51 protein-coding genes and 1 pseudogene (2 of these 52 only partly in view) are annotated in these 57,278 nt (G+C 61.1%); 29 read left to right on the top strand and 23 right to left on the bottom strand.

Features of this window, described 5'->3' with window-relative positions; all coding sequences use genetic code 11:
- Positions 1-947, bottom strand: the 5' portion of a protein-coding gene (bioF, locus tag ACUN0G_RS15870; protein ID WP_445573804.1) for an 8-amino-7-oxononanoate synthase. Its footprint begins 232 nt before the window's first position; the window shows 947 of its 1,179 coding nt (coding positions 1-947); the start codon lies at positions 945-947; its stop codon lies off the left edge, out of view.
- Positions 948-1,101: 154 nt separating this feature from the next.
- Positions 1,102-2,157: a biotin synthase BioB gene (gene bioB, locus ACUN0G_RS15865; RefSeq protein ID WP_445573803.1), complete on the bottom strand. Its 1,056-nt coding sequence runs from the start codon at positions 2,155-2,157 to the stop codon at positions 1,102-1,104.
- Positions 2,158-2,247: 90 nt separating this feature from the next.
- On the opposite strand from bioB, the gene ACUN0G_RS15860 reads away from it, so the two are divergent.
- The 5 genes from ACUN0G_RS15860 to rarD all read left to right on the top strand — a co-directional run bounded on the left by ACUN0G_RS15860 (position 2,248) and on the right by rarD (position 7,937).
- Entirely contained in the window at positions 2,248-2,985 is a 738-nt protein-coding gene (locus ACUN0G_RS15860) for a ComF family protein (protein ID WP_445573802.1), read from the top strand.
- Between the two features lie 57 nt (positions 2,986-3,042).
- Positions 3,043-3,807, top strand: coding sequence for a TOBE domain-containing protein (locus ACUN0G_RS15855; RefSeq protein WP_258342502.1), 765 nt, complete (start codon positions 3,043-3,045; stop codon positions 3,805-3,807).
- A gap of 71 nt (positions 3,808-3,878) precedes the next feature.
- Positions 3,879-5,777: a PhoX family protein gene (locus ACUN0G_RS15850; RefSeq protein ID WP_445573801.1), complete on the top strand. Its 1,899-nt coding sequence runs from the start codon at positions 3,879-3,881 to the stop codon at positions 5,775-5,777.
- Between the two features lie 193 nt (positions 5,778-5,970).
- Positions 5,971-6,945, top strand: a complete 975-nt coding sequence (locus ACUN0G_RS15845) for a serine/threonine protein kinase (RefSeq protein WP_017476395.1) — start codon at positions 5,971-5,973, stop codon at positions 6,943-6,945.
- 107 nt (positions 6,946-7,052) lie between these two features.
- Positions 7,053-7,937 carry an EamA family transporter RarD gene (gene rarD, locus ACUN0G_RS15840; protein WP_445573800.1) on the top strand — a complete coding sequence of 295 codons (885 nt, stop codon included), beginning with the start codon at positions 7,053-7,055 and terminating at the stop codon, positions 7,935-7,937.
- A gap of 222 nt (positions 7,938-8,159) precedes the next feature.
- Here rarD and ACUN0G_RS15835 read toward each other — a convergent pair whose 3' ends face one another.
- Positions 8,160-8,678: a glycine cleavage system protein R gene (locus ACUN0G_RS15835; RefSeq protein ID WP_421523793.1), complete on the bottom strand. Its 519-nt coding sequence runs from the start codon at positions 8,676-8,678 to the stop codon at positions 8,160-8,162.
- A 484-nt stretch (positions 8,679-9,162) separates the two neighbouring features.
- Here ACUN0G_RS15835 and ACUN0G_RS15830 point away from each other — a divergent pair, with 484 nt between their 5' ends.
- On the top strand, positions 9,163-11,340 hold the full coding sequence (locus ACUN0G_RS15830) for a malate synthase G (RefSeq protein ID WP_445573799.1): 2,178 nt from the start codon (positions 9,163-9,165) through the stop codon (positions 11,338-11,340).
- A gap of 185 nt (positions 11,341-11,525) precedes the next feature.
- Here ACUN0G_RS15830 and ACUN0G_RS15825 read toward each other — a convergent pair whose 3' ends face one another.
- Positions 11,526-11,972: a response regulator gene (locus tag ACUN0G_RS15825; RefSeq protein WP_421523795.1), complete on the bottom strand. Its 447-nt coding sequence runs from the start codon at positions 11,970-11,972 to the stop codon at positions 11,526-11,528.
- Positions 11,973-12,218: 246 nt separating this feature from the next.
- Here ACUN0G_RS15825 and ACUN0G_RS15820 point away from each other — a divergent pair, with 246 nt between their 5' ends.
- The 8 genes from ACUN0G_RS15820 (at position 12,219) to ACUN0G_RS15785 (ending at position 21,378) form a co-directional block, all read left to right on the top strand.
- Positions 12,219-14,141 carry a putative nucleotidyltransferase substrate binding domain-containing protein gene (locus ACUN0G_RS15820; RefSeq protein ID WP_445573798.1) on the top strand — a complete coding sequence of 641 codons (1,923 nt, stop codon included), beginning with the start codon at positions 12,219-12,221 and terminating at the stop codon, positions 14,139-14,141.
- Positions 14,138-14,845 carry a 3'-5' exonuclease gene (locus tag ACUN0G_RS15815; RefSeq protein ID WP_445573797.1) on the top strand — a complete coding sequence of 236 codons (708 nt, stop codon included), beginning with the start codon at positions 14,138-14,140 and terminating at the stop codon, positions 14,843-14,845. Before ACUN0G_RS15820 ends, ACUN0G_RS15815 begins: the two co-directional genes overlap by 4 nt.
- Positions 14,846-15,106: 261 nt before the next feature.
- Positions 15,107-15,625 carry an RNA polymerase sigma factor gene (locus tag ACUN0G_RS15810; protein WP_258342513.1) on the top strand — a complete coding sequence of 173 codons (519 nt, stop codon included), beginning with the start codon at positions 15,107-15,109 and terminating at the stop codon, positions 15,623-15,625.
- The gene (locus ACUN0G_RS15805) at positions 15,622-16,599 is read left to right on the top strand and encodes a FecR domain-containing protein (RefSeq protein WP_445573796.1); all 978 of its coding nucleotides are present in this window, start codon (positions 15,622-15,624) and stop codon (positions 16,597-16,599) included. The genes ACUN0G_RS15810 and ACUN0G_RS15805 overlap by 4 nt, the downstream gene beginning before the upstream one ends.
- Before the next feature lie 280 nt (positions 16,600-16,879).
- Positions 16,880-19,309 carry a TonB-dependent siderophore receptor gene (locus ACUN0G_RS15800; RefSeq protein ID WP_445573795.1) on the top strand — a complete coding sequence of 810 codons (2,430 nt, stop codon included), beginning with the start codon at positions 16,880-16,882 and terminating at the stop codon, positions 19,307-19,309.
- A 62-nt stretch (positions 19,310-19,371) separates the two neighbouring features.
- Positions 19,372-20,475: a PepSY-associated TM helix domain-containing protein gene (locus tag ACUN0G_RS15795; RefSeq protein WP_093204304.1), complete on the top strand. Its 1,104-nt coding sequence runs from the start codon at positions 19,372-19,374 to the stop codon at positions 20,473-20,475.
- Complete coding sequence (locus ACUN0G_RS15790; RefSeq protein ID WP_258342519.1) at positions 20,472-20,642, top strand: DUF4175 domain-containing protein; 171 nt, start codon at positions 20,472-20,474, stop codon at positions 20,640-20,642. The genes ACUN0G_RS15795 and ACUN0G_RS15790 overlap by 4 nt, the downstream gene beginning before the upstream one ends.
- A 106-nt stretch (positions 20,643-20,748) precedes the next feature.
- Positions 20,749-21,378 (top strand): glutathione S-transferase, encoded by a 630-nt coding sequence (locus ACUN0G_RS15785; protein ID WP_445573794.1) that lies wholly within the window; start codon positions 20,749-20,751, stop codon positions 21,376-21,378.
- A gap of 258 nt (positions 21,379-21,636) precedes the next feature.
- Here the strand turns inward: ACUN0G_RS15785 and creD are convergent, their stop codons facing one another.
- The 4 genes from creD to rloA2 are packed head-to-tail and all read right to left on the bottom strand — an operon-like array spanning position 21,637 to position 25,655.
- The gene (creD, locus tag ACUN0G_RS15780; protein ID WP_445573793.1) at positions 21,637-22,986 is read right to left on the bottom strand and encodes a cell envelope integrity protein CreD; all 1,350 of its coding nucleotides are present in this window, start codon (positions 22,984-22,986) and stop codon (positions 21,637-21,639) included.
- Between the two features lie 51 nt (positions 22,987-23,037).
- Positions 23,038-24,477 carry a two-component system sensor histidine kinase CreC gene (gene creC, locus ACUN0G_RS15775; protein WP_445573792.1) on the bottom strand — a complete coding sequence of 480 codons (1,440 nt, stop codon included), beginning with the start codon at positions 24,475-24,477 and terminating at the stop codon, positions 23,038-23,040.
- Positions 24,477-25,145, bottom strand: coding sequence for a two-component system response regulator CreB (creB, locus tag ACUN0G_RS15770; RefSeq protein WP_258342525.1), 669 nt, complete (start codon positions 25,143-25,145; stop codon positions 24,477-24,479). The genes creC and creB overlap by 1 nt, the downstream gene beginning before the upstream one ends.
- Before the next feature lie 9 nt (positions 25,146-25,154).
- Positions 25,155-25,655, bottom strand: coding sequence for a retropepsin-like aspartic peptidase RloA2 (gene rloA2, locus ACUN0G_RS15765; protein ID WP_076017844.1), 501 nt, complete (start codon positions 25,653-25,655; stop codon positions 25,155-25,157).
- 172 nt (positions 25,656-25,827) lie between these two features.
- Between rloA2 and ACUN0G_RS15760 the strand changes: the two genes are divergently transcribed.
- On the top strand, positions 25,828-26,715 hold the full coding sequence (locus ACUN0G_RS15760; RefSeq protein ID WP_445573791.1) for an acyltransferase: 888 nt from the start codon (positions 25,828-25,830) through the stop codon (positions 26,713-26,715).
- Here ACUN0G_RS15760 and ACUN0G_RS15755 read toward each other — a convergent pair.
- Positions 26,712-27,281, bottom strand: a complete 570-nt coding sequence (locus ACUN0G_RS15755; protein ID WP_445573790.1) for a DUF2780 domain-containing protein — start codon at positions 27,279-27,281, stop codon at positions 26,712-26,714. The two genes, ACUN0G_RS15760 and ACUN0G_RS15755, sit on opposite strands and share 4 nt — an antisense overlap.
- 154 nt (positions 27,282-27,435) lie before the next feature.
- Between ACUN0G_RS15755 and ACUN0G_RS15750 the strand changes: the two genes are divergently transcribed.
- The 8 genes and pseudogenes from ACUN0G_RS15750 to ACUN0G_RS15715 all read left to right on the top strand — a co-directional run bounded on the left by ACUN0G_RS15750 (position 27,436) and on the right by ACUN0G_RS15715 (position 31,907).
- Positions 27,436-28,071, top strand: coding sequence for an RNA polymerase sigma factor (locus ACUN0G_RS15750; protein WP_258342532.1), 636 nt, complete (start codon positions 27,436-27,438; stop codon positions 28,069-28,071).
- A complete protein-coding gene (locus ACUN0G_RS15745; RefSeq protein WP_445573789.1) occupies positions 28,068-28,745 on the top strand; it encodes an anti-sigma factor in 678 nt (225 codons plus the stop codon). Before ACUN0G_RS15750 ends, ACUN0G_RS15745 begins: the two co-directional genes overlap by 4 nt.
- A 17-nt stretch (positions 28,746-28,762) precedes the next feature.
- Positions 28,763-28,858: pseudogene (locus ACUN0G_RS15740) on the top strand (outer membrane lipoprotein carrier protein LolA); the annotation flags it as partial.
- 123 nt (positions 28,859-28,981) lie between these two features.
- Positions 28,982-29,500 carry a hypothetical protein gene (locus ACUN0G_RS15735; protein ID WP_445573788.1) on the top strand — a complete coding sequence of 173 codons (519 nt, stop codon included), beginning with the start codon at positions 28,982-28,984 and terminating at the stop codon, positions 29,498-29,500.
- 124 nt (positions 29,501-29,624) lie between these two features.
- Entirely contained in the window at positions 29,625-30,083 is a 459-nt protein-coding gene (locus tag ACUN0G_RS15730; protein WP_445573787.1) for an anti-sigma factor, read from the top strand.
- A gap of 413 nt (positions 30,084-30,496) precedes the next feature.
- On the top strand, positions 30,497-30,745 hold the full coding sequence (locus ACUN0G_RS15725) for a hypothetical protein (RefSeq protein WP_258342535.1): 249 nt from the start codon (positions 30,497-30,499) through the stop codon (positions 30,743-30,745).
- Between the two features lie 120 nt (positions 30,746-30,865).
- Positions 30,866-31,069: a hypothetical protein gene (locus ACUN0G_RS15720; protein ID WP_445573786.1), complete on the top strand. Its 204-nt coding sequence runs from the start codon at positions 30,866-30,868 to the stop codon at positions 31,067-31,069.
- Positions 31,070-31,541: 472 nt separating this feature from the next.
- Positions 31,542-31,907 (top strand): hypothetical protein, encoded by a 366-nt coding sequence (locus tag ACUN0G_RS15715; RefSeq protein WP_445573785.1) that lies wholly within the window; start codon positions 31,542-31,544, stop codon positions 31,905-31,907.
- A gap of 45 nt (positions 31,908-31,952) precedes the next feature.
- Here the strand turns inward: ACUN0G_RS15715 and fdhA are convergent, their stop codons facing one another.
- From fdhA to ACUN0G_RS15675, 8 genes are all read right to left on the bottom strand, one after another.
- Positions 31,953-33,152: a formaldehyde dehydrogenase, glutathione-independent gene (gene fdhA, locus ACUN0G_RS15710; protein ID WP_003209194.1), complete on the bottom strand. Its 1,200-nt coding sequence runs from the start codon at positions 33,150-33,152 to the stop codon at positions 31,953-31,955.
- A gap of 194 nt (positions 33,153-33,346) precedes the next feature.
- Positions 33,347-34,204, bottom strand: a complete 858-nt coding sequence (gene purU, locus ACUN0G_RS15705) for a formyltetrahydrofolate deformylase (RefSeq protein WP_003209192.1) — start codon at positions 34,202-34,204, stop codon at positions 33,347-33,349.
- A 167-nt stretch (positions 34,205-34,371) separates the two neighbouring features.
- Positions 34,372-35,004: a sarcosine oxidase subunit gamma gene (locus tag ACUN0G_RS15700; RefSeq protein WP_445573784.1), complete on the bottom strand. Its 633-nt coding sequence runs from the start codon at positions 35,002-35,004 to the stop codon at positions 34,372-34,374.
- A gap of 132 nt (positions 35,005-35,136) precedes the next feature.
- A complete protein-coding gene (locus ACUN0G_RS15695) occupies positions 35,137-38,154 on the bottom strand; it encodes a sarcosine oxidase subunit alpha (RefSeq protein ID WP_421525565.1) in 3,018 nt (1,005 codons plus the stop codon).
- Positions 38,151-38,453, bottom strand: coding sequence for a sarcosine oxidase subunit delta (locus tag ACUN0G_RS15690; protein ID WP_177025572.1), 303 nt, complete (start codon positions 38,451-38,453; stop codon positions 38,151-38,153). Before ACUN0G_RS15690 ends, ACUN0G_RS15695 begins: the two co-directional genes overlap by 4 nt.
- A gap of 15 nt (positions 38,454-38,468) precedes the next feature.
- A complete protein-coding gene (locus ACUN0G_RS15685; RefSeq protein WP_003209185.1) occupies positions 38,469-39,719 on the bottom strand; it encodes a sarcosine oxidase subunit beta in 1,251 nt (416 codons plus the stop codon).
- A gap of 22 nt (positions 39,720-39,741) precedes the next feature.
- Entirely contained in the window at positions 39,742-40,995 is a 1,254-nt protein-coding gene (glyA, locus tag ACUN0G_RS15680) for a serine hydroxymethyltransferase (RefSeq protein WP_258342541.1), read from the bottom strand.
- 258 nt (positions 40,996-41,253) lie between these two features.
- Entirely contained in the window at positions 41,254-41,982 is a 729-nt protein-coding gene (locus tag ACUN0G_RS15675) for a TraX family protein (protein WP_445573783.1), read from the bottom strand.
- Positions 41,983-42,072: 90 nt separating this feature from the next.
- On the opposite strand from ACUN0G_RS15675, the gene ACUN0G_RS15670 reads away from it, so the two are divergent.
- On the top strand, positions 42,073-43,113 hold the full coding sequence (locus ACUN0G_RS15670) for a threonine aldolase family protein (RefSeq protein ID WP_017476423.1): 1,041 nt from the start codon (positions 42,073-42,075) through the stop codon (positions 43,111-43,113).
- 39 nt (positions 43,114-43,152) lie between these two features.
- On the opposite strand, the gene ACUN0G_RS15665 is transcribed toward ACUN0G_RS15670, so the two are convergent.
- A complete protein-coding gene (locus ACUN0G_RS15665; protein ID WP_445573782.1) occupies positions 43,153-44,970 on the bottom strand; it encodes a flavin monoamine oxidase family protein in 1,818 nt (605 codons plus the stop codon).
- 264 nt (positions 44,971-45,234) lie between these two features.
- Between ACUN0G_RS15665 and ACUN0G_RS15660 the strand changes: the two genes are divergently transcribed.
- The 4 genes from ACUN0G_RS15660 (at position 45,235) to ACUN0G_RS15645 (ending at position 48,656) form a co-directional block, all read left to right on the top strand.
- Positions 45,235-46,680: a purine-cytosine permease family protein gene (locus ACUN0G_RS15660; RefSeq protein ID WP_445573781.1), complete on the top strand. Its 1,446-nt coding sequence runs from the start codon at positions 45,235-45,237 to the stop codon at positions 46,678-46,680.
- Complete coding sequence (locus ACUN0G_RS15655) at positions 46,677-47,492, top strand: nitrilase-related carbon-nitrogen hydrolase (protein WP_445573780.1); 816 nt, start codon at positions 46,677-46,679, stop codon at positions 47,490-47,492. The genes ACUN0G_RS15660 and ACUN0G_RS15655 overlap by 4 nt, the downstream gene beginning before the upstream one ends.
- A 174-nt stretch (positions 47,493-47,666) precedes the next feature.
- The gene (locus ACUN0G_RS15650; protein ID WP_003209176.1) at positions 47,667-47,867 is read left to right on the top strand and encodes a hypothetical protein; all 201 of its coding nucleotides are present in this window, start codon (positions 47,667-47,669) and stop codon (positions 47,865-47,867) included.
- 588 nt (positions 47,868-48,455) lie between these two features.
- Positions 48,456-48,656, top strand: coding sequence for a hypothetical protein (locus ACUN0G_RS15645; RefSeq protein ID WP_421551463.1), 201 nt, complete (start codon positions 48,456-48,458; stop codon positions 48,654-48,656).
- A gap of 66 nt (positions 48,657-48,722) precedes the next feature.
- On the opposite strand, the gene gbcB is transcribed toward ACUN0G_RS15645, so the two are convergent.
- On the bottom strand, positions 48,723-49,823 hold the full coding sequence (gbcB, locus tag ACUN0G_RS15640; protein WP_330564719.1) for a glycine-betaine demethylase subunit GbcB: 1,101 nt from the start codon (positions 49,821-49,823) through the stop codon (positions 48,723-48,725).
- Positions 49,824-50,107: 284 nt separating this feature from the next.
- On the opposite strand from gbcB, the gene gbcA reads away from it, so the two are divergent.
- Positions 50,108-51,403, top strand: a complete 1,296-nt coding sequence (gene gbcA / locus ACUN0G_RS15635; protein ID WP_003216945.1) for a glycine-betaine demethylase subunit GbcA — start codon at positions 50,108-50,110, stop codon at positions 51,401-51,403.
- Positions 51,404-52,171: 768 nt separating this feature from the next.
- On the opposite strand, the gene etfB is transcribed toward gbcA, so the two are convergent.
- The 4 genes from etfB to dgcA form a co-directional block, all read right to left on the bottom strand.
- Complete coding sequence (gene etfB, locus ACUN0G_RS15630; RefSeq protein ID WP_421551465.1) at positions 52,172-52,942, bottom strand: electron transfer flavoprotein subunit beta; 771 nt, start codon at positions 52,940-52,942, stop codon at positions 52,172-52,174.
- Positions 52,943-52,952: 10 nt separating this feature from the next.
- On the bottom strand, positions 52,953-54,173 hold the full coding sequence (etfA, locus tag ACUN0G_RS15625) for an electron transfer flavoprotein subunit alpha (protein ID WP_445573779.1): 1,221 nt from the start codon (positions 54,171-54,173) through the stop codon (positions 52,953-52,955).
- Positions 54,173-56,113: a dimethylglycine demethylation protein DgcB gene (gene dgcB / locus ACUN0G_RS15620; RefSeq protein ID WP_445573778.1), complete on the bottom strand. Its 1,941-nt coding sequence runs from the start codon at positions 56,111-56,113 to the stop codon at positions 54,173-54,175. Before dgcB ends, etfA begins: the two co-directional genes overlap by 1 nt.
- 149 nt (positions 56,114-56,262) lie before the next feature.
- Positions 56,263-57,278, bottom strand: the 3' end of a protein-coding gene (gene dgcA / locus ACUN0G_RS15615; RefSeq protein ID WP_258342549.1) for a dimethylglycine demethylation protein DgcA. The gene runs 1,045 nt beyond the window's last position; the window shows 1,016 of its 2,061 coding nt (coding positions 1,046-2,061); its start codon lies off the right edge, out of view — the gene reads right to left on this strand; the stop codon is at positions 56,263-56,265.

Below are 57,278 nucleotides of genomic sequence, written 5' to 3'. Positions count from 1 at the left end.
GTGAAACTGTCCATCAGCTCCAGGCCAATCTGCTCGGCGCCCTGGCGGAACTGGCGGATCAGCCCATTGAGATGCTCACGGCGCCAATGCTCGGTGCGCAGCAATTCCAGGCTTTTCAGCGTGGCGCAGGCCAATGCCGGCGGTTGGCTGGTGGTGTAGATATACGGGCGGGCGAACTGGATCAGGCTTTCGATCAGCTCTTCGCTGCCCGCGACAAACGCGCCGGCAGTACCGAAGGCTTTGCCCAGAGTGCCCACCAACACCGGAACGTCTTCCTGGCTCAAACCGAAATGCTCGACGATCCCACCACCGTTGGCGCCCAAAGGCCCGAAGCCATGGGCGTCATCCACCATTAGCCATGCGCCCTTGGCTCGGGCTTCACGGGCCAGTGCCGGCAGGTCAGCCAGGTCGCCGTCCATGCTGAACACGCCGTCGGTGACCACCAGCGTATTGCCGGTGGCTTTTTCCAGGCGCTTGGCCAGGCTTTCAGCATCGTTGTGCAGGTAACGATTGAAGCGTGCACCGGAGAGCAAACCGGCATCCAGCAACGAGGCATGGTTAAGACGGTCTTCCAGCACCGTATCGCCCTGCCCCACCAGCGCCGTGACGGCGCCGAGGTTGGCCATGTAACCGGTGGTGAACAACAGCGCTCGCGGGCGACCGGTCAGGTCGGCCAGGGCTTCTTCCAGTTCATGGTGCGGCGTGCTGTGGCCAATCACCAGATGCGAAGCACCGCCACCGACACCCCAACGCGCCGCGCCCGCGCGCCAGGCTTCAATCACTTGCGGGTGATTGGCCAGGCCCAGGTAATCGTTGTTGCAGAACGCCAGCAACGGTTGGCCATCGACCACCACTTCAGGGCCTTGCGGGCTCTGCAGCAGTGGACGTTGGCGATACAGGTGTTCGGCACGACGAGCCGCAAGACGCGCGGCGAGATCGAAAGACATGAGACCTCGGTAGATCAGGGTGAACGCGGTCAACCCTGTGGGAGCTGGCTTGCCTGCGATTGCGGCGACACATTCAACATCAATGTGTCTGACAGACCGCTATCGCAGGCAAGCCAGCTCCCACACTGGATCGCACTTCGGCAGGAGAAATGGCTTAAACAGCCGCGTTATAGAACTGCTCGCTGCTCTTCTGCTCCACCAGCGCCTGCTCGATCGCCGCCTGGTGCACTTCATCGGCATGCTCTTCGCGGGCTTCCGGCAGGATGCCCAGGCGCGAGAACAGTTGCATGTCCTTGTCCGCCTGCGGGTTGGCGGTGGTCAGCAGTTTGTCGCCGTAGAAAATCGAGTTGGCGCCGGCAAAAAACGCCAGGGCCTGCATCTGCTCGTTCATGGCCTCACGCCCGGCCGACAGCCGCACATGGGACTGCGGCATCAGGATGCGCGCCACCGCCAGCATGCGGATGAAGTCGAACGGGTCGATGTCTTCGGCGTTTTCCAGCGGCGTACCGGCGACTTTCACCAGCATGTTGATCGGCACCGATTCCGGATGCTCCGGCAGGTTGGCCAGCTGGATCAGCAGGTTGGCGCGGTCGTCCAGGGACTCGCCCATGCCGAGGATGCCACCGGAGCAGATCTTCATCCCCGAATCACGCACATACGCCAGGGTTTGCAGACGCTCACCGTAGGTGCGGGTGGTGATGATCGAACCGTAGAACTCCGGCGACGTGTCGAGGTTGTGGTTGTAGTAATCGAGGCCGGCCTGGGCCAGGGCTTCGGTCTGGTCCTGGTCGAGGCGACCGAGGGTCATGCAGGTTTCCAGACCCATGGCTTTCACGCCTTTGACCATCTCCAGCACGTAGGGCATGTCTTTGGCCGATGGATGTTTCCAGGCGGCGCCCATGCAGAAGCGGGTCGAGCCGATGGCCTTGGCGCGTGCGGCCTCTTCGAGGACCTTCTGCACTTCCATCAGCTTTTCTTTTTCCAGGCCCGTGTTGTAGTGGCCCGACTGCGGACAATATTTGCAATCTTCCGGGCAGGCGCCGGTCTTGATCGACAGCAGCGTGGAAACCTGGACGCGGTTGGCGTCGAAATGCGCGCGGTGCACGGTCTGCGCCTGGAACAACAGGTCGTTGAAAGGCTGCACAAACAGCGCTTTGACTTCGGCTAAAGACCAATCGTGACGCAGGTTGGCAGTGATGCTGGCGCTCATGGGCGATTCCTTGATTATGCTTTGGCAAGCCCTGCGGGAAGTAATACCCACAGGCACGACACGGATGCTCGGCATATTTAAGGAAGATTCATGCACTGTCAACTTGAGAAGAAACACGAGGTTTACATCTGGCTAAAAAACAACCAACCCTGTTTAGTCTGTGATGAAAGCAGCGAAACCGCCCACCCCATCTGCAACGCCTGCGAAACCGAGCTGCCCTGGTTGATGGATCATTGCGGGGTGTGCGCGCTGCCGTTGCCCATGGCGGGCCTGGTGTGCGGGCAATGCCTGAAGCGACCACCGGCGTTCAAACAAGTGATTGCCCCCTGGACCTACAGCTTTCCCATCGACAGCCTGATCAGCCGCTTCAAGCATCAGGCCCGATGGCCGCTGGGCCATTTGCTCGCGCACCTGCTGGGGCAGTTTCTGCAACACCGTTATGACGATGCCGAACTGACGCGCCCCGACTGCCTGCTACCCGTGCCCTTGGCTCGCAAACGCCTGCGGGAACGGGGTTACAACCAGTCAGCCATGCTCGCGCGCTGGCTGAGCAAGGACCTGAATATCCCCCACGATGAGCATCTGCTGTTACGGCCTCATGAAACGCTGGCGCAACAGGACCTGGACGCCAAGACCCGCCAGCGCAACCTGCTCCAGGCCTTTGCCTTGGCGGTCGGTGCGCAAATCAAAGGCCGGCACCTGGCGCTGATCGATGACGTACTGACTACCGGCGCCACCGCCAACAGCCTGGCCCTCCTATTGATGGACGCCGGCGCCCGACAGGTCGATGTGTATTGCCTGGCCCGCACGCCCAAGCCGGGTACATGACTTGACTCTCAGACGCCCTGCCCGCAACGTCTGCGCATTCCATCGAAGCGTGTCCCCATGTCCCTGCCAACCCTCTTGAGCCAACACATCGTCCGCCGCCCCCAGCGCATAGCGCTGCTGCAACACATTGCCGAACAAGGCTCCATCACTCGCGCAGCGAAAAGTGCCGGCCTGAGTTACAAGGCAGCGTGGGACGCCATCGATGAGCTGAACAACCTGGCGCAAAAGCCCCTGGTGGAACGCAGTGTCGGCGGCAAAGGAGGTGGCGGCGCCAAGCTGACGGCAGAAGGCGAACGGGTGTTGCGCCTCTACCAACGCCTGCAAGTGTTGCAAGCCCAGGTGCTGGATTCCGCCGAAGACGCCAGCGACTTCAACCTGCTGGGCCGCCTGATGCTGCGCACCAGCGCGCGCAACCAGTTGCACGGCAAGGTCATGGCTATCGACAGCCATGGCCGCAACGACCTGATTCGCCTGGAACTGGCCGGCGGGCTCAGCCTGGATGCACAGATCACCCACGACAGCACCTTGCATCTGGAACTGGAGACCGGCACCGAGGTGGTGGCCCTGATCAAGGCTGGCTGGCTGGAAGTGCTGGCCGTCTCGCAACCAGCAACACCTGGACACAATTGCCTGGAAGGAAAAATCGAGGCGATTCTCGACGCCGAAGACGGCCCCAGCGAGGTCCGTATCACTCTGCCCAATGGCCAGGTTTTATGTGCCCTGGCCCGGCCCGATGCACTTGCGCAGATCAATGCCACCGAAGGCATGCAGGTGAAGGTGCAGTTCTCCCCCAGCAACGTGCTGCTGGGCACCCCGGTGTAACGCTTCAAACTGCAACAATTTCGTCACGACCGCTCCCTAAGGTGTCTGCAAAAACCCGCAGGGAGCCTGAAATGAGCCTATTAGAAGAAAACCAAGCCACCGACCTGGAACAGATGGTCGGCCTCACCCGCCGGCGTTTTATCGGCGCCGGCGCCCTGTGCGGTGCCGCGATGTTCCTCGGCGGCAACCTGCTGACCCGCAGCGCCCTGGCGGTCAACGCCGCGTCGAACAGCCCATTGCTGGGTTTCACCAGCATCGCCGCAGCCACCAGCGACACCATCACCCTGCCGCCCGGCTACAGCGCCTCGGTACTGATCAGTTGGGGCCAGCCACTGCACAAAAACGCGCCGGCCTTCGACCCCAGCGGCAACGGCACCGCCAAGGCCCAGGAACAACAGTTCGGCGACAACAACGACGGCATGAGCCTGTTTGCTTTCCCCGGTGACGACAACCGCGCGCTGATGGCGATCAACAACGAATACACCAACTACCGCTACCTCTACGCCCACGGCGGCGCGCCGCAATCGGCGGAAGACGTGCGCAAGGCGCTGGCCAGCGAAGGGGTGTCGGTGATCGAAGTGCGGCGCAAAGGCGACACCTGGCAGTTCGTCCAGGACTCGCGCTACAACCGGCGCATCCACGGCAACTCGCCAATCCGCTTCGGTGGCCCCGCCGCGGGCCATGCCTGGCTGAAAACCAGCGCCGACAAAACCGGCAAGAAAGTCCTCGGCACCTTCCAGAACTGCGCCAACGGCAAGACCCCATGGGGCACCTACCTGACCTGCGAAGAAAACTTCACCGATTGCTTCGGCAGCAGCAACCCGCAACAGACCTTCGACGCCGGGCAGAAACGCTATGGCGTGGTGGCCGCGAGCAAAGACATCAACTGGCACCCCCACGACCCGCGCTTCGACATGGCCAAGAACCCCAACGAACTCAACCGCCATGGCTGGGTGGTGGAAATCGACCCGTTCGACCCGCAATCCACGCCGGTCAAACGCACCGCCCTGGGCCGTTTCAAGCACGAAAACGCTGCGCTGGCGGAAACCCGCGACGGCCGCGCCGTGGTGTACATGGGCGACGACGAACGCGGCGAGTTCATCTACAAGTTCATCAGCCGCGACAAGATCAATCACAAGGACCCCAAGGCCAACAAGGACCTGCTGGACCACGGCACCTTGTACGTGGCGATCTTCGACGCGGGCGACGGCAATGCCGACCATCCCAAGGGCCAGGGCCAATGGGTCGAACTGACCTACGGCAAGAACGGCATCGACGCCAACAGCGGTTTCGCCAGCCAGGCCGAAGTGCTGATCCACGCACGCCTGGCCGCCAGCGTGGTGAAAGCCACCCGCATGGACCGCCCGGAATGGATCGTGGTCAGCCCCACCGACGGCCAGGTGTATTGCACCCTGACCAACAACGCCAAGCGCGGCGAAGACGGCCAGCCCGTCGGCGGCCCGAACCCGCGGGAGAAAAACGTCTACGGGCAGATCCTGCGCTGGAAGGCCAACGCCAATGACCATGGCGCGCCGGATTTCAGCTGGGATTTGTTTGTGGTGGCCGGTAACCCGGCGGTGCATGCCGGAACGCCCAAGGGCGGCTCGTCCAACATCAACCCGCAGAACATGTTCAACAGCCCGGATGGGCTGGGTTTCGACAAGGCCGGGCGGTTGTGGATCCTGACCGATGGCGACTACAGCAACGGCGGCGACTTTGCCGGGATGGGTAACAACCAGATGCTGTGTGCCGACCCGTCGACCGGTGAGATTCGCCGGTTCATGGTGGGGCCGGTGGCGTGTGAAGTGACCGGGATCAGCTTCTCGCCGGACCAGAAAACCCTGTTTGTGGGGATTCAGCATCCGGGGGAAACCGGTGGTTCGACCTGGCCGGAGCACCTGCCAAATGGCAAGCCACGGTCGTCGGTGATGGCGATTCGTCGGGATGATGGCGGGATCGTGGGCGCCTGATAAGGCCTCTTCGCGAGCAAGTCGAATCGTCGCACCGCCGCTCCCACATTAAACCGAGTCCTGGCTTTGGAATGCGGTCAAATGTGGGAGCGGGCTTGCTCGCGAAGGCATCAGAACAGTCACCACCTATCCAACCCTGGGTGCGTTACCATACCCGGCCGGACGCGGCGCCCTGCTGCGCGCAGGAGTTCGCATGGCACACCCGTTTGAAACACTGACCCCTGACCTGGTGCTCGACGCTGTCGAAAGCATCGGTTTCCTCAGCGACGCCCGCATCCTCGCGCTCAACAGCTACGAAAACCGTGTGTACCAGGTCGGCATCGAAGACTCTGAGCCCTTGATCGCCAAGTTCTACCGGCCACAACGCTGGACCAACGAGGCGATCCTCGAAGAACACAGTTTCACCTTCGAACTGGCCGAGTGCGACGTGCCGGTGGTGGCGCCGATGATTCACAACGGTGAAAGCCTGTTCGAACACGCCGGTTTCCGCTTCACCCTGTTCCCGCGCCGGGGTGGCCGCGCGCCAGAGCCGGGCAACCTCGACCAGCTGTATCGCCTCGGCCAACTGCTCGGGCGCCTGCACGCGGTCGGTTCCACCCGCCCCTTCGAACACCGCGAAGCCCTGGGCGTGAAGAATTTCGGTCACGACTCCCTGAACACCCTGCTGGAAGGCAACTTCATTCCTCGCAGCCTGCTGCCAGCCTACGAGTCCGTGGCCCGCGACCTGCTCAAGCGTGTGGAAGAGGTCTACAAGGCCACGCCCCACAAGAACATCCGCATGCACGGCGATTGCCACCCCGGCAACATGATGTGCCGCGACGAGATGTTCCACATCGTCGACCTTGATGACTGCCGCATGGGCCCTGCCGTTCAGGACCTGTGGATGATGCTCGCCGGTGACCGTCAGGAATGCCTGGGGCAGCTGTCGGAATTGATGGACGGCTACCAGGAATTCCACGACTTCGACCCGCGCGAACTGGCCCTGATCGAACCGCTGCGCGCCCTGCGCCTGATGCACTACAGCGCCTGGCTCGCACGGCGCTGGGACGACCCGGCGTTCCCCCACAGCTTCCCGTGGTTCGGCAGCGAACGTTACTGGGGCGACCAGGTGCTGGCATTGCGCGAGCAGTTGTCGGCGCTCAACGAAGAACCGTTGAAGCTGTTCTGATCCCTACCGTCTGGGCCCTGACCTTGGGCCCTACACTTTCAACACACATCCCCTGACAAATATCCTTACAATCGCGGCTTTGTTAGCTGCCTAAGCAAGGATTCTGCATGCAAGCCGCCAACCCCCGTCGCGGATACATATTGGGCCTGAGTGCCTACGTCATCTGGGGCCTGTTCCCGATCTACTTCAAAGCCATCGCCAGCGTTCCCGCCGCAGAAATCATCGTCAACCGCGTGCTGTGGTCGGCGTTGTTCGGCAGTTTGCTGCTGATGGTCTGGAAACACCCGGGCTGGCTCCGAGAACTGCGGGACAATCCCAAGCGCCTGGCGATCCTGGCCCTGAGCGGCACCTTGATCGCAGCCAACTGGCTGACTTATGTGTGGTCGGTGAACAGTGGCCGCATGCTCGAGGCCAGCTTGGGTTACTACATCAACCCGCTGGTGAATGTGCTGCTGGGCATGGTGATCCTGGGCGAGCGCCTGCGTCGCCTGCAATGGGTCGCCGTGGGGTTGGCTGCTGTGGGTGTGGCGCAACAGGTGTGGCAGGTAGGCAGCTTGCCATGGGTGTCCCTGGTGCTGGCAGCCACCTTTGGTTTCTACGGCTTGATCCGCAAGCAGGCGCCGGTCAAGGCATTGCCCGGGCTGGTGGTGGAAACCTGGATGCTGGTGCCGATTGCCATCGCGTGGCTGCTGTTCAACCCGTCTGCCCACAGTGCACAGATGGAATTCTGGGGCACCTCAGAAGCGTGGTGGCTGGTCGCCGCTGGCCCGGTGACACTGATCCCGCTGGTGTGTTTCAACGCCGCCGCGCGGCATTTGCCCTACACCGCCCTGGGCTTCCTGCAATACGTGGCGCCGACCCTGGTGCTGCTGGAGGCGGTGCTGCTGTTCAATGAACAACTGGCCCCGGCCACGTTGATCGCCTTCTGCTTTATCTGGGCCGGCCTGGTGGTTTACAGCCTCGACGCCTGGTTGACCGTGCGGAAAAACTGATCAAATAACGTACAGCATCCTGCAAGCCACAGCCGGCGTGGCTTGCAGGCATTCACCCCAAGGTTATCCACAGCCTGATCCCCGGCGTTTGTGCACAAGCCCTTGAAACTGCTCGTTTTTTACTCAACTCGCGCAGAGCCACGGCCCGCTTGGGCTGGGCGCGGGTCTCTACAGGTTATCCACAGGCCCATGCAAGATTTCCATGCATAACCTTGTGGGCAACTATTCCTCGCTGCGCAGCTCCAGTTCCACCATCAGGTCGTCTGCCAGGGTTTCCAATGCCGCCTGCAAGGTCTCCAACGGCAGTGTCAAAGGCACCGCCAACAGGGCTTCGGCGTGGAACAGCGGGTCACTGCTCATGGGTGCCGGGCGCACGTCGGTGATCAGGCGCTCCAGGTTGACACCCTGCTTGCTGAGCAACGCGGTGATGTCGCGAACAATCCCCGGCCGGTCATTGCCCACCAGCGCCATCGCGATCGGTTGCGACTCACTGGCGGCTACCGAACTGCTTTCGCCCTGCAACACGCGAATGCCATGGGTGGACAAGTCTTCCAGCGCCCCAATCAAATCCAGACGATTTTCCGCCGGCACGCTCACCCGCAAGATCCCGGCGAACTGCCCGGCCATATGCGCCATTCGGCTTTCCAGCCAGTTGCCGCCATGGGACGCGATGCATTGGGCGATGCGTTCGACCACGCCGGGTTTGTCCGGGGCGATGACAGTCAGTACGAGATGGTCCATGGTGTCGTCCTCTTCTTATGATTCTGTAGGAGCGAGCTTGCTCGCGAAGAACGTGAGAGCACCGTTGGGTGTCAGGCATCCCGCGTTATCGTTAACGATCTTCGCGAGCAAGCTCGCTCCTACAAGGTGGACGCAGGCGCTCGCGAAAACAAATCGTGTACCATTTTTATATTTATCTGGAACAATCCAATAGTTTTTTGAGAACATCCTGTACCCCACTGTGACCGTACGACCAAAGTGGGTCGCTAAACGACGTATTTAGTCTAATTTTCACAACCGCAACTCATCATGTAGTATGCCCAATCGCGCACTACATAACGTTAGGTCGATGTCTGCCAAGGCAACCACGCACCGCGACGCAGCCCGCCCAGCCGCCTTCAACGGCATGTACTGGTGCAGCGTGCTCACGGTTTACATGGCCAGAGGCTTCATTGGTAAATTGAAAAGCTGAAAAGCGCATAAGCTCCGCAGAGTGAGGCAAGCAATGACTGAACACGTTCAAGTCGGTGGCCTGCAGGTCGCCAAAGTCCTGTTCGACTTCGTGAACAACGAAGCCATTCCTGGTACCGGCATTACCGCCGACCAGTTCTGGGCCGGTGCCGACAAGGTCATCCACGACCTGGCGCCCAAGAACAAAGCCCTACTCGCCAAACGCGACGATTTTCAAGTGCGGATCGACACCTGGCACCAGGCACACGCCGGCCAGGCACACGACGCCGTGGCCTACAAAGCCTTCCTTCAAGATATCGGATACCTGCTGCCAGAAGCCGCGGATTTCCAGGCCTCGACCCAAAACGTCGATGAAGAAATTGCCCACATGGCCGGCCCGCAGCTGGTAGTGCCGGTGATGAACGCCCGTTTCGCCCTCAACGCCTCGAATGCGCGCTGGGGCTCCCTGTATGACGCACTGTATGGCACCGACGCTATCAGCGAAGCCGACGGCGCCGAGAAGGGCAAAGGCTACAACAAGGTGCGTGGCGACAAAGTCATCGCCTTCGCCCGCGCCTTCCTCGACGAAGCCGCGCCATTGGCTGCCGGCAGCCACGTGGACTCCACTGGCTACAAGATCGTCGACGGCAAGCTGGTGGTCAGCCTCAAGGGCGGCAGCAACAGCGGCCTGCGCAGCGATGCGCAACTGATCGGCTACCAGGGCGACGCTGCCAAGCCGACTGCCATCCTGCTCAAACACAACGGCCTGCACTTCGAAATCCAGATCGACGCCAGCACCCCGGTCGGCCAGACCGACGCCGCCGGCGTGAAGGACGTGCTGATGGAAGCCGCCCTGACCACCATCATGGACTGCGAAGACTCCGTCGCCGCCGTCGATGCCGATGACAAAGTGGTGATCTACCGCAACTGGCTCGGCCTGATGAAGGGCGACTTGTCGGAAGAAGTCGCCAAGGGTGGCAAGACCTTTACCCGCACCATGAACGCCGACCGCGTTTACACCGGTGCCGACGGCAAGGAAGTGACCCTGCACGGTCGTTCGCTGCTGTTCGTGCGCAACGTTGGCCACTTGATGACCATCGACGCGATCCTCGACAAAGACGGCAACGAAGTGCCGGAAGGCATTCTCGACGGCCTGCTCACCAGCCTGGCGGCGATCCACAGCCTCAACGGCAACACCAGCCGCAAGAACAGCCGCACCGGTTCGGTGTACATCGTTAAGCCGAAGATGCACGGCCCGGAAGAAGCTGCGTTCACCAACGAGCTGTTCGGCCGCATCGAAGTCGTGCTGAAGCTGCCACGCAACACCCTCAAAGTCGGGATCATGGACGAGGAGCGCCGCACCACGGTCAACCTCAAGGCCTGCATCAAGGCGGCCAGCGAGCGCGTGGTGTTTATCAACACCGGCTTCCTCGACCGTACCGGCGACGAAATCCACACCTCCATGGAGGCTGGCGCGATGGTGCGCAAAGCCGCCATGAAGGCTGAGAAATGGATCGGAGCCTACGAAAACTGGAACGTCGATATCGGCTTGAGCACCGGCCTGCAAGGCCGCGCACAAATCGGTAAAGGCATGTGGGCCATGCCCGACCTGATGGCCGCCATGCTTGAGCAGAAGATTGCTCACCCGCTGGCCGGCGCCAACACGGCGTGGGTTCCTTCGCCAACGGCGGCTGCGTTGCACGCGCTGCACTATCACAAGGTTGACGTATTCGCTCGCCAGGCTGAGCTGGCCAAGCGCGAACGCGCGTCGGTCGACGATATCCTGACCATTCCTCTGGCCCAGAATACCGATTGGTCCGACGAAGAAATCCGCAACGAACTGGACAACAACGCCCAGGGCATCCTCGGTTACGTGGTGCGCTGGATCGACCAGGGTGTAGGTTGCTCGAAAGTGCCGGACATCAACGACGTCGGCCTGATGGAAGACCGCGCCACCCTGCGTATCTCCAGCCAGCACATCGCCAACTGGCTACGCCATGGCATCGTCAATGAAGCCCAGGTGATGGAAAGCCTCAAGCGCATGGCGCCGGTGGTGGACCGTCAGAACGCCGGGGATGCGCTGTACCGCCCACTGGCTCCGGATTTCGATAGCAACATCGCGTTCCAGGCAGCGGTGGAGTTGGTGATTGAAGGGACCAAGCAGCCGAACGGTTACACCGAGCCGGTGTTGCACCGTCGGCGTCGGGAGTTCAAGGCCAAGAATGGCTTGTAACTAATCGCTGGAAACGAAAAAGCCCTGATCAATAAATGGTCAGGGCTTTTTTTTGGCATTTCGTAGCAGCTGTCGAGCCTTGGCGAGGCTGCGTCGGGCGCGACTCGGTTCAGTGCCTGGATCATCATCGGCAGTGCGACCGACGCAGCCTCGCTGGCGCTCGACAGCTGCTACGGGAGGATCCGTTACTGCGCCATCCCCAATTCCCGCTTCACCATCTTCGCCAGCTTCACGCTATCAATGGGTTTGAGCAAAAAATCCACCACGCTCAAATGCATCGCATCGATCACATCCGGCGCTTCAGCGTCCCCCGACATGATGATGATCGGCAACGCCGCCCGGGTGGATTCGCGCACCTGGCGAATCAATTGCAGCCCATTGCTCGGCGCCATGCGCAGGTCAGTGATCAGCAAGCCAATGGAGCTGCTGGAGCTCAACAAGTCCCATGCCGCCTCGCCGCTGTCGGCGGTCATGCAACGAATGCCGTCCAAGCCAAGAATTTCTGCCAACAGTTCCCGCGCGTCCTTGTCGTCATCCACGATCAAAACCCGCTGTGGCGGTAAATCAGGCTCCTGCATAACCGCGCTCAGGGCCTCGCGCTCGGCGTCACTCAAAATATCGTGGTCGGACATACGTTTCTCGGCAGTTCTAAACAATCTCCCAGCACAGAGGTCAGACATCGCCGGAAGGGCGAACAATGTGCACTTCGTCGGAAAGTTTGCCTAGTGGGCGTTCTACGGGGTTTGGACGATATTCATGTAAGGTTTTTCCCTAGTCAGTGAGGGCGAATCGCTACCTAGACTTACGTCCAATGGGCACCCGCAGCGCAGGAGTCGACCATGAGGGACGATAACGACAAAAAAACTGCGGTCATAGGTATGAGTAAAGCTGATGCTTTCACACAAGCGGGGAAAACCGCCGTGTTGCAGAACATCCACGGCACCCTGCAATTCCTGCAACGCTTCCCGCCGTTCAACCAGATGGAAAACACCCACTTGGGGTTTCTGGTAGAACAGTGCCAATTGCGCTTTTACGCCCCCGGCGAGAGCATCCTCAAGCCCTCGGGCGGGCCGGTGGAACACTTCTATATCGTCAAGCAAGGGCGCGTGGTCGGCGAGCGCCCCGACTCGGCCGAAACCACCTTTGAAATCACCACCGGTGAATGTTTTCCGCTGGCGGCACTGCTGGGGGAGCGGGCGACCCGCACCGAGCACAAAGCCGCCGAAGACACCTTCTGCCTGCAACTGAACAAGCCGGCTTTTATCAAGCTGTTCGCCCTTTCCAGCGCCTTCCGCGACTTCGCCTTGCGCGGGGTGAGCAGCCTGCTGGACCAGGTCAACCAGCAAGTCCAGCAAAAGGCCGTGGAAACCCTCGGCACGCAGTACTCGCTGAACACCCGCCTGGGCGAATTGGCCATGCGTCACCCGGTGACCTGCAGCCCACTGACGCCGCTGCGTGAAGCGGTCACGCAAATGCACGAGCAGCAAGTGGGCAGCATTGTGATCGTGGATGAACACAAGGCGCCCTTGGGGATTTTCACCCTGCGGGACCTGCGCCAGGTGGTGGCCGACGGCACCAGCGATTTCAGCCAGGGCATCGAGCGCCATATGACCCAGGCGCCGTTCTTTCTCACCCCGGACCACAGCGCCTTCGACGCGGCGATCGCGATGACCGAACGGCATATTGCCCACGTGTGCCTGGTCAAGGATCAGCGTCTGTGCGGCGTAGTCTCCGAACGTGATCTGTTTTCCCTGCAACGGGTGGACCTGGTGCACCTGGCGCGCACCATTCGCAATGCGCCCAGGGTCGAAAACCTGGTGGCGATCCGTGGCGAAATCGGCCAGTTGGTGGAGCGCATGCTCGCCCACGGTGCTTCGTCCACCCAGATTACCCACATCATCACCTTGCTCAACGACCACACGGTGTGTCGCGTCATCGAGCTGACCCTGGCCGAAAAAGGCGACCCCGGCGTGCCGTTCAGCTGGCTGTGTTTCGGCAGCGAAGGCCGCCGCGAGCAAACGCTGTATACCGACCAGGACAACGGCATTCTGTTCGAAGCCAGGGACGCCGCCGAAGCCGCCGAGATTCGTGGCCGCCTGCTGCCCCTGGCACAGCAGATCAACCAGAGCCTGGCGCTGTGCGGCTTCACCCTGTGCAAGGGCAATATCATGGCCGGCAACCCTGAGCTGTGCCTGTCCCGAGCCGAATGGGCGCGGCGTTTTGCCGGGTTTATTCGCGAGGCAACGCCAGAGAACCTGCTGGGTTCGAGCATCTATTTTGATTTGCGGGTGGTTTGGGGGGATGAGCAAGGGTGCGAGCAATTGCGTCAGGGCATTCTCGACCAGGTGGCGGACAATCGTTTGTTCCAACGCATGCTGGCGGAGAACGCATTGCGCCAGCGCCCACCGGTAGGGCGTTTCCGGGATTTCGTGCTGACGCGCAAAGGCAACGACAAGGCGACACTCGACCTCAAGGTGCAAGGCCTCACGCCCTTTGTCGACGGTGCTCGCCTGCTGGCATTGGCCAACGGCATCAGCGCCATCAACACCCTGGAGCGCTTGCGCCAACTGGTGGCCAAGGAAGTCATCGATCGCCTCGACGGTGCGGCCTATGAAGAGGCCTACCACTTCATTCAACAAACCCGCATGCAGCAGCACCAACTGCAAACCCGCGAGAACCTGCCCTATTCCAACCGCGTCGACCCCGACAGCCTCAACCACCTGGACCGGCGCATCCTGCGTGAATCCCTGCGCCAGGCCCAACGCCTGCAAAGCAGCCTGACCTTGCGGTATCAGCTGTGAGCTTGTTTGGCTGGCTGCGCAACCCCAAACCTGGCCTGGACGCAGCGCAACAGCGGCGGGTTGAGCAATTGCCCAAACCTCGGGAGCTGGGTGACGGTTCGCTGCGAGACCAGCGCTGGGTAGTGGTAGACCTGGAAACCAGCGGCCTGAACCTCAATCGTGACCAAGTGCTTTCCATCGGCGCGGTGGTGATCGAAGACGGCGCGGTGGACTTTTCCCAGCTGTTCGAACGCACCCTGCACCGGGCCGAGACCAAGCTCAGCCCCAGTGTGCTGATCCACGGCCTGGGCCCCAGCGCCATCGCGGCGGGCAGTAACCCGGCAGAAGCGTTGATGGACTTCATGGAGTTTGTCGGCGACAGCCCGCTGCTGGCGTTTCATGCGCCCTTCGACCAACACATGCTGTGCCGGGCGCTCAAGGACAGCCTGGGCTATCGCTTGAACCACCCCTTTCTGGACGTGGCCGACATCGCCCCTCTGCTGTGCCCTGATGCCAACATCCGCGAAGCGGGGCTGGATGACTGGATCACGCATTTCAAGCTGCAAGTGGGCGAGCGCCATCACGCCAGTGCGGATGCGTTGGCGACGGCGGAATTGATGTTGATTTTGTTCAGCCGCGCACGGCAGCAGCAGATCAACAGCCCGCACGCGTTACTACAACGCCTGGGCCAATGGAAACGCCGCAAGCAAGCGCCCTCATTCTAATGGTGGCGAGGGAGCTTGCTCCCGCCGGGGTGCGAAGCGCCGCCAAAATCGGCCAACCCATTTCCAACTGAATAAATGCACTGCCTGGATTACGACTGCTGCGCAGCCGAGCGGGAGCAAGCTCCCTCGCCACACTAAGCTGCATCATCATGATAGATATCATTACGCCGCCGCCCGACCAACGCCAATTGCACCCGTACGACGCCTCTGCCACAATCGCGAATAATTCTCGTTAGTTTAAACTTTCCGATCGGTGTCGCCTTGTCGTCCATCCAAAGTCCCCACAGTGAGCTTGTTGGCGCGTTATACCGCGACCATCGCAGCTGGCTGTTGGCGTGGCTGCGACGCAATGTAGCCTGCCCCAGCCGTGCCGAAGACCTGAGCCAGGACACCTTCATGCGCCTGCTGGGCCGTGAAGAACTGCGTGAACCCCGCGAGCCGCGGGCGTTTCTGGTGGCCATTGCCAAGGGTCTGCTGTTCGACTACTTCCGCCGCGCGGCACTGGAACAGGCTTACCTCACCGAGCTGATGCTGATCCCGGAAAGCGAGCACCCGTCCCCGGAAGAACAGCAACTGATCCTCGAAGACCTCAAGGCCATCGACCGCCTGCTGGGCAAACTTTCGAGCAAGGCCCGCGCGGCCTTCCTCTATAACCGCCTCGATGGCTTGGGCCACGCCGAAATCGCCCAGCGTCTTGGGGTTTCCGTGCCCCGGGTGCGGCAATATCTGGCCCAAGGCATTCGCCAGTGCTACATCGCTCTGTATGGCGAGCCCCTGTGAGCCCGGTCAGTTCCAAGCCAGTCTCGGCACGGGTGCTCGACGCCGCCATTGCCTGGCAACTGTCCCTCGATTCGGGCGACGGCAGCGCCGTGGAACAGGAAGAGTTCGCCAAATGGCTGGCCAGCAATGAAGAACACGCCCGGGCCTGGCGCCAGCTGGGCATGCTCGATCAGCGTTTCAGCGTGGCCTCGGGCCCGGCCCGTGCGGCGTTACTGCAATCGCGCGAAGGCATTCGCAAGCGCGTGCGCAAGCTCGGCAGCGGCCTGGCCAGTGTGGTGCTGGTGTGCGGCCTGGTGCTCTTCGCCGGCCAGCGCTACGTGCCGCTCAGCTATTGGCTGGCCGACCAGCGCACCGCTACCGGCGAACAGCGCACCCTGAAGCTGGCGGACGGTACGGTGATCAACCTCAATACCCACAGCGCCATCGACGTGCGCTTCGACGAGAAACGCCGGCTGATCGTGTTGCAGGAAGGCGAAATCCTCATCGAGACCGGCCACAACGACGCCCGCCCGTTTTTTGTCGAAACCCGCGAAGGCAGCCTGCGCGCCTTGGGCACGCGGTTTATCGTCAAGCGCGAAGACGACGGCACGCGCCTCAGCGTGTTGCAGTCGGCCGTAGGCGCACAGCCTGAAGCGCTGCATCAGGAGCAGATCTTCAAGGAAGGCCAGCAAGTCCTGATGCGCCGCGACGGCCTCGGCCCGATGCTGGCTGTCAGCCCCGGCACCGACGCCTGGACACGCGGCATGCTGGTGGTCGACAACGCGCGCCTTGGCGACGTGGTTGAGGAACTGAGCCGCTACCGCCCCGGCTACCTGGGTGTGGATAAACAAGTGGCAGACTTGCGGATCACCGGCAGCTTCCCGCTGCACGACACCAACCTAGCGCTGAATGCACTGCTGCCGACCTTGCCCGTACAAATCGCACAGCACACCCCATGGTGGGTCACCGTAAAGGCCAAGCCGCCCACGCAATAGCCGCGCAGCGCACTCAATAGCCCCGTAGCACACTCAATAGCCGCGTAGCAGCTGTCGAGCTTAAGCGAGGCTGCGTTGGCAGCGCTGCCGAAACTAAGCCTGGCATCGTACCGAGTCGCGCCCGACGCAGCCTCGCTTGGGCTCGGCAGCTGCTACGGAAAATAGCGCCTGGGTCACCGGTGTGGGTCACATGGAAATTATTTTCATTCGGCCCTATCACTTTTTGCATCTCGTTCGGCACATAGGCAATTGAGAAATATTTCCATTCAGGAGCCGCCGTATGTCCCGCACGCTAGACACTTTGTTGCGCCCCAGCCTGTTAGCCGTGGCCATCGCCTTCAGCGCCCCGCTGGCCAGCACCCAGCTGATCGCCGCCGAACAGGCCTCCAGCGTGCGCGCGTACAACCTGCCGGCAGCGCCGCTGGCCACTACCCTGAACCAGATCGCCAGCCAGGCCGGTTTGGCGTTGACGCTGAACCCAGGGTTGGCGGCGGGCAAGACTTCCGCGCCGGTGAAAGGGCAATTTGATGCGCAGGGCGCATTGCGTGAAGCGTTGCGTGGGACCGGGCTGCAACTGGAGCAAAGCAGTGCAGGCACGTTCAGCCTGGTTGCGATCCCGGATGGGGTTGTGGCGTTGCCGGAGACCAGCATTACCGGGCAGGCGGATGCGGAAAGTGCGTGGGGGCCGGTGGATGGCTACCTGGCGTCTCGCACCGCTGCCGGCACCAAGACCGATACCGCACTGGTCGAAGCCCCGCGTTCGATTTCCGTCGCCACTCGCCAGCAAATGCAGGACCGCAACGTCCAGAACCTGGATGACGCCGTCAAGTACATGCCCGGCATCGTGTCCGCCAGCTACGGCAGTGACACCCGCTACGACTGGATGCGTGTTCGTGGCTTCGAGCCCACCCAATTCCTAGATGGCCTGCCGCTGCCACGCGGTGTGTACGCCAACCCGAAAGCCGAAACCTGGAACCTCGACCGCCTCGCGCTGCTGCGTGGGCCGGCCTCGTCGGTCTACGGCCAGACGCCACCGGGTGGCCTGCTGGATATGGTCAGCCGACGTCCCAGCGCTGAATCGAGCAATGCCATCCAGGTGCAGTACGGCAGCGACAACTACCGCCAGATCAACTTCGCCAGCACCGGCAAGATCGATGATGAAGGCCAGTTTCTCTATGGGCTGACGGGCGTTGTGCGCGACGCCGGCACGCAGATTGATCACATCGACAACAAGCGCTACAACATCGCCCCCAGCCTGACGTGGAACATTGATCCGGACACCAAGCTGACCCTGCTGTCGCAGTTCACTCGCGACGATACCGGCGCCACCAGCCAGTTCCTGCCGATTCAGGGCACCAAGATCAAGTCGCCACTGGGGGATATATCGCATCACAAGAACCTGGGCGATCCTGACTACGAGTACTACGACCGTACCTACTACGCGCTGGGCTATGCGTTCGAACACCGTTTCAACGATACCTGGCAGTTCAAGCAGAACCTGCGCTACACCAAGTCGGAATTGTCTTTCCAGACCCTGACCGTCGGCGCCTATCCGTACACCCAGGTGGATGCGAACGGGAACGTCGGTCGCACGTCGACCAACGTAGACGAAAACATCGGCCAGTTCGCGGTTGATAATAACTTCCAGGCCGATTTTGCCACCGGCGACATCACCCACACGCTGTTGCTGGGCCTGGACCATCAGCGTACCGACACCTCGTACCTGTCGATCTACGGTGACGGCGGGACCACCAACGTCATCAACCCGATCTACGGACAGCCTATCGTTCGCCCACCGCGCTCGGCGGCGTACTACGACTACAACCAGAAAACCGTCCAGACCGGCCTCTATGCGCAAGACCAGATGGCCCTGGATAAATGGCGCCTGACCCTCGGAGGGCGTGAAGACTGGGTGCATCAGGGCACCACCTACTTCAACCAGAAAGATGCAACGAACACCGACCGCATCAAGCACTTCAGTGGCAATGCTGCACTGAGCTACGTGTTCGACTCGGGGTTTGTACCCTACATCTCCTACGCCGAATCCTTCCAGCCCGCGAGCAACGCCAGCGTCTCGGCAACCGAGTCGTATAAGCCTACAGAAGGCAAACAATGGGAAATGGGGATCAAATACCAACCACCCGGCTCGAATACCCTGCTGACTGCCGCGGTCTACGACCTGACGCAGAAAAACGTACTGGTGACCACCACCACAGCGGGCAGCATTCCGGTCACTAACCAGACCGGTGAAGTGAAAGTCAAAGGCCTGGAATTGGAAGCCGTGTCGGATGTGACCGAGAACCTCAAGGTTATCGCGGCCTATACCTTGGCTAAATCCGAGGTGCAAAAAGGGGATTACAAAGGTAATCGCCTGCAACTAATGCCCAACCAGCAAGCCTCGCTATGGACTGACTACACCTGGCACAGCGGCGCGCTCGATGGCTTCGGCATTGGCTTCGGTGCCCGCTACACCGGTAATACCTATGGCGACCAGGGTAATACGTGGCTAGGCAAGGCGGATGCCTACACTGTGTTCGACGCCTCGGTGCACTACGACCTCGGCCGTCTGGACAACAGTCTCAAAGGTGCCTCGGTGAAACTGAACGCCACCAACCTGTTCGACAAGGACTACATTTCCACCTGTGATGGTTTCTACTGCTACTACGGCGACCAACGCAGCGTCGTCGCCAGTGCCACCTACCAGTGGTAATCGGCTGAGTTAACAACCAGGCCGCCCCCGTGGGCGGCTTCGGTGTGTCTGAAGGCTAGAAAATGAAAAGCAAAACCATCCGCCGCTGGTCCTTCATCCACACCTGGACCAGCCTCGTCTGCACCGTGTTCCTGCTGCTGCTCGCCCTCACCGGCCTGCCGTTGATCTTCCACCACGAGATCGATCACCTGCTGGGCAACGAACCCGAGCTGGCACACATGCCCGCCGACACCCCACAGCTGAACCTCGAACAGCTTGTTGCCAAGGCCCAGGCCCATCGACCCGGTGAAGCCATGCAATACCTGGCCTGGGACGAGGACGACAAGAACGGCGTGATCGCGATCATGGCCGCCACCGCCGGTACCGAACCCAATTCTTCCCACACCTTCATGCTCGACGCCCGCACCGGTGAAGCCGTGGAAACGCCGTCGGCCAACGGCGGGCTGACGATGTTCCTGCTGCGCCTGCACGTCGATATGTTCGCCGGGCTGCCGGGCAAGTTGCTGCTGGCGTTCATGGGCATTCTGTTTGTGTTGGCGATCATCTCCGGCACGGTGTTGTACCTGCCGTTCATGCGCCGGCTGAAATTCGCCACGGTGCGCCAGGACAAATCCACCCGCCTGCGCTGGCTCGACCTGCACAACCTGATCGGCGTGGTCACCCTGACCTGGGCGCTGGTGGTGGGCGTGACCGGCGTGATCAGCGCCTGCGCCGACCTGATCATCGCTGCCTGGCGTACCGACAGCCTCAGCGCGATGATCGAACCCTACAAAGACGCCCCGCCGCTGACCTTGCGCGCCCCCGCCACCGACCTGTTGACGATCGCCGCCAAGGCCGCGCCGGGCATGGAGCCGGACTTTATCGCATTCCCCGGCACGCGCTTTTCCAGCGAGCATCACTACGCGGTGTTCATGAAAGGCAGCACGCACCTGACCTCGCACCTGCTGACACCGGTGTTGATCGACGCCAGCAACCTGCAGGTCACCGCCATTGCCGAACGGCCGTGGTACATGGACGCCATGGGCATGTCCCAACCGCTGCACTTCGGTGACTACGGCGGCATGCCGATGAAGATTCTCTGGGCGGTGCTGGACGTGCTGACCATTATCGTTCTGGGCAGTGGCGTGTACCTGTGGCTGGTGCGGCGCAAGGCGGCCAAGTCATGAAGCCGCGGCAGTCGAATTTCTGGAAGGTGTTCGGTATCCCGCTGGCCATCGGGCTGCTGAGTGCTGCCGGGTTGTTTGCGGCGTTGCTGGGGGACGGGTTGTGGGATTCGTTGAGCTGGGTGGGGCTGGGCATTCCGGCTGTAATTGGGGTATGGGCGCTTTTGTAGGCGCTGGCTTGTTCGCGAAAAGCCTGAGAACGCCGTTTTAAACCAGACGCGCTGCGTTATCGTTGACGCCTTTCGCGAGCAAGCTCGCTCCTACAGAGGAATGCCCATGTCCACCTCCAGCATGACGTTGTTCCACAACCCTGCCTCGCCGTTTGTTCGCAAAGTACGGGTGCTGTTGCACGAGACCGGCCAACTGGATCGCGTGACGTTGCACGCCTGCGTGCCGACGCCGGTCAAGCCTGACGCGCAGGTGATCCAGGACAACCCGCTGGGCAAGATCCCCGCCCTGCGCCTGGCCGATGGCAACGTATTGCATGACAGCCGGGTGATCCTCGATTACTTCGACTATCAACATACCGGGACCCCGTTGATCCCCCGGAACGGCCCGGCCCGCTGGCGCCGCCTGACCCTGGCCTCCACCGCCGACGGCATCATGGATGCCGCCGTGCTGGTGCGCTATGAAACCGCCATGCGCCCCGAGGAAAAACACTGGGACCTGTGGCTGGAAGGCCAGCGGGACAAGATCCGCCGCGCCCTCGACATGCTGGAACAGGACGCCATTGCCGAGCTGGCCGGGCCGTTTGATGTGGCCGCGATCAGCGTGGCGTGTGCACTGGCTTACCTGGACTTCCGCCACCCGGACATGCGGTGGCGGTCAAGCCATCCGAAGCTGGCGGCGTGGTATGCCGAAGTGAGTCAGCGGCCGTCGATGCTCCAGACACAGCCGCCGGTTTAATGGTTGCACACAGCCTCTTGTGGCGAGGGGGCTCGTCCCCCGTTGGGCTGCGAAGCAGCCCCAAAACCTGCTAACACAGTTTGTCTGAAGATATGCGTTGGCTGCACTGGGGCCGCTGCGCGGCCCAACGGGGGACAAGCCCCCTCGCCACAACAAGCCCCGCTTGCCACATTGATCGCGCTCGGAACAGGGAATAGTGCGTTGATCCGCATCATCAACGTTGCTCCAACCTGCTGATCTTCCCGCAACCCCAACGACCTACTCATCACCCACCTCCTTGCGCTTGCCCACGCCATACCAATCCAGCTTGCGGGTCAGCACCATCACCGTGCCCAGCAACCCGAACAGCAGCAACGAACCCATCAACAACGCGTAATCCTCGGCACTCAGCAACCCGTACAGCAAGCCATACAACGCCGCCAGCGCCGCCGAAAACCCCAGGCCATGAGCGACGCTGCGCAGCACATGGCAGACGTAAAACCCGATCAACAACACACAGGCCGCCGCCGATATCAGGTAAGCCGGGCCAAACCCGATGTGCTCGGACAACGACAACAGCAGCAGGTAGAAAAACGCCAGGGCAAACCCCACCAGCGCGTACTGGATCGGGTGCACCGCCAGGCTCTTGAGCACTTCGAACAGAAAGAAACCGGCAAAGGTCAGCGCGATAAACAACAGCGCATATTTGATCGCCCGGTCACTCTTGAGGTACTGATCCACCGGGTCGATAAAGCTCACGCCGAAGCTGCGGCTGTTGAAGTCGTCACAGCCACGCTCGGCCAGGCAACTGCTGAGTGCTTCTTCCAAATTGGTGGAGAAAAATGTGGTCTGCCAATGGGCGCTGAAGCCTTGCGCGGTGACCTCACGCTGGGCCGGCAGGAAGTTGCCGATAAAGCTCGGGTGCGGCCAGTTGGACGCCAACTTGACCTGGCTGGTCTTGCCCACCGGCACCACTTGCAACTGCTCGGTGCCTTGCAGGCGCAGGTCAAAGGCGAAGTCAAAAGGCGCCGGCTTCTGGCTGTCCTGCTCGGGCAGCATCACGTGTACGCCCTCCCCCAGCCACGCCACTTGGGTGCCCGGTGAAAACGCCAGTTGCTCACCGCCCAGCTCCAGCTTCAGCGCGTTTTCGATGCCACGAATGTCGCTGATACCCACCGCCAGATACGCCGGGTCAAAGCGGTAATTGGCGAAGTCTTCCTTGATACCCAATTGCTCCGGCAATACAAAGCGCCCGCTGATCCGGCTGTCGGCGTGGAACAACCGTGCCTGGTAAATGCCCCGGGCCCGCACTTCGGTTTGCACCTGCCCGTCGAGGGCAAATTGCTCCGGCAAGAAATACAGATGACCGCGCACCTCACGGGTTTCTTCGTAGCGTTCGTTGAGCTTTTCATTGAGCTTCCACTCCCGGACGGTCTTGCGATAAGGCACCACCAGCACCGGGCCATTGAGGCGCTGGCTGTAGCTGGAACTGCGGGCGATATCCTGCAAGACGTCGTCGCGCAATTGCTGACGGTCGGTAATCACCCCGTGGATCATCAGCAACGGAATCAACAACAACACGATCAGCAGCGCGATGGCGCCCAGTTTGAAAAGCAGATTGCGGTTCATGAAGCTCTCCCTGTTTTGATGGGGAGAGTCTGGCGGGCGCTTAAGGGGGATTTATGAAGGGAATGTGGAGACTGTGTGGAGATGCAGTTTTACCTGCACGCCGCCAGGCACGTTGCCGATCTGCAGTGAGCCGCCGTGCAGCTTCATCACCTCTTCGACAAAATTCAGCCCAAGGCCGGTGCTCTTGCGCCCGCTGGCCGGGCGCGGCAGGGAATAGAAGCGCTCGCTGAGGCGCGGCAAGGCGTATTCGGGAATCGGCTCGGCCTGGTTGAACAGGCTGAATTCGACGCCGTCATTCACAGCCTTGGCGCTGAACCGCAAGGTGCCACCGGGCGGGGTGAAATCCAGGGCGTTTTCCAGCAGATTTCCCAGGGCCTGGCGCAGCAGGAACGGCTCGCCGTACACCTGTACATCCGCGGCAATCCCCTGCTCGACCTGCAAGCCGGCGCCTTCGATACGCGCGCATTGAGCCTTGAGTACTTCGTCCACCAGCGCTGCCAGCGACAGGCTGCTCTGGTCTTCAAGGCCCTGGCGCTGCTCCACCTGCGCCAGGTTCAGCAGGCGTTCGATCAATTGCTGCAAGCGCGCACTTTCACTGTCGATATTGCTCACGAAACGCTGCTGCTGATCCCGGGACATGTCGCCCTGCAACAGCTCCGCCGCCCCGCGAATCGCCGCCAATGGGCTTTTCAGTTCGTGGGTCAGGGTGTGCACATAACGCTCGACGTACGCCTTGCCTTCCAGCTGGGTGCGCATGTGTTCCACGGCGGTGGACAGCTGCTCCAGCTCACCGCCGCGATAGTGCGGCAACTCGGCACGCCGGCCCTCGCTGACGGCCTGGGCATACGCCGTGAGTCGGCGCAGCGCGACACTCAACCACCACGACAACAACGCGCCAAACAACAAGCCCAGGCCCACCAGCCCGGCGCCGTACCACAGCAGCCGGTCTTCGGTGCGGTCCACGTAGGGCTGCAACGAGCTGTTGGGCTTGGCCACGGTGACCACACCGATGATCTGCCCGTTATCGCGGATCGGCGCGCCGACGTGCATCACCGACGACGCCGGGTCATCCAGTTCACTGCGGGTCGAACGCGCACCGTATTCGCCGCGCAGGGTCAGGTACACGTCATTCCACTTCGAGTAATCCTCGCCCACGGCCTCGCCGCTGGAGTCCAGCAGCACAATGCCCTTGGCGTCGGTGACGTAGATGCGGTGGTTGACCTGATTTTTCGGCAGGCCCCAGATGTTCGCGCCGGGCTGACGCTCGCCGTAGGCCTTGAGCAGCTCGGGCCAATGGCTCTGGCCGAGGGTGCCGTTCTTCACATCGCTGCGCAGGATTTCCGCCAGCAGGTTGGCGGTGTCCACCAGGGTTTCTTCGGTGGACTGGCGCACACCGGGGCGGATTTCCTTCATCACGGTGCTGAGTACGAAGTAGCCGGTCAGGCCGATAAACAGCGCATAGACCAGGAAGAACCGGATCCCCAGGCGCATCAGCTGTTGCCCGGGCTGTAACTGTAGCCAAGGCCGCGATGGGTCTGGATCGGCTCAGACTCGGGCGCCACCGTACGCAATTTGCTGCGAACGCTTTTGATATGGCTGTCGATATTGCGCTCGTAGCCTGCGTCGGCCGCCACGCCCACCGCATCCAGCAGTTGTTCGCGGCTGAACACCCGCTCGGGTTGCTCCAACAGGCTTTGCAGCAAGCGAAATTCATGGCGCGTAAGGTTAAGCGGCTGCCCGCGATAACTGATCTGCATGCGCTCCAGGTCCACCTGGAACACCGCCGGAGCCACACCGGGACCAACCCGCTTGAGAATCGCCCGTACCCGCGCCGCCACTTCGCGCGGGCTGAACGGCTTGACCACATAGTCATCAGCGCCGATCTCCAGGCCCACCACGCGGTCGATCTCGCCGTCCCGGGCACTGAGAAACATCACCGGCACTTCGCTGAAGCGCCGCAGTTGCTTGCAGGTTTCAAAGCCGGTGATATCCGGCAGGCCGATGTCGAGGATAATCAGGTCCGCCGGGGTTTGCCGCTGATGGGCCAACGCCGCCTGGCCGAGGCTCAGCCAGGTGGTGGTGAAGCCCTCGCCTTGCAGGGCGAAAATCAGCGTGTCGGCGATGGCCGCTTCGTCTTCGACAATCAGGATATGCGGCATGGTGGTCCGTCAGCAGTCCGGTTTGTCCGCAGTGTAACGGCGAGCCGGGTTTACCGCAGCGCCGAATTCACGCAGGGCCTTGGCGCCGATCAGCAGCGGGTAGTTGAAGCTGCTGCGGTCGGTGAGGTTGACCTCGACGGTACGCTTGACGTTGCCCAGGCACATTTCCAGGTCGATCACCGGGCGCTTGGCCACCGTGGCTTCGTCCTTGTCGTCATCTTCGTCGGCGCGGCTTTTGATTTTGCTGATGCGCGAGACCTTGTGCTCGTACACCTTGTTGGTGGCGTCCTTGCCGCCGAGGCGGAAGCGTACCCAGTCGTCGCCATCACGGGTGAAGGTCTCGATGTCCCGGGCCGACAGCGAGGCGGTCAGCGCGCCGGTGTCCATCTTGGCCTTGAAGGTCTCGCCGATTTCCGGCAGTTGGATGTATTCGTAGCGACCGTAAAGGGTCGGCTCGGCGGCCATGACAGGCAAGGCCACGAGTGCTAGCAGGGCAAGGATGGATTTCACGTAGGAGGTTTCCTTGAAATAGATGGGCCAATTCTAGACTGCAAAAACGCCGCTTAGTTAGATCACAGAGCATACCCAACCCGCTGTGAAACATTCGTAAGCTTATTTGCGATTTGGCCTCTAGACCCAAGCTGCTTATCATGGCGGGCCAAAATGATTCCAAGAGTTACTTATGCGCCGCCTGCTCACCGGCTGTTTCGTCACACTACTGCTGTTGCTCAACACCCTGGTGCTGTTCGGGCCGCTGATGGTGTTTGCCCTGCTCAAGCTGGTGGCGCCCGGTCGCTTTCGTGACTATGCCTCCTGGGCCGTCATGTGGATCGCCGAAACCTGGGCCGAGATCGACAAGCTGATCTTCGCCCTGTGTATCCCCACCCAATGGGATATTCGCGGCGGCGACGACCTGCGGGGTGACACGTCTTATCTGGTGATCAGCAACCACCAATCCTGGGTCGACATCCCCGCACTGATCCAGGCCCTCAACCGGCGCACGCCGTTCTTCAAGTTCTTCCTGAAAAAGGAACTGATCTGGGTACCCTTCCTGGGCCTGGCGTGGTGGGCACTGGATTACCCGTTCATGAAGCGCTACAGCAAGGCGTTCCTGGCCAAGCACCCTGAGCTGGCAGGGCAGGACCTGAAGATCACCAAAGAGGCCTGCGAGCTGTTCAAGCGCCAGCCGGTCACCGTGGTGAATTACCTGGAAGGCACGCGGTTCACCCCGGCCAAGCGCAAACAGCAGGGTTCACCCTTCGAACGTCTGCTCAAACCCAAGGCGGGTGGCGTGGCGTTCGTGCTCGCGGCGTTGGGTGAACAGCTGGATGCGATGCTCGACGTCACCGTGGTTTATCCACAGGAAAACATTCCGGGCTTCTGGGACTTGATCAGTGGCGCAGTGCCGAAGGTGATCGTGGATATCCGCACCCGTGAACTGGATCCGGCGTTGTGGCAGGGGGATTACGAGAACGATCCGGTGTTTCGCCAGACCGTCCAGAACTGGGTCAACCAGCTCTGGAGGGAGAAGGATGCGCGCATCGCCCAACTGCGCGCGGAGCGGTCTTAGCCGCCAGTGCCCCAGGCCGAAGCCAGTTTGCTCAGCACCGACTCGCTGGCGCCCTGGCCGCCCAGGTATTTCAGGATAACCGGCGCAAACTGGCCAACCATCCCACTGTCCATGCCCAGCGCGCTGAACGCGGTGTTCAGGTCGTTGGTGTTCTTCACGTTACCCAGCAAGCCATCCAGGCCCGAGGTCTTGCTGCCGCCGCTCTGGCCGAGCATGCCGCTCAGGGCGCCGAGGCTGCCCAGGGAGTTGCTGCCGGAGAGCTTTTCCAGGCCAGGTACGCTTTGGGTCAGTTGCGAGTAATCACCGCCGCCCAATTTATTCTTGGCCAGGCCCAGCATTGCGCCGGTACCGCCGACGGCCTGCTCCGGGGTCACGTTCAATTGCGAGGTCAGGGCGCTCAGCAAGCTGGCGGTCTGTGAGGTCGGCGCAGCCGCTGCTGCCTTGTCGCCACCCTGTGCGCCCGATACCGCATTGGCTACGTCGCCGAGGCTGAAACCTGCCGCAAACACCGGGCTGGCCGCCACGGTCAACAGGCAGGACAGGGCAAAACCGCGTGAAATCTTCATCAAGACAACCTCTGAAAGTAAGCGCTGAAAGCAGGGGTTTGACTGGGTGTTACGAAAGATTGTTCCCACCTCACAGATTAGTTCAGAAAAACCACTGCATCCGAACCGCCCTGCGCTGCGTATATCCACCACGAGCCGCGCGGAGGTAGATGGAATGAATGCCCAAGCTGGACTAACCTCAGCCTGCCCTCTTTACCGTGTGCCGCCCCATCGCCCTGTTGCAAGCGCCTGGAGAAGCCCCATTTCGACCCACGATGCAGATCAGCTACGGCAGTTGCTGGCCCAGTGTTCCCTGGGGAACCGCCAGGCGTTCGAAACGCTCTATCGCAGCGTTTCCCCGCGTTTGCACGGTGTCGCCCTGCGGTTTATGGGGCGCCCTGACCTGGCTGAAGACGTGTTGCAGGAAAGCTTCGTGCGCATCTGGTTCAACGCCTCGCGGTATGAAGCCCACTTATCGGCGCCGCTGACCTGGATGATCAACATCACCCGCAACCTGGCCATCGACCAGTTGCGTAAACACCGCGAACAGCCCTTGGCCGACGGCCAGCAGGACGCCATGGCCGACGAAAGCCCCAGCGCCCATGAATTGCTCGACAGCGAGCGCGAAGCCCACGCCCTGAACCGCTGCCTCGACAGCCTCGAAGGCATGCAGCGTCAATCGATCACCGTGGCTTACTTCCAGGGCTTGTCCTGCTCGGAGTTGGCCGACCACCTGGCCGCGCCGCTGGGCTCGGTCAAATCCTGGATTCGCCGCGGCATGGAGCGCTTGCGCAGGTGCCTTGAATCATGAACTACCAGACCACCTCCCTGCGCCGCGCCCTCGCGGCGGATTACGCCATCGGGTTGATGCCCGCCACCGCCCGTCGACGTTTTGAAGCGCTGCTGCTGGACGATGCCGCCCTGCGCGTGGAACTGGGACACTGGCAGGACGCCCTCGCCAGCCTCACCGGGCCGCTGCCTGAACGGCCGGTGCCGGATCACGTGTGGGAAGGCATCAAGGCCCGCATTGAGCCGCAAGTGCTGCATATGCCGGCGAAGAGGCCGTTCTGGATGAACCTGCGTTTGCTGGTGGTGGCGTGCGGGGTGGTGATCGCGGTATTGGTGGGCGTGTTGTACCAGCGTGATCTTGGGGTGGAGTACAACGCCACGCTGGTGGCGGCCAATCAACAGCCCGCGCTGAAGATCCAGGCCTATGCGGATCATCTGCAAGTGGAACCGCTGACCCTGGCGGCCGTGGAGCCGGCCCGCGCGTTGGAACTGTGGGCAATCCCGGCGGGCGGCAAACCCATCTCCCTGGGGGTGTTGCCGGTGTCGGGTAAAGGCCGGATCCAGTTGAGCAAAGAACACCAGGCACTGCTGACGGCACCGTTGACCCTGGCGGTGAGTCTTGAGCCTCAGGGCGGCTCGCCAACCGGACAACCTACCGGACCGGTGCTGTATCAGGGCCAATTGGCCTCACTCTAATCCCTGTAGGAGCGAGCTTGCTCGCGAAGGTCGTCAACGATAACGCGGGAAACCTGAAAGCCCACGGTGCCCTCAGGTTTTTCGCGAGCAAGCTCGCTCCTACAGTGGATTGCTCTTTTGAAATAACCCGGCTTTTTTTAATCCGAACTTGATCTACCCCGCTGTCAATATTGACAGTATCTGCAACGCCCCGGCACGCCCACCATGAAGGCTCCTATCACGTAAGGGAGTACGACATGAAGCTGATGAACATCGCACTGAACGCGCTGGTGCTTTCGGCCCTCGCGGGCAATGCCCTGGCAGATCACATTGCCATGTGCCCACCCAAGGCCAGTATCAAACCGGTGGAATGGGGGCAGTGGGAGCACTACTTCGCGCCTGGACCTCATAGCGGCGTGTGGGTGGGCGAAAACCCGTTTGCCGACGAAAACACGCTCAAGTCCCTCCACTTCACGGGGGCGTTGTACCGGGATATCAGTTCAGAAGGCAATGCGTACGTAGTGTCCTGCGACTACGAGGGTGAAGGCTGGTTCGACTTTTTGAGGATGACCCTCTACTCCTTCAAAGGCTGGGCACCCGTGCCGGGGACCAAATGGGTGGATGAGTCGAAAACGGATGAGAGCAAAGCCAAGGCCGGGGCATACAAAAAAGCCAAACAGGTCCAATACTGCTATGCCGATTCCACCGAGCAGCATCCGGAAAAACAATGCGCATTCACGTACAAGGAACTGCTCCTCCCACCCCAGCACCATTGACGGTCGTTCCACGATTCAGGGCCAATTGACATCACACTGCCCCAAGGTTCAAGACGACAGATGAGGAACCGATCGCCGTTAACTGGGTCCATGAAAGACTACAAAACATGTCAGGAAGAGCCTAATGACTGCGATCAACCCCCAAGTGATTGAGCACAAGCCTTCATTCTGGAACCGCCCACGCTTGTTCATCGGCGCGTGTCTGGTGGTAGTCGCCGGCGTCGGCGGCGCCCTCTACACCCAGGACAGCGTCAAGGCTGCCGCACTGCTGGTGAATACCACCCAGCAACCGGCCACGCAAATCGTGGCCCACAAGGATTACCTCGAAGTGCAGCCGATTGCCGCCACGGCACCGGCTCCGGACCAAAGCCTGGAGCTGTGGGCGGTTCCGGCTGACGGTACGCCGGTGTCACTGGGCCTGTTGCCGGAAGACGGCAAAGGCATTATCGGCATCAACCCTCGCCAGCAGGAGTCGATCAGCAAGCCGGTGACACTGATGATCAGCTCGGAAACCAAGGGCGGCTCGGTGAGCAAGCAGCCGACGGGGCCAACGGTGTATCAGGGGGCTTTGGCGATTCGCTGAGTGACCCACGCAGGCAAAGAAGGCGACCCCCGGGGTCGCCTTCTTTTTGCCCGGCGCCCTCAGGTTTTTCGCGGGCAAGCCCGCTCCTACAGTTGATCGTCATTGCGTCGGGAAATGTGTTCGGCATTGCGTCTTGCCTCGGCCAAACAAGGAGGCTTATAGTCCGGCGGTCGTCCACATGGCGATACGGGTTTGGCGACCCGAGGAATGGTGCAAAAGCGCTCTGCTTGTTTGCAGGTTCTTTTGCGTCCGCAATAGCCGCTTTATGGCGGCTGTGCGCGGGAGACCTTCGGGTCTGCCGGTCTCCATTCCCGGTTCGCCAACCTGCGTACAGCTGCCACCCATTTCGTTTGGCGACGAAATAAGTGTGCAGTCCACTCCTACTTGAATGGATTTAAAACATGAACCGCTACATGCCCTTAACCGGCCACGACTGCACCGTCCCTTCCCTGCTCATCGACACCCAAACCCCGCTGGACGTGCTCCACGACGCAGCCGCCTACCGCATCCGCGCGGTGACCCAAGTCCTGGAAAACCTCGCGTTTCGCGACACCCTCATCACCGACACCATCGTCCTCAAGGACTTCGCCCTGCTCTGCGCCATTCCGCTGCGCGACGGTTGCGATTTGATGGATGTGATCGGTCGGCGGCTGCAGGAGTAGGCATACGCCGACACTTAAGTAGCCCATTTCCGAAACACTAAAAACGTCCCTGCACGCGTCTTACCTCGCCTGCAGCGCTTTCTTATAGTCGTGCGCCTCAGTCACTTGGAGGTGCACGCGATGCAGGGACCTTACGCATTTATCAATGATCGATCACAGCCTTATCCGCTACTGAAACAACGCCTCTCGCTTAATCCTCATGTTCAAGCCAAGTTCGACATCCTTAACCAACATATCCGCGACACCGTGGTGTTATCTGGGCAGCTGGTGATTAATGCTGGGGAATTGGTGGGTAAAGTTCTCTATCAGGCAGTGGAGGATTGAATGCACTTGGAATACTTTGCGGTGGTCTCATGCGCCCTCCTGCTACTCAGCTTCCCAATCGTCTTTTCTGCCATGTACAAAAAGCTCGATGCCGCCGAGCGCTATATGCAATACAGCACCTTTATAGTCGGATGCAGGCACACGTTTCGTCATAGCCACTTTGAAGGAAGACCGCAACGCGTATTCGCTATGGCAACCGTTATTCTCATTCCGGGAATAATTCAACGCAGGGGTATGGTACTGGTTGAGGACGTTGAACAAATACCACGGCACCTCAAGTATTGGATGGTCATACCAACACTCGTTACCTGCCTCTCGCTTATAGGTATCACCATCACCGGGTTTCTTATAGAAAACTGAAATCTTATATAAAAAGGGCGCCCTTGGGTTAATGCCCGTCAGTAGCCGCTTTATGGCGGCACACTTGGTGAAGCGCTTGGCACACGACTCTATGAAGCCTCAGGAGATTGAAATGAATCTGGAGTCGATTGGGATTTACGCCGCCCTGATCATGATACTGAGCCTCCCCCTCAACTTTTATGTCATGTTTACAAAGCTCGAAACCGCGGAAAGTTACCTGCGATACAGCGTATATATCGCCATGAACAAACATATATTCCGCAACGACACATTCAAGGGCAAGCACCAGCGCCTGTTTGCCGCTGCCACCATCATTCTGATGCCAAGCGTATTCGAGTGGAGGCGCCTCGTGCTGGCTGAGGACGTAAAAGCCATTCCTAAAAAATTGAAGCTATGGATTGTGTTGCCTTCATTATTGACGTGGGTATCCGCCGCAATAATGACCCTTTCGGGATTAACGCTGATTTACAAATCATAAATAATAAGGGCGCCCTCAGGACGCCCTTATTAATCACGCCACTGCCTACGCCGCGCTGAACAACTTGTGCGGATCGATCACAAACTTCTTCGGCACGCCCGCATCGAACTCACCATACCCGCGTGGCGCGTCATCCAGGCTGATGACTTCCACACCGACGATGTCGGCAATGTTGATACGGTCCCACATGATTGCCTGCATCAACTGGCGGTTGTACTTCATCACAGGGGTTTGCCCGGTGTGGAAGCTGTGGGACTTGGCCCAGCCCAGGCCGAAACGAATGCTCAGGCTGCCCATTTTTGCAGCGGCATCCACGGCACCCGGGTCTTCGGTCACGTACAAGCCCGGGATACCGATTTTGCCGGCCACCCGCACCACGCCCATCAACGAGTTGAGCACGGTGGCCGGAGCCTCTGCCTTGGCCCCTTCATGACCATGGCCGCGCGCTTCGAAACCCACGGCATCGACGGCGCAATCCACTTCCGGCTCGCCCAGCAACGCAGCGATCTGTTCGTGCAGCGGGGTGTCTTTCGACAGGTCGGCAATTTCAAAACCCTGGGCCTTGGCGTGGGCCAGGCGGATCGGGTTGACGTCGCCGATGATCACCACCGCAGCGCCCAGCAGGCGAGCGGAAGCGGCAGCGGCCAGGCCCACCGGACCGGCACCGGCGATGTAGACCGTGCTGCCCGGGCCAACGCCCGCAGTGACTGCGCCGTGGTAGCCGGTGGGCAGGATGTCGGAGAGGCACGTCAGGTCGCGGATTTTCTCCATGGCCTTGTCGCGGTCCGGCAGTTTCAGCAGGTTGAAGTCGGCGTAAGGCACCAGCACGTATTCAGCCTGGCCGCCGGTCCAGTCGCCCATGTCCACATAGCCGTAGGCGCCACCGGCGCGGGCCGGGTTGACGGTCAGGCACACGCCGGTGTGTTGCTCTTTGCAGGAACGGCAACGACCGCACGCCACGTTGAACGGCACGGACACCAGGTCGCCGATTTTCAGGTTCTCGACGTCGCTGCCCTTCTCGATCACTTCGCCGGTGATTTCGTGGCCCAGGACCAGGCCGGTCTGGGCAGTGGTGCGGCCGCGCACCATGTGTTGGTCGGAGCCGCAGATGTTGGTGGAGACCACGCGCAGGATGACGCCGTGCTCAATCTTCCTGCCACGGGGGTCCTGCATTTTGGGATAGTCGATTTTCTGTACTTCGACCTTGCCGTTGCCGAGATACACGACACCACGATTACCAGACATGCTTTCACCTCGCTGTTGTTTTTATGGAACCGCGTTGCCCAGGCAGGCAGCGCGTTTAAGTGCTCGGGTACAGATGCTGTTTTTGCGTTGTTAGTAAGGGCCTCTTCGCGAGCAAGCCCGCTCCCACAGGTGACCGAGTTCTACCTTTGAAATGCGGTCGAATGTGGGAGCGGGCTTGCTCGCGAAGGCGCCCATCAGAGCACCACTGTCCGATTGGCGTTCAAGAACACTCGCCGCTCAATGTGATACCCCACGGCCCGGGCCAGGGTCAGGCCTTCGATATCCCGTCCCTTGGCAATCAAATCTTCCGGATAGTGACTGTGGTCCACCACCTCCACGCCCTGGGCGATGATCGGGCCTTCGTCCAAGTCGTTGTTGATGTAATGCGCGGTGGCGCCCACCAGTTTCACGCCCTTGTTGTAGGCCTGGTGATACGGCTTGGCGCCCTTGAAACCGGGCAGCAGGGAATGGTGGATGTTGATGGCTTTACCATCGAGCTTGCGGCACAGCTCCGGCGACAGCACTTGCATGTAGCGCGCAAGAATCACCAGTTCGGCGCCGGACTCTTCGATCACCTGCCACACCTGGCGCTCTTGCGACGGCTTGTCGTTGGGGTCCAGGGGAAAGTGGTAATACGGAATCTGGTGCCAGTCGGCCAGGGGCTTGAGGTCGGGGTGGTTGGAGACCACGGCGACCACGTCCATCGACAGTTGGCCGATGCGCTGGCGGTAGAGCAAATCGTTGAGGCAGTGATCGGCCTTGGAGACCATGATCACCACTTTCGGCCGGTAGTTCGGCGCGGTCAGTTCGAAGATCATGCCGAACGCTTCACCGCGAGTGGCCAGGCCGTCGCGGAAGGCTTGTTCGTCAAAGCCGTCGGGCTGGCGAAACTCCACGCGGATGAAGAAACGACCCGAAAGCCGGTCATCAAACGAGTGGTGCTCGGTGACGTAGCAGCCCTGCTCGAACAGATAGCGGGTCACCGCGTCCACCGTGCCGAGCACGCTGGGGCAGTCGGCGGTCAAAATCCATGTATCGGGTACGCGGCTCATATTGGAATCCTCAGGCCTTTGTGGCGAGGGGGCTTGTCCCCCGTTGGGCTGCGAAGCAGCCCCAAAACCTGCCGTTCGGTTTTTTCAGAAAAATGCGCTGCCCTTATTGGGAGCGCTGCGCGCTCCAACGGGGGACAAGCCCCCTCGCCACAACGGCGTTCATTCCATCAGGCTTCGACGCTTAAACCATACTCAGCCGCCGCATCCTGCAACCACAGCCACCAGTAATCCGAAAAGCTGCGACGAATCAGCAGCTCCCAGGTGTCTTCAGCGGTATGGCGAATCACCAGTTGCGACTTGGCGAACACCGTGCCCACCGCCTTGCCCACCGGGAAGCTGTTGGGGTGCACGTCGTAGCTGGTGGATTTCATCAGCACGTCACGCACGTTGGGGCCGCTGAGTTCGAGGATCTGCTGGCCGCCGCTGACGTTGACGATCTGGATATGCAAATCACCCAGCGCCTCGCGCAAACTTTTCTCGGCGGCGAATTCTTCACCGCTCGGCACCACCAGCAGCCACTCATCCGGGCCGAGCCATTGCAGGCTGGTTTCACCCTTGACGATCACTGCCAGGGCGCCGGGCAATTCGATACCCAGGGCCTTGTGCACGCCGGCGGCGAAGGCGGCGTCGTGGCCATCGCCACGAATGGTCAGGTGGCCGAGGAGTTTCTTTTCACGCACGGTCACGCCGGCGTTCTTGCGACCCTTGCCTACCAGGCTGGCGAGGTCGGCATGGTGCAGCGACGACTCGGCCTTGGCTCCGGAGGTGGGGCGTTGCTGGTAAACATTGGCTGCTGTCATAAAGCACCTGTGTTGAATTTGATCGTTCCCACGCTCTGCGTGGGAATGCCGCCATGGACGCTCTGCGTCCGCTCTTGGGGCGCAGAGCGCCCCGGGATGCATTCCCACGCGGAGCGTGGGAACGATCAGGTGTCAGATGTTCTGGCGATCGCCTTTAGGGTCAAAGAACACCGAAGAAACAATCTCCGCCTCGATCACGCTGCCATCCGCCAGCGGGGCAAACACCCGCTCGCCGATGCGCTTCAAGCCGCCCTTCACCACGCCCATGGCAAACGAATAACCGAGGGAGTTGTGGGCATAACTGGAGGTGACGTGGCCGACCATCTTCATCGGGATCGTCTGCTTGGTGTCGAACACCAGTTGCGCGCCTTCCGGCAGCCACACGTTCGGGTCAATCGGCTTGAGTCCGACAAGCTGCTTGCGGTCTTCACGCACGCAGTCTTCGCGATTCATCCCGCGCCAGCCAATCCACGAGAACGGTTTGGTACGCCCTACACACCAGCCCATGTTCAGGTCGTCCGGGGTCATCGAGCCGTCGGTGTCCTGGCCGACGATGATGAACCCCTTCTCGGCCCGCAGCACGTGCATGGTTTCGGTGCCATAAGGCGTCAGGTTGTACTGCTTGCCGGCCTCGACGATTTTCTCGAGCACGCCCATGGCGTAGTCGGCCTGCACGTTGACTTCGTACGACAGCTCACCGGTAAACGAAATCCGGAACACCCGCGCCGGCACGCCGCCCACCAGGCCTTCTTTCCAGGTCATGAACGGGAAGCCGTCCTTGTCCAGGTCGATGTCGGTGACTTCGCTCAACAGCTTGCGGCTGTTGGGGCCGGACAAGGTCATGGTTGCCCAGTGGTCGGTGACCGAGGTGAAGTACACCTTGAGGTCTGGCCATTCGGTCTGCTGGTAGATTTCCAGCCACTGCAGTACGCGCGCTGCGCCGCCGGTGGTGGTGGTCATCAGGAAGTGGTTGTCGGCCAGACAAGCGGTGACGCCGTCGTCGAAGACCATGCCGTCTTCCTTGCACATCAGGCCGTAGCGGGCCTTGCCCACGTCGAGCTTGGTCCAGGCGTTGCTGTAGATGCGGTTGAGGAACTCGCGGGCATCCGGGCCCTGGATGTCGATCTTGCCAAGGGTGGACGCGTCCAGCAGGCCGACGCTGTCGCGCACGGCCAGGCATTCGCGTTTCACGGCGGCGTGCAGGTCTTCACCGTTGCGCGGGAAATACCACGGACGCTTCCACTGGCCGACGTCTTCAAACTCGGCACCGTTTTTCACGTGCCAGGCTTGCAGCGCGGTGTAGCGCACCGGCTCGAAGATGTGCCCACAGTGCCGGCCTGCTACCGCGCCGAAGGTCACCGGCGTGTAGTTGGGACGGAACATGGTGGTGCCCATCTGCGGGATGGTCACGTTCAGCGAACGGGCCGCGATGGCCAGGCCGTTGACGTTGCCGAGCTTGCCCTGGTCCGTGCCGAAGCCCAGTGCGGTGTAGCGTTTGACGTGCTCCACCGACTCGAAACCTTCGCGGGTGGCGAGTTCGATGGCGGCCGCGGTGACGTCGTTTTGCAGGTCGACAAACTGCTTCGGCGCCCGTGCGGTGGCTTTCTCGTGTGGCACCTGGAACAGCGCCAGGGTCGGCTCCTCCAGACGGCTCAAGGCTTTGGGCAGCGTCCCTTCCACCGGCGCAAACCCGGCTTCGCTGGCGGCGCGCACGCCACCTTCAAAACCGTCAGCCAGGGAATCGCCGAGGCCATAGACGCCATTGATCCCACCGACGCACACGCGTTTTTGCGGTGCTTCGCCCGGCACAAAACCGAGGATGTCTTCACGCCAGGTCGGCTTGCCGCCCAGGTGCGAGGCCAGGTGAACCACCGGGCTATAACCGCCGGAGCTGGCGACCAGGTCGCAGTCCAGCCATTCGCCGGGGCTGGTGACTTTATGGGCTTTGACATCGATGGCGGCCACGCGGGCGCCAGTGACGTGCTTGCTGCCACGGGCTTCGATCACGGCGCTGCCGGTGAGGATACGAATCCCCTTGGCGCGAGCTTCTTCAACCAGTGCGCCGCGTGGGTTATGACGTGCATCCGCCACAGCTACTACGGAAAGACCGGCGTCAAACCAGTCCAGCGCCACGCGGTAGGCGTGATCGTTGTTGGTCGACAGCACCAGTTTTTTGCCCGGCGCCACGCCGTAGCGGCGCACATAAGTCGAGACCGCACCCGCCAGCATGTTGCCCGGCACGTCGTTGTTGCCGTACACCAGCGGACGTTCACACGCGCCGGTCGCCAGCACCACACGCTTGGCGCGAACCCGGTGAATACGCTGACGCACCTGGCCAATCGGCGCACGGTCACCGAGGTGGTCGGTGAGGCGCTCGTGAATGGTCAGGAAGTTATGGTCGTGGTAACCGTTGACGGTGGCGCGAGGCAGCAGCACTACGTCCGGCAGGGATTTCAGTTCCGCAATAACACTGGCAACCCACTCGGCCGCCGGCTTGCCATCGAGGCTTTCGCGGGAGTCCAGCAAGGAGCCGCCGAATTCTTCCTGCTCGTCCGCAATGATCACCCGGGCGCCACTGCGGGCAGCGGCCAAGGCGGCCGCCAGGCCGGCAGGGCCCGCGCCCACAATCAGCACGTCGCAATGACGGTTCATGTAGTCGTAGGTGTCCGGATCGTTCTCGGTCGGCGAGCGGCCTAAACCTGCAGCCTTACGGATGTACTTCTCGTAAGTCATCCAGAACGATTGCGGGTACATGAAGGTTTTGTAGTAGAAACCCGGCGGCATCAGCTTGCCGCCGACCTTGCCAAGAATGCCCATCATGTCGTTGTTCACGCTCGGCCAGCCGTTGGTGCTGGTGGCGACCAAACCCTGGTACAGCGCCTGTTGCGTGGCGCGCACGTTAGGGATTTGCGTGGCTTCGGTAGCGCCGATCTGCAACACCGCGTTCGGCTCTTCGGCACCGGCGGCGAAGATGCCGCGCGGGCGGGAATACTTGAAGCTGCGACCGATAATGTCGACGCCGTTGGCCAGCAATGCAGCGGCCAATGTGTCGCCCTCAAAGCCTTTGTAGCTCTGGCCGTTGAAGGTAAAGCTCAGGGCTTTGTTACGGTCGATGCGGCCACCGTTGGACAGGCGATTGATCTGGCTCATACCTTCTCTCCAGAAGCCTTGGCGGTGAATTGCGGCTGGGTGCCAATCTTGTAGGTTTCAAGAATTTCGTAGGTCACGGTGTCGCGGGTCGCGTTGAAATACTGGCGGCAACCGGCGGCGTGAATCCACAGTTCGTGGTGCAGGCCGCGCGGGTTGTCGCGGAAGAACATGTAGTCGCCCCACTCCTCGTCGGTGCAGGTGTTCGGGTCCAGCGGGCGCGGGATGTGCGCTTGGCCGGACGCGTGGAATTCCTCTTCGGAGCGCAGTTCGCCACAGTGAGGACAGAAGATATGCAACATAGGGAATTTCTCCTGTTAGTGGGCGACGGCCGCAGCGCCGTGTTCGTCGATCAGCGCACCGTTGTGGAAACGGTCGATGGAGAATGGAGCAGCCAACGGGTGCATTTCACCCTTGGCGAGGCTCGCGGCAAACACGTTGCCTGAGCCTGGCGTGGCCTTGAAGCCACCGGTGCCCCAACCGCAGTTGAAGAACATGTTCGGGACCGGGGTCTTGGAGATGATCGGGCACGCGTCCGGCGTGGTGTCGACGATGCCGCCCCACTGGCGGTTCATGCGCACGCGGGACAGCACCGGGAACATCTCGACGATGGCCTGGATGGTGTGTTCGATCACCGGGTACGAACCACGCTGGCCATAGCCGTTGTAACCGTCGATACCGGCGCCGATCACCAGGTCGCCCTTGTCGGACTGGCTGATGTAACCGTGCACGGCGTTGGACATGATCACGCTGTCGATGATGGGTTTGATCGGCTCCGACACCAGTGCTTGCAGCGGGTGGGATTCGATCGGCAGGCGGAAGCCCGCCAGGGATGCCATGTGGCCGGAGTTACCGGCGGTCACTACGCCGACGCGCTTGGCGCCGATGAAACCCTTGTTGGTTTCCACGCCGATGCACACGCCGTTTTCCTTGCGGAAACCGATGACTTCGGTCTGCTGGATCAGGTCCACGCCCAGTGCGTCAGCGGCGCGGGCAAAGCCCCAGGCCACGGCATCGTGACGGGCCACGCCGCCGCGCCGTTGCACAGTGGCGCCCATGACCGGGTAGCGAGTGTTCTTGGAGCAGTCGAGGTAAGGAATCTCGTCGGCCACTTGTTTGGCGTTGAGCAGTTCGCCGTCCACGCCGTTGAGGCGGTTGGCGCTGACGCGACGCTCGGAGTCACGGATGTCCTGCAGGGTGTGGCACAGGTTGTAGACGCCACGCTGGGAGAACATCACGTTGTAGTTCAAATCCTGGGACAAACCTTCCCAGAGTTTCATCGCGTGTTCGTACAGGTGCGCCGACTCGTCCCACAGGTAGTTGGAGCGCACGATGGTGGTGTTGCGCGCGGTGTTACCGCCGCCCAGCCAGCCTTTCTCGACCACGGCCACATTAGTGATGCCGTGTTCCTTGGCCAGGTAGTAAGCCGTCGCCAGACCATGCCCGCCGCCGCCGACGATGACCACGTCGTAGACCTTTTTAGGGGTGGGCGTGCGCCACATTTTCTGCCAGTTTTCGTGGTGGCTGAGTGAGTGCTTGAAGAGGCCGAAGCCCGAGTAGCGTTGCATAGTCATTACTCCAAAACCGCGCTCAGCGATAAACCGGGAAATCAGCGCACAGGGCGGCCACATGCTTGGCGACGTTGGCCTCCACATCGGCGTCGCCGAGGTTGTCGAGGATGTCGCAGATCCAGCCGGCAAGCGTGAGGCATTGGGTCACTTTGAAGCCACGCGTGGTCACCGCCGGCGTACCGATACGCAGGCCCGAGGTCACGAAGGGCGACTGCGGGTCGTTAGGCACGGCATTCTTGTTGACGGTGATGTGGGCGCGACCGAGGGCTGCGTCCGCGTCCTTGCCGGTGAGGCCCTGACGGATCAGGCTGACCAGGAACAAGTGGTTATCGGTGCCGCCGGACACTACATCGTAGCCGCGCTTGATAAATACGCCGGCCATGGCTTGGGCGTTTTCGATCACTTGCTGTTGGTAAGCCTTGAAACCTGGCTCCTGGGCTTCCTTGAAGCACACTGCCTTGCCGGCGATCACGTGCATCAGCGGGCCGCCCTGGGCGCCCGGGAATACCGCAGAGTTGAGTTTCTTTTCAATTTCTTCGTTGGACTTCGCCAGGATCAACCCGCCACGTGGACCGCGCAGGGTCTTGTGGGTGGTGGTGGTGACCACATCGGCGTAGGGCAGCGGGTTCGGGTACAGACCGGCGGCCACCAGGCCGGCGACGTGGGCCATGTCGACGAACAGCAGCGCACCGACCTTGTCGGCAATCTGACGGAAGCGGGGGAAATCCAGGGTCTTGGAGTAGGCGGAGAAACCGGCCACGACCATCTTCGGCTTGTGCTCCACGGCCAGGCGCTCGACTTCGTCGTAGTCGATCAGGCCGGTAGCGGTGTCGATGCCGTATTGCACCGCGTTGTAGAGCTTGCCCGAGGACGACACTTTGGCACCGTGGGTCAGGTGACCGCCGTGGGCCAGGCTCATGCCAAGGATAGTGTCACCGGCGTTCAGCAGCGCCAGGTACACCGCGCTGTTGGCCGACGAACCGGAGTGTGGCTGCACGTTGGCGTAGTCGGCGCCGAACAGCTGCTTGGCGCGTTCGATGGCGAGCACTTCGACCTTGTCCACGTGCTCGCAGCCGCCGTAGTAACGCTTGCCCGGATAACCTTCGGCGTACTTGTTGGTGAGGCCGCTGCCCTGGGCTTCCATGACACGCTTGCTGGTGTAGTTCTCTGACGCGATCAGCTCGATATGATCTTCCTGGCGCTGCTCCTCGGCATTCATGGCCGCCAGCAGTGCATCGTCATAACCCTGGATCTGGTCTTGCTTGCTGAACATCGCGTCTCTCCCAGCGGCGGCGGTGCGCCAATCGTATTGTTGGGGCCGCCGCACGACGGAGGGGCCCTTTGATGCGATGGTAGGGCTGGCGCAGAGAGGTCAAATGCCTATGGACGCCACGCAAAGGTGCGTTTACGACATGGCCCCCGGCATTTGTAGGAGCGAGCTTGCTCGCGAAAAACCTGAGGGCGCCGCGCGCATCCAGACAGCCCTCGTAATCGTTGACGTTTTTCGCGAGCAACCCCGCTCCCACAGGGGTTAGGCGATGATCTTTCGAAGGAGTAGCAGCAGCAGGAAATGCGCAGGATAAAGCGCATACGCCCAGCGCCGCATGGCCGGCGGCGACACCTGCCTGGCCTGTCGCAACAAGACCAATCCGGCCAGTGGCGCAATCAGGCATGTCGCCAATCCCAGCATCGCCACCAGCGTGCCGCTATTGAGCAGGATCTGCCATTGATTGGCAGCCAGGCACACCACACCCGGCAGCACGCTGAAGTACCACGGCCGGCGAAACACCAGCAGCATCGCCAACGGCAGCAGCACACCAAAAAACCCGAACATCAACTGAGCCGAAAACAACCCCGCCAAAACCAGCGCGATCAACGCCAATCCTCGATCAATGACAGCCTTCTGCTGCCATCCCCGGGCAACCAGCAAGCCCAGCGCCAGGGTCGGCAGCACGTTCAGCGTATCGGCGTCGTCTATGAACATCCGGTACGGCACTTCGCTGATCACACTGAATAGCAGCAACCAGCCCAGATAGCGCCACTGCCCCGTCACCGGTGCGTCCTTGACCCGATGCAGATTCGCCGTAATCGCCAGGCAAAACCACGGGAACGCCAGGCGGCCCGGCACATACAGCCCGTCCAGGCTCAAACCGACGTAACGCAAGTGGTCCAGCACCATACTCAGCAGGGCCAGCCACTTGAGCAGGTCCAGGGCGCCATCGCGGACGCGGCTTACAGGAACGCGTTCAGAACCGTGCATAATTCCCCAATGACTTTGCATTAACAGTGCGTGCGCCCGCCCGACAATCTTGGGTAAAGTGCGCACCAACATCGACCACAGGACTGGGCCATGACCGACAAGAGCCAACAATTCGCCAGCGACAACTATTCCGGCATCTGCCCGGAAGCCTGGGCCGCCATGGAACTCGCCAACCAGGGCCATCAACGCGCCTATGGCGATGATGAATGGACCCACCGCGCCGCCGACGGTTTCCGCAAACTGTTCGAAACCGACTGCGAAGTGTTCTTCGCCTTCAACGGCACCGCGGCCAACTCCCTGGCGCTGTCCTCCTTGTGCCAGAGCTACCATAGCGTGATTTGCTCGGAAACCGCCCACGTCGAAACCGACGAATGCGGCGCGCCGGAGTTTTTCTCCAACGGTTCCAAGCTGCTCACCGCCCGCACTGAAAACGGCAAGCTGACCCCGGAGTCGATCCGCGAGATCGCCCTCAAGCGTCAGGACATCCACTACCCGAAACCCCGCGTCGTTACCCTGACCCAGGCCACCGAAGTCGGCAGCGTCTACACCCCGGAAGAAATCCGCGCCATCAGCGTCACCTGCAAGGAACTGGGGTTGAACCTGCACATGGACGGCGCACGCTTCTCCAACGCCTGCGCATTCCTCGGCTGCTCGCCGGCCGACCTGACCTGGAAAGCCGGCGTCGACGTGCTGTGTTTTGGCGGCACCAAGAACGGCATGGCCGTGGGTGAAGCCATTCTGTTCTTCAACCACAAGCTGGCTGAAGACTTCGACTACCGCTGCAAACAGGCCGGGCAGCTTGCCTCAAAGATGCGCTTCCTCTCCGCCCCGTGGGTGGGCCTGCTGGAAAACGACGCCTGGCTCAAACACGCCCGCCACGCCAACCACTGCGCGCAATTGCTCAGCAGCCTGGTGGCGGATATTCCGGGTGTGGAGTTGATGTTCCCGGTGCAGGCCAACGGCGTGTTCCTGCAACTGTCGGAACCGGCAATTGCCGCGCTGACGGCCAAGGGCTGGCGCTTCTACACCTTCATCGGCAAAGGTGGCGCGCGGTTCATGTGTGCGTGGGATACCGAGGAAGAGCGCGTGCGGGAATTGGCGGCAGATATTCGCGAAGTGATGCAGGGTTGAACATCCTGGGCGCGGCCATACCCGCCGCGCCCTCCGCAATTACAGCTCTACCGGCTTGAGCACCTCCCACGCGTCCACCGGCCCGGGGTTTTCGATAAAGGTGCCACCGCCGAATTTCACGGCCAACTTGTTGACCGCGTTCAATGCGGTGGTCACCGCGCCCTCCGCCCAGCCGCCGGTCCAGGAAACATCATCTCCCGCCAGGATAAACCCGTCCGGGTTACTGTCCCGAATACCGCTCATGAACTGTGAAAACAACCGGCGCTGATACTCGTACTGCCCCGGCAGGTTCATCTTGAACGCGCACAGAAAGAACGGCTCATCCTCCCAGTTGATCTCGATAAACGGGTCCACCCAGCCGAACTCGGCCGCAAGGTTCAGCTGCGAATCGGCATACACCGTGTCCAGCAGCGTCGTGCATAGCTCAACGTGGGTCGGCAGCGGCGCCATGCGATCACCCAGAAACTTCAGGCTGTCGTCATTCCAGGTGTAGGAGAGGAACACGCCACTGCCTTTGTGCGGCCCTTGGCTGGCGGAATAGTCCAGCAGGTAGGTGCCCCGGGTCAGACGGTCCGACAGAGTTACACTCATCCTGTAGCGATGGTCGGCCCCACGCTCGGTCCAGAACGGACGCTGGGTCGCAGCGAACACTTTGGCTGACTGCATGTAATGCGTGTACATCACCGCTTCCCAGGTGGGTTGCGGCAACAAGCTGTCCATCTGCATGTACCGGTCCTTGCCGTCCATATAGCGGAACTTGTCGAGAATCCGCACGTGCGGCGTGTAGATCACTGCGGGAAAGTTGTAGCGGGTATCCGCCCCCAGGTTGCGGTCATGGATATGCACATCGAAGGTGCCGTCCGCGCGCCGCCAGATCTGGCGGACTTCCTGGTTGAACGGCTGCGGGATCACCCGACAGGTCAGCGCTTGCACCGTAACATCGTCGCTCCAGCCCACCACCACATCGCCCAAATCCCTCGGCGAACGGCTCCACAAGCGCTTGGGCAACTCACTGGAGCCGTCATACATCAGCGAATGATTGGTATCCAGCCCGGTGTAGAGCACCCGCAAGACCTCGAGGAAGCAGTTTGGATAGTCGGTGTTCCAACCTCCAGTGCCAAAACCGATCTGGCCAAACAGGTCGATATCCGCACGACTCCAGCCGGCCTTTTCGACCATGGCCGCGAAGAAACTCAGGTTGTCCCAACCGTCGTCAAGGATCGCATTCCACAGCCGCTTGATCTTGGCCTGGTCCAGTGAGCCTTCAGACATGGCCGCCTCCATCTCGCTGAAATGGATGGGGTCAGTCTCAAGGAACACTTCAAAGAACAGCCGTTCGATTTCTGCGTATTTCGCGGGCAAGTCGCTGCCTTCGTAGTAGGTCTGGAGGTTTTTATAGTCGACCACGGTGCTGGCAGTTGCGGCTGAGCCGGGGTTGGGAAAGTCTGCTGAGTTGAGGCTCATGCCGACCTTGTCGAAGTAGTGCAGCAACGCCTTGCCCGACTTGGGAAAACGCATGGCGCCCAACTCGCAAATGACGCTGTTGGCAGGGTCCTCAGGGTCGCCCATGACCCGCGAATACAAGCGCCCGCCGATCCGGTCCGAAGCTTCTACCAGCACAGGATGCAACCCCATGCGCAGCGCCTCATAGGCCGCTACCAGCCCGGCCGCGCCGGCGCCGACGATCAACACCTGAGCCCCATGATGCTGCGTGGCAATCTGGGCCAGTGGCTTGCTATTGGCCGCAGCCTGGGACAGGTACCGGCCATAGTGAAAAGGAAAATCCGGAATCAGTGCAGTGACATCATTGGCCAGCAAGCGCTGAACATTGCGGGTACGCGAGGGGACGGCAGACATGGCGAGCTTCCTTGCAATGAGGGAATGTCCACCCCTGACTACAAGGCTAAAGGTGACAACGACGGGACGTGTGGTCAGCGTAGAAGACCGGGAAACGCCTGGTTATATCTCTTCGAAATAAATTTGATTGAGTTCCATGGCAACTGACGAACAGGCATTACTTAAGGAAAGTCTGAAGTAATTATTTATATATCCCGATTCAATACGCCCTCCACTTACCAGATGCTCCGGCACTCAAACACTATAAAAACAGACCGTGAACCTATGAACGCGCTTTCCGAAAAAACGGCTCCGCCCGTCACCCCCGGCCTGAAAATCGAAACCCGCTCCATCGATTACGTCCCGCGCAATGAACGCCACGGCAAGGTCTGGCATCAAGGCCCCTTCTGGTTCACCGGCAACTTTGTGCTCACCACCATGGTGACCGGTTTCACCGGTGCAGCCCTGGGGCTGAGCATGGTGTATTCGATACTAGCGATTGTGATCGGCGTCGGCCTGGGTACCTTTGCCATGGCCTTCCACGCCAATCAGGGCCCGCGCATGGGCTTGCCGCAGATGATCCAGTCCCGGGCACAGTTCGGTTTGCGCGGGGCGATCGTGCCGTTTATCGCGGTGATCTTCGTGTATATCGGGTTCAACGTGTTCAACGTGATCCTCGCCACCGACGCCATCAACACCGTACTGCCAGGCAGCCGTGCGCCGTGGTACGCGCTGATGATCATCCTCGCGGTGGTGATTGCGGTGATCGGCCACGACCTGCTGCACACCGTGCAACGCTGGCTGACCTACGTGATGATCAGCGTGTTTGCGGTACTGACCGTGGCAGCCCTCATGAGCCTGACCGCCGATGCAGCGGTGGCCAATGCGCACTTCTCCTGGTCGGCATTCCTGATTCAGCTCTCCGCCGCCGCCGGTTACCAGATCAGCTACGCGGTGTACGTATCCGACTACTCGCGCTACCTGCCGCACAAAACCTCATCACGCAGTGTGATTTTCTGGACCTACCTGGGCGCCGCCGGCTCGGCGTTGTGGCTGATGTCCCTGGGTGCGTTCCTGGCTTCCGCCCTGCCCTCGCCCGACGCTATCGGCAGCGTGCGCGCCGTGGGCAACCAGGTGATTCCCGGGTTCGGCACCTTCACCGTGCTGATCGCCGTGCCCGCGCTGATCGGCATCATGGCGGTCAACTGCTACGGCGCGATGCTCACCGGTATCAGTGCGATTGACGGCTTTGTGAAGATTCAGCCGCGCCTCAAGAGCCGGGTGATGGGTATCGGCCTGGTGGCGGCAGTGATTTTCATGATCACCCTGAGTATTCCCGAGAGCTACCTGGCAAGTTTCAACACCTTTGTGTTGCTGATGTTGTACTTCCTGGTGCCGTGGACAGCGGTGAACCTCGCGGACTTCTACCTGGTGCGCAAGGGCAAATACGCCATCAGCGACATCTTCAACCCGGCCGGCATCTACGGCCAATGGGGACGCGCCGGCCTGGTTGCGTACTGCCTGGGGCTGGTGTCGATGGTGCCGTTCATGTCGCTGAGTTTCTATGAAGGCGCTGCTGCCGCAGCGCTGGGTGGTGCGGATGTGGCATTCGTTATCGGGCTGGCGGTTTCGGCAGTGATCTACTGTGTGATGAGCCGCAATCTCGACCGCGAGGCAGAGCATCGTGCCATTGCCGCCAGCGAGGCGGTGCTGGAAGGAGTCCAGCCATGAATCCTGTACGGGTGATGTGTCATCAACTGTCACCACGGATCGCCGATGTACCTTACAACCGCGCGCTATGCGCCGACGCGATCCGCGGTGCAGCCGCACTGGGCGCACAGGTGGTCGTCCTGCCGGAACTGATACAAAGCGGCTACGTGTTCAACGACCGAGAAGAAGCCCATGCGGTGTCGGAGACACTGGACGGGCCGACGCTCAGCCAGTGGAAGACCCTGGCCGCCGAGCTGAACATCATCATCGTTGCCGGGTTTTGCGAGCGGCTGACCGACGGGCGAGTGGCCAACAGTGCGGCGCTGGTAGAGCCCGACGGCGGCCTGACGGTGTATCGCAAGGCGCACCTGTGGAATCGCGAAAAACTGATATTCACCCCCGGCAGCGCACCGCCGCCCGTGGTGGAAACCGTCGTGGGCCGGATTGCCGTAATGATTTGTTATGACCTGGAACTTCCCGAATGGGTGCGCCTGGCGGCACTCGCTGGTGCCGACCTGCTGTGCGCCCCGGTGAACTGGCCCGACGGCCCACGCCCCGGCGGTGAACGGCCAGGAGAAGTCGTGCGGGTACAAGCCAACGCGGCGGTCAATCGCATGTTTATCGCCGCCTGCGACCGCTACGGCGAAGAGCGCGGCGTCAACTGGGTGGGTGGCTCGGTGATCGTCAGTGCCGAAGGTTACCCATTGGCCGGTGGCACCGCCCATCAGAAAGAACTGCGGTTAATCGTTGACCTGCCACTGGACCAGGCCCGGGACAAATACATCAGCGACCACAACCATGTGCATCAGGACCGTCGACCGGGGCTGTACTGAGCCCGACAACGGATGCTGGCGGAGTGCCGAGACTGTTTTTTGATATTTCTGACAGCAACCCACCTGAATTTCTTTGACTAGCCTCTTGGAACCCGAAAGGAAAAGGCCGCCTTTCGGGACTCACCGCCAGCCGAATAATCGGCCGGAAACGGAAATCCAGCAGAGGGCAATACCATGGAAGCACAACGCTACGGAAACAACTTGCTAGGCGAAGGCACTATCAGCACTACGGTCATCGACTGGGATGAATTCAGAAAATCCGCGAAAATCGGCGACACCATCAGCGAACCGACGAGGACACTGCGGATCACTGACAAAGTCTATGAACTGACAGCATCAGGCCAACACTTCGTCGTGCACATCTACGCCCAATAACCTCTAACTGACCGTTCCCACGCTCTGCGTGGGAATGATCAGGAAACCCCCGCCCCCCCCTTCCAGCCCGTCTGACGCAGCAGCTATTTTGACTTGTCAACCTGTAAAACTTGACAGCTAGGCAATACAGCCCCGGGCTACTACTGTCGTCCTGCACTCAAGCGCCACAGGAGTGAAGAGAGATTGGTCGAGTGCCCTATTCATTTTTCACCTGGCAAGGAGAAACAAATGAGCTCACAACCAACAATCAAATTTACGATTAATGGCGTAGAACAAACTCCCTCACTGACGGACGCCGGCGTAGAGTCTCTTCTCAAGATACAGACCCATGACCGAGTGGATAATGGCCCAGACAGCGGCCTCTATCGATATATGAGGCTCTTGGGTAAGGACTTTGTATATAGGGACGGCGCCTACGAGCTATCCGAGGTTCATTGGGAAGGTACTAACTGAAACTTCCTCGGCACTCCCGCCGTTCGTCGACACTGGTATTTCTGACAGTGCCCCGCCTGACTGAGGCGGCGTACTGTCTGACGCCCCCTGAAAAGGAATTCACGCAGTCTTTCGGGCTACATCGAGGACAACATCATGACCAAACAAAACCACGGCAAACCGCTCCAAAGCAAAACCCATCACGCCAACACCATCGTTGATTGGGATGAATTCAGAAAAATCGTGAACGTCGGTGACACCTATGAATTCGAAGGCGTGCCCAAGGTCGTTACCAAAAAGGTCTACGAAGTGACGCCAGCAGGGGACGCGTTCAACATCTACGTTTACATCGACTGACAGCCTGCCGCCGTAACCTGCCTTTTAAGGCCCTCGCACTGCCGAGAGCCTCAAGAGGCAGCCCAATTAGAATTCGATGCGCACATCACCCTTCGGCACGCTGCAGCACGACAGGATGTAACCCTCGGCTTCGTCTTCCTCGGTGATGCCGCCGTTATGGTCCATCTCGACCTCCCCGCCCAGTTTCAGCACCTTGCACGTTCCGCAGATCCCCATGCCGCAAGCTTTCGGAATCAGCAGGCCAAGCTTGGCTGCCGCCGCGTGCACGGTTTCGCCCGGTGCCACGCGGATGCTCTTGCCAGAGGCAATGAATTCCACCTGATGCAGGTCCGCGAGGTCGATTTCCGGCGCATCCGCCGCTTGTTCGGCTTGCTCCACCGCGTCGGCCCGGGCTTCCGGTGGCGTCGCGCCGAAGGATTCTTCGTGATAACGCGTCATGTCGAAGCCGGCGGCTTCCAGCAGGCGCTTCACCGCGTTCATGTAAGGCGTCGGGCCACAGCAGAAGACTTCCCGCTCCAGGAAGTCCGGCACCATCAGTTCCAGCATCTTGTGGTTCAGGTAACCGCGATAACCGGCCCAGGGCTCACCCAGACCGTGTTTTTCGCAAATCAGGTGCAGGCTGAAGTTATCAATCCGCGACGCCATGTGCTCCAGCTCGCGGTGGTAAATGATGTCTTTCGGCGAGCGGGCGCTGTGGATAAACGTCATGTCGACGTTGGCGTTGGTGTCGTAGTACCAGCGCGCCATGGACATGACCGGCGTGATACCTACGCCACCGCTCAGATACAGGACTTTCGGGTTGCTGAAGTCGATGGCGTTGAACAGCCCCACCGGGCCGTGCACCGCCAGCTCCTGGCCTTCATGCAGCGTGTCGTGCAGCCAGTTGGACACCTTGCCACCCGGCACGCGCTTGATGGTCACCGAAAAGCTGTAAGGCACCGACGGCGAGCTGGAAATAGTGTACGAACGCATGATCGGCTGGCCGTCGATTTCCAGCTCCAGGGTGACGAACTGCCCGGGCTTGAAAAAGAACAGGATCGGCTGGTCGGCCATAAAGCAGAAGGTGCGCACGTCCCAGGTTTCCTGGATGACTTTGACGCAACGGACGATGTGCCGACCATTGGCCCAGGTCTGGGTTGTTACCGGGTTCAGGAAGCTGTTGGACATGCTGTTCTCCATAGCCGTGTGATCGGCCTTATGGTGGCGATTCTGCGTAACGCGCGAATCACCCATTTACCTATCTGCGACATTCACATACTTATCGCGACCAGCCCCCATACCACGGGGGTTGCGCGTCGGGAACAGAGTGGGCCATGTCGTTCATGGATAAGGTTCTGACCGTTGTGGGGCCCACACTCGCTCCCAACAAAGACGCTTTCTTTACGCCTTGCTGCAAAACCTGATCAGCCACTATTCGCCGGCCACACAGAATGGCCATGAGGACACACACGATGGACGTCACCGCAACCTTAAGCTTGGGCGATCCGCTGGAACCCGCACGCAAGGCCACTGCGCAAATGCTGCAAGAACGCGAGCGCACCTTTTCGCTGCCGCAGCCGTTTTACTCTGATGAGCGGCTGTTCGATATCGACATGCAGGAAATTTTCCAGAAAGAGTGGTTGATCGCCGGCATGACCTGCGAGATCCCTGCCAAAGGCAACTACATCACCCTGCAAGTGGGCAAGAACCCGATCATCGTGATCCGTGGCGCCGATGGCGTGGTGCATGCGTTCCATAACGTGTGCCGCCATCGCGGTTCGCGCTTGTGCACCAGCGACAAGGGCAAGGTCGCCAAGCTGGTGTGCCATTACCACCAGTGGACATACGAGCTGGACGGCCGCCTGCTGTTCGCCGGTACCGAAATGGGCGCCGACTTCGACATGAAGCAGTACGGCCTCAAACCGGTAAACGTGAAAACCGCCGGTGGCTACATCTTTATCAGCCTGTCGGAGAACCCGCCGGCCATCGACGACTTCCTGTCGACCCTGAGCCACTACATGGAACCCTACGACATGGAAAACACCAAGGTGGCGATCCAGACCACCTTGTTTGAAAAAGCCAACTGGAAGCTGGTGCTGGAAAACAACCGCGAGTGCTACCACTGCAACGCGTCGCACCCGGAACTGTTGAAAACCCTGCTGGAATGGGACGACGTCACCGACCCGCGGGCCGACCAGGCCTTCAAGGACCACGTGGCCGCTTCCGCCGCCGCCTGGGATGCCGAAAAGATCCCTTACGCCCACGCCAGCTTCGGCCTGCGTAACCGCATCGTGCGCATGCCGCTGCTCAAAGGCACCGTGTCGATGACCCTCGACGGCAAGCAAGGCTGCAACAAGCTGATGGGCCGCATCAAGAACCCGGACCTGGGCTCGATGCGCATCCTGCACCTGCCTCACTCGTGGAACCACTGCATGGGCGACCACATCATTGTGTTCACCGTGTGGCCGATCAGTGCCCAGGAAACCATGGTCACCACCAAGTGGATCGTGCACAAGGACGCCGTGGAAGGTGTGGATTACGACGTCGAGCGCATGCGTAAAGTGTGGGACGCCACCAATGACCAGGACCGTCGCCTGGCCGAAGAGAACCAGCGCGGCATCAACTCCACCGCGTACCAGCCAGGGCCGTACTCCAAGACGTATGAGTTTGGTGTGGTCAACTTTGTGGACTGGTACAGCGAGCGGATGCTGAGCAACCTGGGGGCGGCGCCAGCGCCGTATCTCAAAGGTGTAGCGGTCCACGAGTAAGCCATACACTGACAGGGACCTGAACTGTACAAAAAACAGCCAGGTCTCTAACAGCACCCTGCTTTCCTGCCTTCCAGCCATTGCCCAACAACTTATCCACAAAGCCACCCACAGCAATTGTGGGCAACTGCGCTTTCCCTTCGAAATAAAACCAAGAAAATCCGTGACTTATTCAAAGGTACCGGTTTTATCCCACATTGATCGTTTTTTGACCTAAAGCCTGAAACCCACGTTCTGCATGGGCTACAGAGGAACGCAAACACCTTATCCACAGAAGCGCCAACAGACTTTGGGGGCAACTTTGGACCATCTGTGGAAAACCGGCTTAAACCGAGGAAAATCGCGGCTTTGAGAGCAAAACTCAGCCGGAATGGCGATATTGGTTACATTTTAACCAACGCACTGTAAGCCACGCGTTATATGGCCTACAGCGGATAGCGAACATCTTATCCACAGAAGCACCAACAGACTTTGGGGGCAACTCTGTACTGGGCGTTTTCCTTATCCACAGAAAAACCCAAGGAAAAACCGTCAGTTAGGTTGGTTGTTTTTCGTACAGCGAACTGGAGGGCTTGATTTGCATGGGGTGTGGACAGCCGCGAACAGGTTATCCACAGGTGGGTTAACAGGGATTGTGGGTAAAGCCACAATCGCCGCAAACAGTGTGGGAGCGGGCTTGCTCGCGAAGGTCGTTAACGATGACGTGCGCTTTCTGGATGAACGCGGCGCCCTCGGGCTCTTCGCGAGCAAGCTCGCTCCTACAAGGGTTTAGCGCACTACACCTTCTTCTATGAGCAACTTGAGAATGGCTTCCGCACCGGCCTCAGGGCTAACACCCTTGAGCACTTGCCCACCGCCGCCGCTGGCCTTGGCCGTGGCGGCTTTCATCCGGTCGGCGCCGCTCTTGGCCTTGATCACCTTGAGGCGCTTGGGTCGAGGCTTGGCCGGCTGCAGCACAGCGCCTGTGAATAACTCATCGTCCAGCACCTGCACGTCGTGGGCTTCCAGCACCCCGCGCTGAGCCGGGCCATAGGCGCTCTGCCGTGGTTTGGGCGCGGCGTTATCCACCGTGGCCAGAAACGGCAGGCGCACCTTCAGGCGCCGCCGTTGGCCACGAGGCAAGGCTTGCAGCACATGGGCCACGCCGCCTTCGATGGATTCCACCTGGGCCAGGCCGACAATCAGCGGCCAACCCAGTTGTTCGGCCAGCAGGAACGGCAACATCCCCGAGCCTTCGCCGGTTTCCGCCTGGCTGCCGGTGAGCACTACCTGGGCGCCCGCGTCCCGCAGATAGTCGCCGAGCACCGGCAAGGCGTCCGCCCCGGCCGGTTGTTCAAGCACGTGCAACTGCGGCAAGCCCATACCCAGGTAAGCGCGCAGGGTCGGTTCGGCGATGTCGCCGGCGTGCAGCACTTGCAGGTTATCCCCAGCCAGCTGCAGGCCCAGTTCCACAGCGCGCGCGTCTTGCTCGGCGCGGCGTGGGCGGCCTGAAGTCGGGTGGGCGCCGATGGACACCAGGCTGATTACATTCGTCGTCATGGCCATTTCCTTAAGCCGCATCGCGCTTGGCGCCGTTGCGGTAGGCCTCGACCGCAACGATCAAGGCTTGCAGAATCGCGGCGCTTTCGCCGATCACCGACAAGTCGGCACGCTTGATCATGTCGCAACCCGGGTCGAGGTTGATGGCCACCACCTTGTCGCAGGCACCAATGCCTTGCAGGTGCTGGATCGCCCCGGAAATCCCCACCGCCACGTAAACCCGCGCGGTGACCCAGGTACCGCTGGCGCCGACCTGACGATCCCGGGCCATGAAGCCGTCATCCACCGCCACCCGCGAGGCGCCTTCCGTGGCGCCCAACGCGGCAGCCGTCTGGTGGAACAGTGCCCAGTCCTTGACCCCGTTGCCGCCCGAGAAGATGAACTCGGCTTCGGCCATGGGAATCGCTCCCGGATCGACCGCCACCGCGCCCAAATCCTCAATGCGCGGCAAGCTGCGGGCCAGGCTTGTGGATAACTCCACCGGCAACACTTCGTGACGGGTATCGCTGACAGGCTCGGCGCATTCCGCCGCGGCCAGGATCATGCGTGGCAGTGGCCGGGCCAGGTCTTGCTGGCCGGCACCCGCACGGCCAATACATTCCTGGCCCTTGATCTGCCAGACCCGCGTGGCCGGGCGCTCCTTGAGGCTTGCGGCAAAGCGCCGGCCCAATTCCCCGCCACCGCTGCGACTGTCCGGCAGCAACCAGTGGCGCGGGTTGAACTGGTTATCCACAGCCCGCAGGCCCTGGACCCGTTGCTCCGGTGAATAACCCTCGAACTCATGCCCGTCCAGCACCAGCAACCGATCCACACCGGCGGTGGCGAAGGCGTTTTCCTTGTGTTCGCCGAACACCACGGCCAATACCGCACCGTCGTCGCCGGCCAGTTGCCGGGCCAGGCCCAGCAAGTCGCGGTCGTGGCTGCTCAGGCGACCGCCGACCATGTCCGGCACCACGTTGATGTAGAACGCAGGGGCTGCCACCTGATGAAGCGGCAATTGCACCTCCACCGCTGCCGTACGCTTGGCCGCGCCGCCCTGCTGGGCACCACTGCGGTCAATACGCTTGATGCCGTTGGGGCCGATAAAACCGACGCCATGCACGTTCTTGCGGATGACGCCGTTAGGCCCCATCCAGCTGTGTTGCACCGGCTGCATGGCGGCGTGCAGCGGGTGCAGGCGGTTACGGGCGATCCATTCGGCCCGCGGGTCGCGGCGGATAATGTCGCTCATCAATGCACCTCCGCAGGTTCGCGTTTCGGGGTCTTGACCGGTGCGGCGTCTTCGAGCAACGCGTCGGCCACCAGTTCGGCGATGTCCTTGATCAACGGACGCGGCTCAACCACGCCTTCCAGCATTGCCGTGCACTGTGGACACCCCACGGCCACCAGCTCGGCGCCGGTTTCGCGGATGTCTTCCATGCGCATGTCGGGAATCCGCTGCTTGCCGGGAATGTCGGTGATCGGCGCCCCGCCACCGCCGCCGCAGCAGCGGGAACGGAAACCGGAACGTTGCATTTCCTTGACCTCGATCCCCAGCGCCCGCAGCACTTGGCGCGGAGCTTCGTACTCGCCGTTGTAGCGGCCCAGGTAGCACGGGTCGTGATAGGTCACGCTGTTGCCTTTGTGCTGGCCCAGGTTCAGGGCGCCGGCGTCGATCAGTTCGGCCATGTAGGTGCTGTGGTGCTGCACGAGGTAGTTGCCATCGAAGGCGCCGTATTCGTTTTTCAGCACGTGGAAACTGTGGGGGTCGCAGGTGACGATGCGCTTGAAGCTGTACTTGGCCAGGGTCTGGATATTGCGCGCGGCCAGCAGCTGGAAGGTGGCTTCATCGCCCAGACGCCGGGCCACGTCGCCGCTGTCGCGCTCTTCAAGGCCCAGTACGGCGAAGTCGACCTTGGCCGCTTTCAGGACTTTGACGAACGAACGCAGGGTGCGCTGGTTGCGCATGTCGAAGGCGCCGTCGCCGACCCAAAAGAGTACGTCGACGGTTTTTTTGTCGCTGAGCAAGGGCAGGTTCAAATCCGCCGCCCAGTTCATCCGCCCGCCGGGTGCAAAACCGCCAGGGTTGTCGGTGGCGATCAGGTTTTCCAGGACTTCGGCGCCTTTGTTCGGGGTCGCGCCTTTTTCCAGGGTGAGGTGACGGCGCATGTCGACGATGGCGTCCACGTGCTCGATCATCATCGGGCACTCTTCCACGCAAGCGCGACAGGTGGTGCAGGACCACAGGGTTTGCGCATCCACCAGGCCGTTGACGATTGGCTGGTGCGGGTTGCCACTGTGTTCGCCGATGGCTTTGCCAGGGTAAGGGCTGCCGGCGAACTTGGCGTCGGTGCCACCGGCCAGGCCGACCACCATGTCCTGGATGAGTTTTTTCGGGTTCAGCGGCTGGCCGGCGGCGAACGCCGGGCACGCGGCTTCGCACTTACCGCACTGCACGCAGGCGTCGAAGCCGAGCAGTTGGTTCCAGGTGAAATCCACCGGCTTTTCCACACCCAGGGGCGCGGTTTTATCGGCGAGGTCCAGAGGCTTCAAACCGGTAGAACGGCCACCACCGAAACGCTCGGCGCGGCGGTGCCAGGCCAGGTGCAAGGCACCGGCAAAGGCGTGTTTCATCGGGCCGCCCCAGGTCATGCCGAAGAACATTTCGGACACGCCCCACAACACGCCCAGGCTCAGCAGCGCGGCGAGCAGCCAGCCGCCAAAGTCCGCCGGCAGAATCCCGGCCACCGGCAAGGTCACCAGGAAGAAACTCACCGAGAACGCCATCAGGCTTTTCGGCAGGCGCATCCACGGGCCTTTCGACAGGCGCGCAGGTGGATTGCGACGACGCAGGTAGACGAACGTGGCGCCGACAAACATCAGCACCGAGGCCAGCAGCAAGGCGTAGCCGAGGATGCGGTTATGCAGGCCGAAACCGTGCACCAGGATCGCCAGCAACGCCGAGAGCACGAAGCCCAGGGCGGTGGCGACGTGGGTGTTGGCGATGTATTTGTCGCGGGCGACCACGTGGTGCAGGTCGACCATGTAGCGCTTGGGCATGGCCAGCAGGCCGCCGATCAGGTCGACTTTGGAGGAGCGGCCGCGGCGCCACATGTTCACCCGGCGCAAGGCGCCGAGGACGGCAAGGCCCAGGGCGGCGAAGAGCAGGATGGGAAGAAGGGTGTTCAGCATGGTGAAGCTCCCAAAGACCTCGGGGTCAATGATCGTCCCCACGCTCTGCGTGGGGATGCATCCTGTGACGCTCTGCGTCACGACCTAAGAGCGGACGCGGAGCGTCCAGGGCGGCATTCCCACGCAGAGCGTGGGAACGATCAGGCGGATCAGAAATCCTTGCACAGGCGCAGGGCGTCATAGATGGCAGCGTGGGTATTACGCTGGGCCACGCAGTCACCGATGCGGAACAGCAAGTACCCCTCACCCGGCTCGCTCAGGCACGGCTGCGGCTTGATCGCGAACAAGGCTTCGACGTCTATCTGGCCCTTGTTGCGCGAACCTTCCTTGAGCCCGTAGTAGATCTCTTCATCCGGACGCACGCCGTTCTCGACCACCACCTGATCGACCACCCGTTCCTCTTTGGCCCCGGTGTATTCGTTCTCCAGCACCGCCACCAGCTTGTCGCCTTCGCGGTAGACCTTTTCCAGCATCATGTCGCCGGTCATGATCACTTCCTTCGGGTACATGCTGCGGTAGTACGTCGGGAACGACGTACCGCCGATGGCCACGCCCGGCTTGATGTCGTCGGTGACGATTTCCACCTGGCAACCCTTGTCTGCAAGGAAATCCGCCACCGACATACCGGTGAATTCGCAGATGGTGTCGTACACCAGCACGTTCTTGCCCGGCGCCACCTTGCCGTCGAGCACGTCCCAACTGCTGACCACCAGGCCTTCAGCCGCGCCCCAGTGTTCGTTCTGTTCCACGAACGGATGACCGCCCACCGCCAGCACCACCACGTCCGGACGCAGGTCCAGGATGGTGGCCGCGTCTGCCGCCACGCCCAGGCGCAGGTCGACGTTCAGGCGTGCCAGTTCCAGCTGGAACCAGCGAGTGATCCCGGCAATCTGGTCGCGCTGCGGCGCCTTGGAAGCGGTCGTGATTTGCCCGCCGATAAATTCTTTTTTCTCGAACAGCGTCACGTCGTGGCCGCGTTCAGCAGCAACCCGCGCAGCTTCCATCCCGGCCGGGCCGGCACCTACCACCACGACTTTGCGTTTCGGCCCGGTGGATTTTTCGATGATGTGCGGCACGCCCATGTATTCACGGGAAGTGGCGGCGTTCTGGATGCACAGCACGTCCAGCCCTTGGTACTGACGGTCGATGCAGTAGTTGGCGCCCA

Source organism: Pseudomonas sp. 32A (assembly GCF_052682255.1).
Note: the sequence above shows the minus strand (reverse complement) of the source record. Positions and strands in the feature narration are given on the sequence as shown.

Excerpts from the sequence above, each read along its gene's own strand:
- ACUN0G_RS15650 (WP_003209176.1), top strand. The coding sequence starts at position 47,667 with ATGGAAGCACAACGCTACGGAAACAACTTGCTAGGCGAAGGCACTATC.
- ACUN0G_RS15690 (WP_177025572.1), bottom strand. The coding sequence starts at position 38,453 with ATGTTGCATATCTTCTGTCCTCACTGTGGCGAACTGCGCTCCGAAGAG.
- ACUN0G_RS15825 (WP_421523795.1), bottom strand. The coding sequence starts at position 11,972 with ATGTCCGACCACGATATTTTGAGTGACGCCGAGCGCGAGGCCCTGAGC.
- ACUN0G_RS15835 (WP_421523793.1), bottom strand. The coding sequence starts at position 8,678 with ATGGACCATCTCGTACTGACTGTCATCGCCCCGGACAAACCCGGCGTG.
- ACUN0G_RS15750 (WP_258342532.1), top strand. The coding sequence starts at position 27,436 with ATGAATGCCCAAGCTGGACTAACCTCAGCCTGCCCTCTTTACCGTGTG.
- gbcB (WP_330564719.1), bottom strand. The coding sequence starts at position 49,823 with ATGTCCAACAGCTTCCTGAACCCGGTAACAACCCAGACCTGGGCCAAT.
- ACUN0G_RS15785 (WP_445573794.1), top strand. The coding sequence starts at position 20,749 with ATGTCCACCTCCAGCATGACGTTGTTCCACAACCCTGCCTCGCCGTTT.
- creB (WP_258342525.1), bottom strand. The coding sequence starts at position 25,145 with ATGCCGCATATCCTGATTGTCGAAGACGAAGCGGCCATCGCCGACACG.
- ACUN0G_RS15755 (WP_445573790.1), bottom strand. The coding sequence starts at position 27,281 with ATGAAGATTTCACGCGGTTTTGCCCTGTCCTGCCTGTTGACCGTGGCG.
- ACUN0G_RS15735 (WP_445573788.1), top strand. The coding sequence starts at position 28,982 with ATGAAGCTGATGAACATCGCACTGAACGCGCTGGTGCTTTCGGCCCTC.
- ACUN0G_RS15670 (WP_017476423.1), top strand. The coding sequence starts at position 42,073 with ATGACCGACAAGAGCCAACAATTCGCCAGCGACAACTATTCCGGCATC.
- ACUN0G_RS15860 (WP_445573802.1), top strand. The coding sequence starts at position 2,248 with ATGCACTGTCAACTTGAGAAGAAACACGAGGTTTACATCTGGCTAAAA.
- ACUN0G_RS15675 (WP_445573783.1), bottom strand. The coding sequence starts at position 41,982 with ATGCACGGTTCTGAACGCGTTCCTGTAAGCCGCGTCCGCGATGGCGCC.
- etfA (WP_445573779.1), bottom strand. The coding sequence starts at position 54,173 with ATGAGCGACATTATCCGCCGCGACCCGCGGGCCGAATGGATCGCCCGT.
- ACUN0G_RS15715 (WP_445573785.1), top strand. The coding sequence starts at position 31,542 with ATGAATCTGGAGTCGATTGGGATTTACGCCGCCCTGATCATGATACTG.
- creC (WP_445573792.1), bottom strand. The coding sequence starts at position 24,477 with ATGCGCCTGGGGATCCGGTTCTTCCTGGTCTATGCGCTGTTTATCGGC.
- ACUN0G_RS15790 (WP_258342519.1), top strand. The coding sequence starts at position 20,472 with ATGAAGCCGCGGCAGTCGAATTTCTGGAAGGTGTTCGGTATCCCGCTG.
- ACUN0G_RS15800 (WP_445573795.1), top strand. The coding sequence starts at position 16,880 with ATGTCCCGCACGCTAGACACTTTGTTGCGCCCCAGCCTGTTAGCCGTG.
- ACUN0G_RS15660 (WP_445573781.1), top strand. The coding sequence starts at position 45,235 with ATGAACGCGCTTTCCGAAAAAACGGCTCCGCCCGTCACCCCCGGCCTG.
- ACUN0G_RS15665 (WP_445573782.1), bottom strand. The coding sequence starts at position 44,970 with ATGTCTGCCGTCCCCTCGCGTACCCGCAATGTTCAGCGCTTGCTGGCC.
- ACUN0G_RS15685 (WP_003209185.1), bottom strand. The coding sequence starts at position 39,719 with ATGCAACGCTACTCGGGCTTCGGCCTCTTCAAGCACTCACTCAGCCAC.
- ACUN0G_RS15645 (WP_421551463.1), top strand. The coding sequence starts at position 48,456 with ATGACCAAACAAAACCACGGCAAACCGCTCCAAAGCAAAACCCATCAC.
- creD (WP_445573793.1), bottom strand. The coding sequence starts at position 22,986 with ATGAACCGCAATCTGCTTTTCAAACTGGGCGCCATCGCGCTGCTGATC.
- ACUN0G_RS15730 (WP_445573787.1), top strand. The coding sequence starts at position 29,625 with ATGACTGCGATCAACCCCCAAGTGATTGAGCACAAGCCTTCATTCTGG.
- fdhA (WP_003209194.1), bottom strand. The coding sequence starts at position 33,152 with ATGTCTGGTAATCGTGGTGTCGTGTATCTCGGCAACGGCAAGGTCGAA.
- ACUN0G_RS15725 (WP_258342535.1), top strand. The coding sequence starts at position 30,497 with ATGCCCTTAACCGGCCACGACTGCACCGTCCCTTCCCTGCTCATCGAC.
- ACUN0G_RS15820 (WP_445573798.1), top strand. The coding sequence starts at position 12,219 with ATGAGTAAAGCTGATGCTTTCACACAAGCGGGGAAAACCGCCGTGTTG.
- ACUN0G_RS15745 (WP_445573789.1), top strand. The coding sequence starts at position 28,068 with ATGAACTACCAGACCACCTCCCTGCGCCGCGCCCTCGCGGCGGATTAC.
- ACUN0G_RS15655 (WP_445573780.1), top strand. The coding sequence starts at position 46,677 with ATGAATCCTGTACGGGTGATGTGTCATCAACTGTCACCACGGATCGCC.
- ACUN0G_RS15845 (WP_017476395.1), top strand. The coding sequence starts at position 5,971 with ATGGCACACCCGTTTGAAACACTGACCCCTGACCTGGTGCTCGACGCT.
- ACUN0G_RS15695 (WP_421525565.1), bottom strand. The coding sequence starts at position 38,154 with ATGAGCCAGATCAATCGCCTGTCCAACGGTGGCCGCATCGACCGTAAC.
- ACUN0G_RS15850 (WP_445573801.1), top strand. The coding sequence starts at position 3,879 with ATGAGCCTATTAGAAGAAAACCAAGCCACCGACCTGGAACAGATGGTC.
- etfB (WP_421551465.1), bottom strand. The coding sequence starts at position 52,942 with ATGACGACGAATGTAATCAGCCTGGTGTCCATCGGCGCCCACCCGACT.
- glyA (WP_258342541.1), bottom strand. The coding sequence starts at position 40,995 with ATGTTCAGCAAGCAAGACCAGATCCAGGGTTATGACGATGCACTGCTG.
- gbcA (WP_003216945.1), top strand. The coding sequence starts at position 50,108 with ATGGACGTCACCGCAACCTTAAGCTTGGGCGATCCGCTGGAACCCGCA.
- ACUN0G_RS15720 (WP_445573786.1), top strand. The coding sequence starts at position 30,866 with ATGCAGGGACCTTACGCATTTATCAATGATCGATCACAGCCTTATCCG.
- ACUN0G_RS15830 (WP_445573799.1), top strand. The coding sequence starts at position 9,163 with ATGACTGAACACGTTCAAGTCGGTGGCCTGCAGGTCGCCAAAGTCCTG.
- bioB (WP_445573803.1), bottom strand. The coding sequence starts at position 2,157 with ATGAGCGCCAGCATCACTGCCAACCTGCGTCACGATTGGTCTTTAGCC.
- dgcB (WP_445573778.1), bottom strand. The coding sequence starts at position 56,113 with ATGCTGAACACCCTTCTTCCCATCCTGCTCTTCGCCGCCCTGGGCCTT.
- rarD (WP_445573800.1), top strand. The coding sequence starts at position 7,053 with ATGCAAGCCGCCAACCCCCGTCGCGGATACATATTGGGCCTGAGTGCC.
- ACUN0G_RS15760 (WP_445573791.1), top strand. The coding sequence starts at position 25,828 with ATGCGCCGCCTGCTCACCGGCTGTTTCGTCACACTACTGCTGTTGCTC.
- purU (WP_003209192.1), bottom strand. The coding sequence starts at position 34,204 with ATGAGCCGCGTACCCGATACATGGATTTTGACCGCCGACTGCCCCAGC.
- ACUN0G_RS15700 (WP_445573784.1), bottom strand. The coding sequence starts at position 35,004 with ATGACAGCAGCCAATGTTTACCAGCAACGCCCCACCTCCGGAGCCAAG.
- ACUN0G_RS15795 (WP_093204304.1), top strand. The coding sequence starts at position 19,372 with ATGAAAAGCAAAACCATCCGCCGCTGGTCCTTCATCCACACCTGGACC.
- ACUN0G_RS15855 (WP_258342502.1), top strand. The coding sequence starts at position 3,043 with ATGTCCCTGCCAACCCTCTTGAGCCAACACATCGTCCGCCGCCCCCAG.